Below are 57,671 nucleotides of genomic sequence, written 5' to 3'. Positions count from 1 at the left end.
TGAATTCAAGGCACAAAAACCTATAAATTATGAAATGATTCAGGTAAAGCCAAATTGGCATGATTCAAGTGAACTGATTGGCTATATAAGTCGTATTAGTGGACAACCTGTATTTATAGCTGGAGATTTTTTTAAATTTATTGTTAAAGCATGGGAACATCCCGAAGTTCCATATTTTCTGTGCCTAGATGAAATGAATTTAGCACCGGTAGAACAATATTTTGCAGAATATTTAAGTGTAATTGAAACTCGTAAAAAAAATAAAGATGGTAAAATTGTAACTGATGCACTAATCAAGCCTGAATATAAAAACGAAAGAGATGAAAATACAAAAGAACTGAAACCTGCACAATGGTATGAAAATTTAGTAGACACATTATTGGCAGGATGTTCTGATACGAATATATGGGCACTTAGAAAGCTATTCTTATCAGAAGGTATATCTATACCGCAAAATCTGATTGTAGTAGGCACTGTTAACATGGATGAAACAACATTCTCATTCTCACGCAAAGTGTTGGACAGAGCCATGACAATAGAAATGAACGAAGTGGATTTATATTCTGGATTAACTGAACGACACGAACAAATAGGTAAATTAGGGGAAAAAGAACTTATTGGTACCGCAGTTGAAGGAGTTGATGTATATGAAGGTTATAAAGATGTGTGTGATAAAGCATTGACATATTTACAAGCTGTCAATAATGCTCTTGACACGTCTTTTAAAATTGCCTACAGAACAAGAAATGATTTCTTATTGTATGTGGTAAATAATTTACCTTACAACAAGGACGAACAAGGAAACGATTTGTCAGAAGATTTTGTCATAGCGAGAGCATTGGACGAGATAACAAGTATGAAAATACTCTCACGTATTGAAGGTGATGAAACAAAGGTTACAAACACTTTCTTAGATAACCTTAAGACAACAATTGAAGAAGGACTGAAGAGTATATACGAAGACTTCAAAACAGAAGACTCTGTATCTTTGTTGAAATTGAAAGAAATGAAAAAAAAATTAGTTTCAGGCTATACAAGTTTTTGGAGTTAAAATGGACCTTCTCACTATACGACATAAAGACTTCACACTGTACATTGAATGTGCCAAATTTGATGAAACGTGGGATAAAGCCAAGAATAATCTTGGCGAAGATGCCCTCGTGTCTACTTATTCATGGTCAGATGGCGTAGAGTCGGTTGTTATACACAACGATTCAGACGAAATAACAACTATAAATAAAGAAGAACAAGCCCAAGCTATATTCTTTGACAACACTGACTATCCAATATGGGTAGAATTTAATGATTATGTTAATAATGCACAATGGGGTTCTGACCTGCAAAGCGACAATGAGAAGTTTTCTTTCCGCAGACATACATTAGCCGGCTACATCAACTATGGCAACGATATTGGACGCAGCGAAATAAAGTTTATATATAAAGTCGGAAAAGAAACTTGCAAGTTCTGTTTCTCATTTGAAGTTTTAAGCAGTAAACTCGATTACCACAAGCATTGGAAAGCCATAATTGAAGATATTGAACGTGAATATCACATGCTTTCGATAGACTATCTGCGAAGAACATTTCACGGATTCACCCCTGATAAGAATCAGGATACACCTGAACTTATCTGGTGGAGCATATTTTCAGGCGAACAACAGAAATTTATCAAGGCTTGCAAGAACATCATTGAACGGCCACGACACAGGCTTCATGGGCATAAGTCGTATATGAGAGCCGATAAGCTGAAACACATTCCTGCATATATCGAAAATGAACTGGCTGAACATAAACAAGAATATGCACACCTGTATTGCGTTGAAGAACAAATACAGACAAACGACACGCAAGAAAACAGATTCTTGAAATTTGCCCTGACACAGATTGCAAGTAAATATGAAGCTTTAAAAAGACAGATTGAATGTCTGAAAGGTGCATCTGATACTATGAAACATGAAATGGAAAATGTATCAGCTACGCTAAAGCGTTTACAGAACAATCCGTTTTTCAGAACAATAGGCAGTTTCAAAGGGTTAAATCAGGAAAGCCTGGTTCTGCAACGAGCTACCGGCTATAGTCAGGTTTACCGCACATGGAATCTTTTACGCCGTGCGTATTCGCTAAACGATGGCATATATAAACTTCAGACTAAGGACATTGCAACTCTGTATGAGATATGGTGCTTCATTGAAGTAAGCCATATCGTGAAAGAACAGCTGCATCTGAACGACGATGATGTGGAGCAAAAAAACAGAATGGAGATGAATGGCCTGTTTACATGGGAATTAGGCAAAGGAGAACATTCACGCATTTTGTTTAAAAAAGACAACGTAGAATTAGCCGAATTGGTTTATAATCCGAAAAACACGGAAAACGAAAACAACGCAACAGGAATAAAAGAACTTGTTGTAAAGACTGTTCCGCAAAAGCCGGATATTATTTTAAGACTGACAAAAAATGACATCGAGGAGAATATGAAAATGACATATCTCTTTGATGCAAAATATCGTATAGGAGGTAAAGACAGAAACGGTGTGGATGTACCGCCTGATGATGCTATTAACCAAATGCACCGTTACAGAGATGCTATTTATTATAAAGACTATTCGGATGATGCCCTTAAATCAGCTGATGTTCTTAAAAAAGAAGTCATTGGCGGATATATCCTATTCCCGGGCGACGGTAAACATGACAATATAAAGGATGCAACATTCTATAAGAGCATAGATGCCGTGAATATCGGTGCGTTCCCTTTGCGTCCTAAAGACGAACAAAACAGGCAACTGTTGGAAGAGTTTATAAAGAACTTAATTGAGACAAAATCACAGAAAATAATAGAAAATGTGATACCCCAGAAAGGTACGTTCGTGGATGTTGGAAACAGAGTGCTTATTGGCTTTGTTAAACCTAACAACCGCCAAGACTATTATCAAAACTTCATTGACGGAAAAGCAGACCTATACTACACAGGCCGCCAATTCCCAACGACGATAGCACTTGACGATTTACACTATTTCATTCCATATTTTAAAGGAAAAGGCATACGTGACCTATACGAAATAACCGGAATAAGGACTATCACAGCCAAAGAAGCGAAACAATCAGACGATGAGTCAGACAAAGACGATATACGCTTAGCGTTTAAATTACGCTTTATCAGAAAGCTCTTTGACGACTATAAAATGATAGATACAAGCAAGATGATAAAATATACTTTCATCGACACCACGTTTGATGGAATTGAGACGGTATAATATTGAGATTGCAGAAAATCTCCCAAATATTCACTACCTTTGTATGCCAAAGACAATATTTGCGGAAAGATGTATAGCGTTCACGACACGTTTTTTGACGAGGTAAGGCATGAGGGATATGAAACCGTGATGCCATGCGATGAGGTTGCGGTGTTCAGCACTAAGGCCGGCATGGGCACGGAATATAAGGTTGCGCCCATGCTCAGCGACTCGTTCAGCATAATGCTGGTGAAGAGCGGAACGGTGAAGCTCTCGGTAAACTACAGCACGGAGACACTAAAAAAGAACTCTATGGCTTTTCTGACGCCAAACATGGTGGTGTCGCTGAGCGATGCCGACGACGACTTCATGATGGAAGGCGTGAGCTTTATGCCGGCATACTTTGACGACCTGTCGGCCTATGCGCCCGTGTATAACCAGATGATTTCGTTTGCCAACGAGAACGCGCTGCCGATAAGGAGTCTGAGCGAAAGCGAAATGGAATGTATGCAGACGATGCTAGGGCTTTATTCTGACATCAACACGGAGCAGTTGCACTACAACGGCCTGATGCTGCATCTGTCTAACCTGCTGCTGTTGCGCTTTGCCGAGATACTGAGGGCGGGATGCGCTGCAGATCCATCGAAGGTGCCGCACACCGTGGAGATTTACCGCGAGTTCAGAAAACTGCTAATCGGCAATTACCTTAAAGAGCACTACATATTGTTTTATTCGTCGCAGCTTAACGTGTCGTCAACCTACCTGTCACGCATAGTGCGCAAGGTGTCGGGACGATCGGTTAACGAGCACATAGCGCACATGCTGACAACCGAAGCGCGACGGCTGCTCGACTGCACCGACCTGCCCGTGAAACAGATAGCCTACAGACTGGGCTTCGCCGACCAGGCCTCGTTCGGCAAATTCTTCAGAAAACAGTTCGGCGTCTCGCCTACGGAATATAGAGGAGGCGCAGAACGTAAGTAAAAGTAATCAAGGAGTTATGGAGTAAAGAAGTTAAGGAGTTAAAGGAGTTAAGGAGTTAAGACAATAGCCAACGTAGTGCGTGTTTAAGTGAAGAATGAAGAGTGAAAAATCCAAATGCCTTGTAGCTTCTTCTCACACGCACTACGTTGGCTAATGTACCGGCGGATCTGCGCTCCGCCGGAATTAAATATAAGGATCTGTGATCCGATTACTTCATATTTTGTATTATTATGTAGTCTTATGCTAGCTTGGCATACACGTTTTTCACTTTTAATTTTTCATTTATATTTGCGCTTTTGCGCCTGCTATTCACTTAAACAAGCGGTACTTTAAGCGGATCAGAGATCCTTATATTTAATTCCAGCGGAGCGCAGATCCGCCGGCACATTAGTTTTGTTGATTATTGTCGCAAGCACTACGTTAGCATTTGGATTTTTCACTCTTCACTCTTCGTTCTTCACTTAAATATGCTCCTAGCCAACTTGTTGGCGATAACTCCTTTAACTCCAAATAACAATATACCCAACAAGACAATTGCAAAAATAATTAACAAATAACAGAATTATTAAGACATTATCATTAACATGGCATTGGGGCTTATGGTAAGAGAAATAACGCAGAAAGAACATGAAAAATGGACAAAATGAGGCTATTTGTTTCGTATATGACAAATTTAGGGCGGATATAGAATAGTCTTAATCAAAGTTAAATCCGTAATTTTGCACACCAAAAAAGCGACATAAAGTATGAGATTACGGAGATTAGCCGTGTTGTTATTATTTGCCGGCAACAGTGTTATGGCGTGCCTGGTGTCCGCTCAGAAACAGTTGAGGATGACAATTGACGAATTGTTTAGAAGAGTGGAACAATCGAATGTAGAAGTTAAAGCGGCACAAAAGGATGTGAACATTTCCAGACAACTAGAAAAGAACGCAAGGGCAAAGCGACTGCCCGACATCGGTCTGGAAGCAGGAGTAAACTATCTGGGGGATGCAACAATTCTGGAGCGTGACTTTTCGAACCCTACACGTTCGGCAATGCCCCATCTGGGCAACTTGCTTTCTCTTTCGCTCTATCAGCCTCTCTACTCCGGAGGTGAGATAACGGCAGGAATACAGAAGACGAGATATCAGACACAGATGGCATCTACCGACCTGAAGATTGTTACGGATAACATTAAAATGGAGGTGCTCGACTGCTATCTCAGTCTTCTGAAAAACCGCAACCTGCTGAGTGTGTACGACGAGAACATCAAGCTGACAAAACAACTGATTGAGGAGATGAAGGTGCGCTCTGAACAGGGGCTGGCACTGGCAAACGACGTTACGCGCTACGAACTGACCCTGTCGAACCTTACTTACGACAGAAGCACCGTGGCCAACGCCGTGGAGCATCTTAACTACAGTCTGCTGGTGTATCTCGGACTTGACGAAGGCACGATGATAGAGCCATGGCTCGGCACGGACGAGATGAATCTGCCCGACCTTGGAGCAAGCCACTGGAGACAGGAGGCCGAGATGTCGCCCAAGCTGAAACGGCTCGACCTGGCCTACTCGCAGGCAAAGACCGAAGAGAAGATTGTGCGCAGCCGCATGATGCCCATGATAGGACTGACGGCTGGCAACAGTCTCGAAGGGCCGATAACCAACTGCGCTCCCGTGAAGAACAACAACATTAACACATGGTGGGTGGGCGTGAAGCTGTCGATGAACCTGTCGGCCTTCTATAAAGACAACACCTCACTCAACGCCGCAAGGATGCAGACGGCAAAGCTGGTGGACAACCGCCAGGCTGAAAAGGAAACGATAGACCGAAAGGTGGACCAGATGTACAAATACTACACCGAGGCATGCCGTCAGGTGGAGACGCAGAAAAAGAACGTAGAACTGGCCAACGAGAACTACAGGATTGTGGAGCAGCGCTATTCGGCCGACCTGTCGCTGCTGACAGACATGCTCGACGCATCGACGTCAAAGCTCGACGCCGAGGTAAGACTGGTTAACGCACGCGTGAATGTGGTGTACTATTATTATCAACTAAAATATATTTCAGGAAACTTTTAAACATGAACCGCAAGACAAGACGAATGATCCAGAACATCGTGGTTCTGGCTGTGCTGGCAATAGGTATATGGTGGATATGTGTACAGTTTATAAAATTCAACGTTTCAACTTTCACTGACAATGCTCAGGTGCGCCGACACATCGTGCCGGTGAACGCACGCGTGCAGGGCTACATCAAGAAGGTGTGCGTTGAGGAATATTCCTTCGTGCATAAAGGCGACACGCTGGTGATACTCGAAGACAGAGAATACAGGCTGAAGCTGGCTGAGGCCGAAGCCGAACTGCAGAACGCCGTGTCGGGCAAGACGGTGATGAGCTCGGCGATAAGCACCACGGAAAGCAACATAGGCGTGAACGAGGCGTCGATACTGGGCACAAAGGCCGAACTGGAAAACGCCGAACGCGACCTGCAACGCTACTCGGTGCTGCTGAAAAACAAGGCCGTTACGCAGAAACAGTATGACGACGTGAAGACAAGATATGAAAGCACAAAGGCCGAATATGACATGCTGTGCAGGCAGAAACGCTCAACGTCGCTGACCAAGAACGAACAGACAAAGAAGCTGGGACAGCAGGACGCAAGCATAAAACTGGCCAAGGCGCGCAAGGACTATGCCGCACTGGACGTGTCGTACACCGTGATAACCGCACCTGCAGACGGATACACATCGAAGATAACGCTGCAGGAGGGACAGCTCGTGCAGCCCGGACAGACGCTGATGTCGGTGGTTGACGAAAACGATGTGTGGGTTGTGGCCAACTATAAGGAGACACAGACGGCAAAGATGAAGCCAGGCGACCGCGTGAGGATAACCGTAGACGCCATACCGGGCATTGAATATGTGGGCGTGATAGAGGCCATGTCGAACGCCACGGGGGCACAATACTCCATAGTGCCACAGGACAACGCCACAGGCAACTTTGTGAAGGTGGAACAGAGGCTGCCGGTGAAGATACGCTTCACGAAGGAGAACAGCAAAGAGAACATAAGGCGGCTGCGTGCCGGCCTGAACGTTGAATGTGAAATGATCGACTGATAATGGCCAAGCTATATCATACGACAAACACCGTGATACGCACGCGGCAGCTCCTGATGTATAAAGACTGGGTGCCGCCACGGCTGCGCTTCTGGCTGTATATGGCGTTCGGCTTCCTGTATCAGTATGTGGGAAGCATCAACACGTCATACTCAAACCAGATTGTAAGCGAGATAGCACTGCTCAACGAGGACATACAGATGGCAGGCTACTGCACCCTGGGCGGCATAACGGTGTGCTTCCCGGTGATGTACAGGCTGAAATTCTATATGTACACGCGGCAGCTGTTTTTCGTTTCTGCCATCGGAATAATAATATGCAACGCCTTTACCATGTCGGTAACCGAGCCGTGGATGATATGGGGACTGGCCTTCATTGCGGGCTTCTGCAAGATGCTGGGCATGTTTGGCTGCACGAGCGTGTTCCGTCTATGCGTAACGCCGTCGCGCAACTATGCCGTGTTCTTCCCTGTTGTCTACATCATGGTGTGCGGCGGAACATATCTTTCAGGCTTAACGACGGCGTATCTTACATACTACGGCAACTGGAGACTGATGAACCTGTTTGTCATAGCGCTGATGATGATTCATTGCGGCATAGTATATTTCATGATGAAACCCGACCATCGTCCGGGTCCGTTTCTGTCGCTGAAGGGTGTCGACTTCATAGGCCTTTTCCTCTGGAGCGCGTTCCTGATATCAGGCATGTGGCTGTTCACCTATGGCGAGCATTACGACTGGTGGATGAGCAGCACTATATGGCAGGCCACGGGCATAACGCTGGCGTTTTTTGCCGCAGCACTGTGCCGGTCGAAGTTTCACGAGAAGCCGTATCTGCCGCTGTCTATATTCAAGTTCAGGTCAGTGCAGCATCTCATGCTGCTTCTGCTCGGCGTTGGCATTCTTCAGGCTGCGCCCAAGCTGTTGCAGTCGATATATCTGTCATCTGTGCTGAAATACGACTCGCTCAACACGATATCGCTCAACTGGCCCATACTCTACGGCGTGGTGGTAGGCTCGCTGCTGGCCTTTGCCACATTCGTAAAGTGGCACTGGGGATTCAAGAAATACTTTATTGTGGCGCTTATGCTGCTCACCTTTTACGAAGTGTCGATGTATTTTCTCATCGACGGCGACACCAACAGAGAGGCTTTCTTCATCCCGCTGTTTGCCTTTGGCGTGTCTGAGGTGATGATAGGCTCGGCGTCTAACGTATATCTGTCGCAGTCGCTCCCCTTCTCTCACTTTTTCTTCGGGCTCAACTCCATAGGCTATATACGCTGTGGCATAGGAACGGCCTTAGGTTCGGCCACGGTGCAGCGCCTATACAACTGGTCGATATCAAAGAACAGCCTTAACGCGGCCGACAACATGGACGGAACGGTGATGCCGTTCGACCTGCCGTCGTGGAGCGACACGATGGCTGTGATATCCAAGCAGGCCGTGATGATATCCATAAAAGAGTGCTACGGCTACATGACGGCCATAGGCATACTGATGATGATGCTCATCATTATTCACCACTACCGCCTGCCCGTAATCCGCCTGCTGCCCAGAATGGCAGCCATACGCCAATGGATGAACACCGAGAAGACCAACGACCCGAAGGGCTCCGTTATTCCGAACAAAGCGGAAGAGGACGACAAGGATGAAGAAGATGACGCTGACTGTCTGGAAGATAAAAAAGAAAAGGAGAAATGACGGAAGACAGACACCCCGAAAAACTTCACCTTTCGCCAGCTCCTCGGAATGAAGAGCAAATAGAAGGCTAAAACACTAAGACGGCATAAAAGTTGTAAAATTTTGAACAGTTAAGTATGTTTTATATATATTACTGTTCAAAATTTTACAACTTTTCTTTTTCTCACCTTTACATAAGCCTCAGGCACCAACCTCACATATAACATGGTTTGCTTGCATTTCTCGCGTTTTATCCGTAAATTTGTACGTAAATATAAAAACTCGATGATATGAAAGAAATAAGATGTCCTAAATGTCAGAGCGTGTTTCAGGTAGACGAGGCCGACTATGCTTCTATCGTCAGTCAGGTTAAGAACGCCGAGTTTAACGACGAACTCAACCGCAGACTTGAAGAGGTGAGGAAACAATATGCGGCAGAACTGAAGGCCGACGTGATGAAGTCGGAACAGACGTTCGGACAGCAGCTGTCGGCAAAGGACCTTGAAATAGGAGAAAAGAATACTGAGATAGAACGGCTGAAGGCTCAGATAGACAGCATGGCGCAGGCGAAGGCGCTTGAACTGGCTGAAGAGATGAGCAAGAAAGACCAGGAAATATCGGAACTGAAAGCTAAGATTGAGAGCACAGCACAGGCTAAGGCTCTCGAACTGGCCGGGGAGATGAACAAAAAGGACCAGGAGATATCCGAGCTGAAGGCTAAGATTGAGAGCACGGCACAGGCCAAGGCACTCGAACTGGCCGGAGAGATGAACAAGAAAGACCAGGAGATATCTGAGCTGAAGGCAAAGATTGAGAGCACGGCACAGGCCAAGGCACTCGAACTGGCCGGAGAAATGAACAAAAAGAATCAGGAGATATCCGAACTGAAGGCTAAGATTGAGAGCATGGTGCAGACTAATGCGCTCGAGCTGGCCGGTGAGTTGGCAAAGAAGGACAAGGAGATTTCGGAACTGAAATCCACCATTTCGCAGAGTAAGGATGCCTGTCAGATAGCCGTGCTTGAGGAACAACGCAAGGCGCAGGACGCTCTGAAGGAGAAAGAAAACAAGATTGTTGAGCTTACGGGCATGGTGAACCAGCAGAAGAATGAGGCCGCATTGCGTGAGAACAGCATAAAGGAAACTTACGAGATACAGCTGAAAAAGAAGCAGGAAGAGGTTGACTACTATAAAGACCTGAAGACAAGGATGTCGACAAAGATGGTCGGCGAGACGCTCGAAATACACTGCAGCACGGAGTTCAACCGCATGCGCCCGCTATTCCCCAACGCCTACTTTGAGAAAGACAACGACGCATCGGGCGGCAGCAAGGGCGACTTCATCTTCCGCGACTATGAAGACGGCTTTGAATATATCTCCATTATGTTCGAGATGAAGAACGAAATGGATCAGACTGCGACGAAGCACAAGAACGAGGACTTCCTGAAGAAACTCGACGACGACCGCAAAGCAAAGAAATGCGAATTTGCCGTACTTGTGTCGCTGCTCGAACCTGAAAGTGAGCTTTACAACACGGGCATCGTTGACATGTCGCACCGCTATCCGAAGATGTACGTCATCCGTCCGCAGTTCTTCCTCCCGCTGATAACGCTACTTGTGCAGACGTCAAAGAAGAGCATAGAGTATCAGCGCCAGCTTGCTATTGCGCGCAGCCAGTCGGTAGACGTAACCAACTTTGAGAGCCGCCTCAACGACTTCAAGGAGAAGTTTGCCAACAACTACCGCCTTGCGAGCGAGAAGTTCAAGACAGCAATCGACGAGATAGACAAGTCGATAACTCACCTGCAAAAGATAAAAGAGGCCCTCGTAGGCTCCGAGCGCAACCTCCGCCTTGCCAACGACAAGGCAGACAGCCTGACAATAAAGAAACTTACATACAACAACCCGACTATGAAAGAGAAATTTAAGGAAGCACGGGCTGTTGAGGAGGATGAGGACGAATAATACTCCTGAGTGACACACGTCAGGCAAAAAAACAATAAGCCCCGAAACATCATTGTCACGACTTTTTATGTGCTCAAATAATGATGTTTCGGGGCTTATTATTATATCTAATACAGCCACCTAAAAAGCAGTTTAATATAAAAATATCCACACTATTTATTTCAGCAAATTTACAAAATCCAATGCGTCATCAGGCAAACTATAAGTCAACTTACAATTGTCTCTTAACTCCATAAGCAGACGTCCCTGAAGATTTGGACCGACATATTTGTCATCAACCAATTTTACGCCCCAAGTATCTGCATACTTTTTACGGAACGTTGTCTGATCCTCAACTATATATCTGTTGCCGGTATCTTTAAGTTTTTCCCTGAAATCTGCATTTTGATCATACTTACATTGAAGACAGAACTTTATTGCGTCAACAATCATCTGTCCCCAATCGCTGCGCCTGTAAGTTCTCTCCCATTTCTTTGCTTTCATCTTCGGATTGCCGGCACCATATATATCTAACAAAACATCCTTATCCTTAAACTTCATCATCTGGAAGAGCTGCTCAGCAGACTTAAACTCAACACCGTTAACTACTATTGGAGTCCGTCCGAAGTTACTTAATATGCCCCACACTTCTTTAACTTTATGTATGGTTACACATTGCTCTTTCGGATAATCTTTGATAGAATAATACTGTGGATAGTATTTTTCTATGAATGGCGCTATGCTATAAAAACTCATATCTGCTATACTTCGTTTTTAATTGAAAAACCGGGACGACAGAGTCTTGTATAAGATGTTTACTTGCATCCAGACAAACCCGGTCAATCCTTATTATCTCTATTTTGTTGACATTAAAAATCGCACGATTTGTACCAAGAGAAGGATTTCGCCACGAATATGGCCACACAATACAGTCGACACCGATTTTGTTATCCAAAAACTCGGCAGCGGCTTTCTCTCCGATAAAGTCATCATTCCCAGTAAGTGTGTTTGCCAGATATTTACGGAATAATTTCCCGTCAGCCTTAACCTTATCAGGAATTTTCTCACCAAGCACATTTTCTGTACGCATAACAATCTTAGCATTAACAGGCTGCTTAAACATTATGTAATTATCATCCGTCAATGAAGGCACTGCCACGGTATAGACAAAGTTTTCACCTTCTGACTGTGCTTTTTGACCTGAATAATGGGCAGCAGAACTATATTTTGAAGTGACATACACACCATAACCGAACTTAATCTTTCCGCTTCCCTCCAAGACATGCTTCAAGTCAAACTCAGTAAAATAGTTATGTGAGCCATGATACATAATATCTGTGTTTTGCATATTATTTTTTCCAGCCAATTTCAATTCATAAATATTAATTAGAAGCAAATATATAAATTTTTCAGACAATATAAAAACAGTCTATCTGAATGTTGGATATTTTAAATCCCAGAACTTTCATATGTTGTCCTCATGACGCACCACAATACGCCATGAGGAAACAAGCAACAACAATAATAACCGGCAGAAGCAACATATAAATAAAGAACAAAAAACATTGTTGCTTACCAACCGGTTATGACACGAAGCAAAAAGCTAAAATCCTATTCTTACCTTATTTGATTTTCCTATAACCTCGTTTTTACAATATTCCTCAATCTTAGCAAGATTGACATTATCTTCGCCATACAGGATTGAATCGACTACAGCTTTACGCGCCACATTTTCGATCTGACCTCCAGAGAACTGATACTTACCTGCAAGAAACGCAGCAGAACTGTCATCAATAGTTGTCATTATAGTCTGCCATAATTTCTTTCTGGCCTTTTCTGTTGGCTTTGTAAACTCTATTTTATACAAGAAACGTCGTTCAAAAGCCTTGTCGAAATTTTTAACAAGGTTAGTAGTAGCAATGAGTATGCCGTCGAAATTCTCCATTTCCTGAAGTATGATGTTCTGAATAGAATTTTCCATTTTGTCAACAGAGTTTTTTGCATTGTCAATTCGAGAACTGATAATGGCATCTGCTTCGTTGAAAAGCAAAATCGGAATACGCTCAGAACGTTTGCACATCTCTTTGTAATTGTCAAAAACAGCCTTTATGTTTTTTTCACTTTGCCCAACCCACATAGAACGCATCCGTGAGATATTAATCTGCATAATCTCTCTCCCGGTACATCTGGCTATCTGCTTAACGGCTTCAGTCTTTCCGGTTCCCGGCGCACCATAGAAAAGTATAGAAAATCCTCTGCTCATATTCTTCTCCTCAAGCCTTTGGCGAACAGTATTCAGATTCTTATCACTAAGCAGTCCGCACAGTCTGTCATATTGCTCAGAGACGGTATTATCGAATATCATCTGCTTTTCATTAATCGCGTCAGGCTTCAATATGTCCGTATGTTCGTCATTCACCTCGTCATAACATGCAATCTTTACGTTGTCAAGAAGAATTTTACGTGCCTTGTCGGTAAGCATGAACGTTCCGCGGTCTTTAAAGCCATTGCTCATTGAAAAATCTATCAGTCCAAGCTTCATCAGTTCATGACTTCCATTCTGCAATGCCCTTAACTGACGGGCGCGTACAGACTCCTCGTCAAACAAATAAATAAAATTATCCAGCGCAACATTTTTTATGTTGCTGTTCATAAGACATCTTCCCATCTGTGACAACAAGAGGACAGATTCATCCTCCAAGATTAGCTTACGGAGACCATCGACAAAACATATTTCTTTATTTTCATCATACAACTCGTTTATTTCAACAACAAGTTCTTCCGTGTCAATTTCTTCCATCTTGCGTAAACTGAGCAAATTATATACAAACGAAAACAGTTCATACAAATCAGAAGCCTTACGCGGTTTACATACATACGGCTCATTTGCCACCAAAGCGTCCATCACGCCGTCGTTTATCTTATAACCGTCAAACGGGCCATGTGCGCCGGATTTACGCAAGATACGTTTTTTCTCCAGTTCGTCAATCTCCTTCTGATAGCACAATATCTTCAGATTTTTACATTTAAGTTCACTTGCGATATCGGCAAGAGTTATGCACGGATCATTGCTGAAGTTAATATAAAGAGCCATTAGCACAGTCTGCATACTGTTTAGTTTCTGACGTTCGGCAACATATTGAATATACCTTTGTGCTCTCTTTATTGACGCCGCACTTAACGACTCACCTGCAACAATCTCCAATATTCTTTCAAGACAATTCATCATTGTCATATCTTTCTTTGGTATCGGCTTCAAGCGGGTTGACTTACCCTTGCTCTTTGATGCTAATTCGGTTTCTGAATTGTATGTATGTCTCATTTTCTCAATATTTTTCGTTTGTAAATAGTACCTGTATGTTTTTGCTGAAGAAGACACGAGAACATATCTTGACGAGAAAAGATATGTAGATATAACGCCTTCGCACCAATGTATGCGAAAACGTTATATCTTAATTTAATCTTTATACGGGATCACTCTGAACACCGAGCAATAAGTGTTCGCTGTCTTCTGCGTCATCGTAGACATTACCTTCCGTGTCTATATAGAATGTCTTTCCGTCACGGATAAATTTAATCGGCTCATCTATGTCGTCATGCTTTATGTCATCATATTCAAGACTTACATATACATCATTCTCAAAGGCATAAAGTCCTTTCTTATCATCTTTTCTAAACACAGCAAACTGATCTTCAAGTATCTGAATGTCATCATGCTCAACAGGGGCCACAATCCGTCCGTCGGAATTTATCAAGCCCCAATAGTCGTCAGCCATTACAATAAAGCAGCCATAATATATCAACGGCGCAATCTCATGATACTCGCATGGAGCAAGCATTTCTCCGGAGCCGTCAGATTTTACCATTCCGAAGTTGCCATGATTAATAACAATATAAGGCATATTTTTCACGAAATAGCAATATGTGAATGCTATTTTGTCAAACTTAGCCGGAACAAGAATTTCTCCCAATACATTTTTTACTCCTGCCTTACCATCCTCATAGAAGATAACATCTGACCAGTCGAAACCGTTTTTGTATTTTTCTGCTTCAGCCAGTGCTTCGTCTCTCAATTTCTCGTCTGTCAGTTTATCAGCCTTAGCCAGCATGTTGTTATACACGCTCAGAATCTCCGATGTCGCTTTAATATTTTTCATAACTTTTCGTTTTTATAGTTAATAATAATTTATAATCAATTTGTTTATTCTTTGTGTATGCCATTCTGTCATAACCTGATGATTACAACGTCATGCTTTCCGTTTTGAGAATAGTCTGGAAAAGAAAGATTCTTTCTGAATCATTTCCATGTTTGAGGTATCAGTATACTTATCTATATTCAGTCCATAAACAACATTCATGTATTTTGCAATAGTCCTGAATTCCTTACCATGACTCCACGTCGGGTTTACATTATTATAGTATAAGAAATAATGTATCATCTCGTGGGTCATTAGCGTCCGTAGTTGAGCATCTGTATATTTATACCTGTCGCTTATCATGATACAGGCAGATAGAATTACGTCATTATAATAGTCACATGTAAAAGAACCTACAGGATCTTTCTTATGCATAAAATCCAGCTGAGGACACGGCAAAGTTCCACCGAAGAATCTGAAATTACATTCATCATACATGTCATACAGGTCAGGCAATGTCAGCACCTTTGCTGTTGCAGCCTTTGTCTTTGTAGTTTTTTGTCTATGTTTCATTGGCAATGCTTTTTAAGTTAAACATATTTATGTCAAAATAGGGGTGTTTCAAGTTTCAGTTTTTATTGTCGGATCTTTGTTGGCACCATTTTCATCACCAGCAAAAAGTAAGCCAATAGTTTCTCATACTTGATTTTTGTGCTACCACAGACAACGTCCCTTAGAAATTATCTGCTTTTTCATTCTTTAATGCATATCCTGAGGTCCAAATGTCATCTGGTTTCCTATAGCATCCTATCGAAACATTTTCTCGTTTATTTTGTAAATATTGTTCCGACATATCTTGTTCGTTTTGTTTTCATATTGCAAATTATACGGCAGTTATTTTTACTATCCAAAATAGGCTTAATAAATTTAACAACATTTTAAGATTTCTCAGCCAAATTAAAATATGTTTACCATTTTCCAACTTATTATATGGAATATCTGTCCCATATCATTTTTCTCGTTTTTCATGCAAATGTGGTGTACTAAATAAGTTGTCAATCTTCTCCAATAAAAGTATGTCCAGTACACTGCTATTGACTAAAATTAGTGGCCCGGTAACGAATAAAAAACGGGCCACTTTCGGTTAAAAAGTGGCCCACTTACGATGCGTAAACGATAGGTTAATGATTTAAAACCTAAACACTATCATTTGCTTACACATTTGCTTGCAAAAAACATTTTTCCTGCTTATCTTTTAACCATAAGCGCATGTTTTCCTTTCAATTTTCAGCATTTAAAATCTTATATGCTAAAAACGGTGCAGACATTATACGCCTAAAGCAGCAAAACAGACATATAACATTTTACATTTTTATTAAAGCTACGACAATCAACCTTCCCTACCCTCTCTGTTTCTGTTTGAACAACTGAAGAGGTTTGCCGTAGTTGAGCATGCGCCAAATCCACTCTAAGGGGCCGAAAAGACAGTAATGGAGCCACAGACGGCTTAGCAACATCTGAAGGACAAACACGCCGAGGGCTATAATCTCTGTAAGCGAAAGGCCTACACCGGCACCAAGGCCGAAGCCTATGCCGTAGAAAAGGAACATGCCTGCTATAGACTGACAGATGTAATTGGTCAAAGCCATGCGGCCGGGAGCAGCAAGGGCGCGCCATACCGCCGAACGGCTGCTGCGAAGATAATGCAGGCAGAGGGACGACATATAGGCGAAGCCGAGCGGATAGACGCTGACGGCGTAAAGCAATGAGTGGGCAGCGTTGCCAAAAGGATGACCGCCAACGGCGCTCCATGCATAGACAACAGACAAAGGAATACCGACACTGAAGCCAATAACCGACACGCGGCGCAGCAAGTGCCTGTGGGCAGAAAGGTCGGCGTATATCTTCTGACGCCCGATGTAATAGCCTATCAGAAACAGGCCAAGGACCTTAAAGTAGCGGTTGCCGTCGACAAACTCCTGCACTCTCACCAACGCTCCCTGAATAAGAAACTGGAACACCTGAGCATAACTGTCAGCATCGCGCAGCCAATAGCCGAAGTTTTCTTCTGTTATGCCGTACTTGCGGCAGTAATGCCATTGAGCCTCAACGGCAGGAGCCGAGAGACTTATGCCGGAAATCTGTGTCAGTGTGTCGACAGCCACGGGCAGCAAAAAGAAGAAGGCTGCCCACGAAAGCATCTTCCGGTTGCTCACGTTTCTGAACAACGGCAGCACCATTCCCATAAGGGCATAAAGCATTAGTATGTCGCCGCTCCAGATGAACATAAGATGCAGGAATCCTATAGCAAGCAACACGGCCATGCGTCTGTAGAACAGTCTGAAAGCTCCGTTGCCTTTCTGTTCGGCATGACTTATTATTATCGAGAAGCCCATGCCGAAGAGCAGCGAGAACAGGGTGTAAAACTTACCGTCGATGAACACATACTGCAAGAATCGCACTATCCTATCTACACCGGCTGAAGGCATTGACGCGGCAACGTCGGCCGGCTGAAACGTATAGAGCGAAAACTCGGGATAGTTGGCAAGGCAGATGCCAAGCAAGGCGAAGCCTCTAAGTGCGTCGAGAATGACATAGCGTTCCGACGGCTTTACTGGGGAATAGTTGGTTTTGGACATGGATATATTTTTTAGGAGTTAAGGAGTTATGAAGTTAAGGAGAAGTTCCTTGAGCATAGCGAAAAAAGACGTATGCCTTGAGGGGTATTGTCATTTGGAGTTAAAGTAGTTAAAGGAGTTATCGCCAACAAGTTGGCTAGGAGTTAGAGCCATATGCTTTGTGAATCCTTATCCAAAGATAGACACAAGACATTTGGATTTTTCACTCTTCACTTTCGTAAGGCGCGGTTTAATTTTTACTTTTTACTTTTTAATTACGCATCGCGCTCCCCGTCTGCTCTTCACATTCACAAGGCAAATCATAATTAGCTAACGCTGAACTTTGTTTCTCCATTCTCAACTCTCCATTCTCAATTATCAATTTACTTTCTGTTCACCATCTTCACGCTTATCAGTATCACGGCAAGACCGGCGAGCTGTATCAGCGTTACGTCCTCATGACCAAGGCCGGCACCGATGACTACAGCAACAACGGGATTGACGTAAGCATGAGTGGCAACTTCGGTGGCAGGACGCACACGAAGCAGCCAGATGTATGCCGTGTATGCCATCATTGAACCGAATACTATAAGATATGCCAACGAAAGCCATGAAACGGCTGATACTGCGGAGAGCTGCAAACTGCTGAAATCGCCCGACAATCCTGCGCACAAGGCAAACACGACGCCCGCACCAAGCATCTGCCAAGCCGACGACGACAGTCCGCCGTCATCATTGTCGCGGATGTGATATTTTGAATACAGCGTACCGCATGCCCACGATATGCATCCGCCTATAAGCAGAAGCACACCATACTCATAATGACTGCCGCCGGGACGCTGCATGTTGAGCTGTTCGAGATAGAGCATGGCCACACCAAGAAAGCCAAGCACGATGCCTGCCACGGTGGAGACACTTCTGAAATTGCGACGCCACTGCGGAACATCGAGCAGCATTATCCACAAAGCCGTAGACGAAGCCATTATTGCGACAAGACTGCTGCTGACATAGCGCTGGGCAAACATGATGACGCCCTGATCGACAAACAAAAGAATGATGCCGCACACGGCCGACTTAAAGATAAGTCCACGACGCAACAGCCGCTCGCCACGCAACCGGCATACAGCAAGCAAGGCCAGACCAGCCACGGCGAAGCGCACCGTGCCGAGCACGAAGGGCGGAAAGTCGTGAAGACAAACCCCGATGAAATAATATGTGGAGCCCCATACAACGTATATGAGGAAATAAGCTGCAGCTACCGCAAGGCGGCCGGGTGGCTGTGGCATAGGCAGTTTGTTTGGTAAATAGTAATAATTGTCAGACCGAAAGCAGCGCGCCAGCCCTTTGGCTGGCACGTTGCCCTATATACGTCAGCACCATAAGCAATGATATCAGCCTCTGGTCTTTATCTCGCAGTTGGCTGGTGCCTTGATGTTCTCGTCGATAGTTACCGAACCTATTGAGTCGGCCACAATAATGCCCGATGTCGGATTCTTGATGTTGGTGATGGCTCCGCGGATGTCGGCGTTGAGCGTTGAATACTCGAAGGCCCTGTCGCACTCACTGTCGAACGTGCAGTTTTCCAACACCAGGTCGTGAGCATAGCACAGCGGCTGCTCGCCTGAGATATGGCAGTTTACAAGACGCAGGTTGCGCGAGTGCCATCCAAGATACTCGCCGTTAAGCTCTGAGTCGTAGATAGTAACGTTCTCCACCTCCCAGAAGGCATCCTTCGTGGTTATCTTGGCGTTGTGTATCTCTACGTTCTTTACATACTGGAACACGTATTTGCTGTCGCTCTCAAAGCCGTCTATACGTATGTCGTTGCTGAACATGAAAGGATAAGTGCCGCCGTGCAGCTTCAGGTTCTTCACGTTGATGCGGTTGCAGCGCCAGAATATCTCGTCGGCGTCGTTTATCTCAACGTTCTCGATGTCGATGTCGTTCATCTCGCGGAACATCTTAGGCGCGTCTATCACGGTGTTCTTCATCGTCAGATGGTCTGAATACCACAATGCAGAACGTCCGCCTACGGCAAAATAGCAGTTGTCTATCGTGAATCCGTGGACATGCCAGAACGGATAGTTACCTTCAAAGCGGCAGTTGGTGGCCACAATGTTGCTGCATTCCTTTATGGCCGACTCGCCTTCGCGTATGGTTACGTTGTTGATGTGCAGGTCGTGCGACGCGAACAACGGGCGTTCGCCGCCAAATTCGGTGTTCTCAATCAGTTTCATAATATGTAATCTTTTATAATTTATTTTTTCGTTGTCAGTAGAGCTGCGGAGCATTTCTTGCGCATCCGCCTTTAACAGACTATCGTCAGCAACGATATTTCTGTTGTTTTTTCTTTTGCAAAAATACGTATAATCAGATAAAAAAGCTGTATCTAATTTACTGATTAGATGAAACAATTCACAGAAAATATGATTTGCTCAAATTAATTAACCGCCAATATAGGACTTTTCGGCACAAAATGATGACACAGAAACATTGGGCGGAGCTACCTGATTACCCCGAAACAACAGTTTATACTTACACCTGAAAGCAGCAGAATAAAACAAAAAAGGTTGGCATCAACGGCAAAACGGCCTAAAGGACCAATGGTTTTCAGCGCAAATCTGACTCTTCAATACATCTAACCACCGCAAGATCAGCCTCTGCCCAGTCGACTGAGCGCAGCTCTTTAGCGCCGAGCCACACATAGTCTACATGCTCCGAGAGAACGAACCCGTCTGACAGCGGCTCGCAGAGATATGCGTTGAGCGTTATCGAAAAGTCGGGATAATCATGACGGGCAGCCACAAGCAGGCAGCCTACAGATATGTCATAATCAAGTTCCTCGGCAAGTTCGCGTCTCAAAGCCTCCTGAGGCGTTTCGCCGGGCTCAATCTTTCCGCCCGGGAACTCGTATTTGTAGCTTGTATAACTGTATTTTGTGCGGCCCTTTTTCACGCAGAAATATTTTCCGTCCTTGCGTATTACAGCTGCCACCACATTATAATGTTTAGCGTTCATATTCAGCCTTTCTCCTTTTCTTGTTTCTTATATACTGCCGCAAACGGTCATTCGCCCTGCCCTTCTGCCGCTTTGCGTCTCTTTGCCAGTTCGGCCTGCATCTTCTCGTTGAAACGCTTTGTTATGGGATAAAACACGACCGACGCCAAAGCTATGCCGAACACCACTGCCGGCACTATGCTCGACACGAGGCGTATACCCTCAACAGCCCCGCTGCTCTGCATGGCTGTGCCGCCCGACACGTATCCGAATGCCGACAGCAGTATGCCAGACAAGGCTCCGCCGAAGCCGAGCCCCATCTTCAGTGCAAACATTATGCCCGAGAAGCAGAAGCCTGTTGCGCGCCGGCGGTTGAGATATTCCATATAGTCGGCCACATCTGCCACCATTGCCCACATAAGAGGTATCGTCGGGGCATAGGCCAAACTCTTCAATACGCACAGCAGATATACAAGCACAACATCGTCGGGCGAAGGCAGATAGAACAGAGCCTGAAACAATACGGTGAGCGACAGGCACACTATATATACGGTCTTCTTGCCCAACTTGCCGGCAAGCCATCCCGAAAGGAACACCACGCCTACAAACTGCATTATGGCGTTGAGTATGTTAAACAGCGAGAAGCCTGCCGAATAAGCCTCACGCTCGGTGCCGGCAAGTCCGAAGTTATGCAAAAACTCATAAAGCGAGCGCTGGTCGAGATAGCTTTGGAAATAGAAGTTCATCGACGAGCCGAACATCGCCAGTGAGGTATATACGGCAAGACACAGCACAAACATTACGCGCCACGACACGTTGCCGAAGGTTTCCTTTACGTCTTCCTTAACGCTTGCCTTCTGTTGCGGCGGCTGGGCTATGCGCTCTCTGGTGGTGAAAAATGTTATGAGCAGACAGATAAAGGCGATGAAGGCAAACAGCAGAATGGTGCGGCTCCATCCACGACTCGCATCCGACCCGCCAAGGCGGTCAATCAGCGGCAGCGTAAAGCCCTGCACGGCAAACTGGGCTATGGTGCTTGCCACAAACCTCACCGTGTTGATGCTTGTGCGCTCCTTTATGTTGGCCGTCATCACTCCGCCGAGCGAGGCGTAAGGCGTGTTGTTGAACGAATACATCATCAGCAGAAGCACATACGACACGGCGGCATAAACGGCCAGCAGCGTCTTGTCCTGTATGTCGGGCCTGTGGAAGGCAAGGATGTAGAACAGGCAGAACGGCAGGGCCGATGCCAGTATCCACGGACGATATTTGCCCCAACGCGTGCTGGTGCGGTCGGTAAGTATGCCCACTATCGGGTCGGCAAATGCACTCACCATAGGCGCCACAAGCAGCACCGAGCCAGCAATGGCTCCGTTGAGTCCGAACACGTCGGTGTAGAACTTCAGCTGATATATCATTATCATCTGAAACACCAGATTGGCAGCCAGGTCGCCCAATGAATAGCCTACCTTCTCGCCGAAAGAAATCTTACCGTTATATGAATTATCTGCTGACATTGTTCTTATCTAGCTTTTCGTTTACATGGCGTATACCTCTGCCAGGCTCACGCCCATTGCTCCGGCTCATAACCATGAGGCCTGCACACCGCCCCTCTCAGGGGCATGTTCTTTGCAGGAACAAAAGTAATAAAAATTCCTGACAGGAATAACAAAACAGCGAAATAATACAATAAATTATATTACCGTCAGCAATTCAAATTCCGTCCGTATATCTTTATCCTCTTCATTCGTCCATTTTCAGTGCCATGTTCAATATTCTGTCGTAGCCATTCATATAGTCTGTGGCATAAACGGGAATTGTGATGTCGGGCTTAATGCCTCTTGCGTGATGCTGTTCCCCGTCCATGCAGCGCATTAGCATCCCTGTCATTGAGAAAGGAAACAGGGGATATCAAATAGCCAAACAGAAATATAATGTTTCTGCCAAAAACTTTTTATTAAATTCTTCTGAATCTATTAATTAAGGCAACCAATATCAGCAGACAGAATATGGCGATAATGATGAATCTGGTCTGATTCATTATGTCGGCATAGAAACTGCTGCCGGGGCTTATATAATCTATGACGCATGATGCAGAATTGTTTACCAGGTGCATGCCGAAGCACACCATTACGTTGCGAGTTTTATAATAAACCCAGCCTAAAAGTATTCCGCTTATGAACGTGCCGATAATCAGGCTCGGATAGAAATGCAGTATTGCGAACATAAAGGCGGAAATCAGAATACCTATCCACGGATTTGTCTTCCATTGGAGCAGTTTTTCCTCTATACCTCCGCGAAACACTATCTCTTCTGCCAGCGGAGCCAGTATGCTGATGCCTATTATACTTGCAAAAGAGAGCTGTCCGTCTGCTGCAACGGCTTCGCTATAGTCGTTAAGGTTTAGGGCCGAGACAAAAAGGTTGAGCGGCAATATTGAGACCAACATCATCAGCATTGCCATCAGATAGACTGATGCCGGAGAGTTATCTGAGCCATGCTGACCGAAAGACGGCAGCTTCACATATTTTCTCTTTATAAAGAGGGCGGCGATAAACAGATTGCTCAGAATCAGCGTGGCGCTGTCCATACTGCCCAACTGCATGACATCCTCTATCGGCATGTTGTTGTTGAGTACGTAATTCTCAAAAATCCAGCCGGCTACATAAACAATGGCCGGTACAAGTATCAATACGCCAAGAATGTATAACGCGTAATATGTTATGGCGACAAATGGTTTTGGCATTGTTTCCATCATAATTTATAAGTTTTTATAAGTTCTCCATATTTTATTTAAGGCATCGGCCTGATTCTGTTACGATTGTTGCCAGCCGACATCATATCTGCAAATATATAAAATTATTCGTATTGCCGCCCGTTAATCTGAAAAAATATATAGGCCATGGGGAAAACAATGTCTTTTCCGACAGCAGATTAATTCTTATTTCTTTGCGTTTATCTTCTTATTTCATAATTTATATGTATCTTTGCCGCCGGATATGACAAAACGCTCACGAACGCTGACAAGAGCATGCGCTGCCATGCTGCTTACCGTGTTTATGGCTTATTATGCCATAATCTCGGTGTATGCCCACGTGCATGTGGTCAACGGCGTGATGGTGGTTCACTCACATCCCTTTAAAGACAAGCACAGCCACCCTACGGGGCAGACACTCGTGCTACATCACCTCACACATTTTAATTCGCTCGAAGCCGGACCTGCCGCCGGGATTGAGGCGCCCGACGTGAAGCTTATTCACACAAGCTACAGCGAATATGCAGTGGCACACGCCACGCCCGACTACAATTCGGGCATATATCTGCGCGCGCCTCCCGTTTCTTCATTTTCATAAATCATTTTATCCCGAAATCGGCCGTTGGCATTAGGTTGGATTTTTGTTTTGCATTGGGCTGACTGACGTATGACTTTTTGCCGGCATGGTGAACTATGCCTGCGAAAAAGCAGACGGCATGACGGCAACAAGAAAGCGAAAATACGGCCGGTAAGGTTATATCCTATGGCATTAATAACCTCCAAACGGCCCGATGACCGATCAGGGTTTATCTCAACATTATTATTTATGCTGTGACAACGCAGCCATGCTGTGACGTCATAGCCGGATATTACGTATTTTTCAAGAAATAAATGAAGAAACAAATACTATTATTTCTGGCGGGGCTGCTGTGCCCGCTGGCAGGGATGGCCCATCCCGTTGAACCAAGTACGGTGAAAGAGGGCAACATCATAACAGGACACGTCATTGAGAAAGGAACTGAAGAAAACCTGGCCTACGCCACGGTGCTTATTGTGGAGAACGGCATGGGCACAGTTACGGGCGACGACGGCCACTTCCGTTTGAAGGACGTGCCGGCAGGCAAATACACGCTGAAAGTGCAGCTCATGGGCTATGCCTCGCAGACCAAGACCGTTGTGGTGAGCAACGAATATACCGTTGACCTACACTTCGTGATGGAGAAAGAGGACATCATGATGGACGAGGTGGTGGTGTCGGCCAACAGGAACGAGACCAACCGCAAGGCAGCCCCCGTGGTGGTTAACGTGATGAACAGCAAGCTGTTTGAGACGGTCAACTCTACCGACCTTGCCAAATCGCTCAGCTACCAGTCGGGACTGCGCGTGGAGAACAACTGCCAGAACTGCGGCTTTCCGCAGGTAAGGATCAACGGTCTTGAGGGTCCTTACTCGCAGCTGCTCATCAACAGCCGCCCCGTGATGAGTGCGCTGTCGGGCGTGTATGGTCTCGAACAGATACCCGTCAGCATGATCGAGCGCGTAGAGGTGGTGCGCGGCGGAGGCTCGGCGCTGTTTGGCGCCAACGCCGTGGGCGGCACCATCAACATAATAACCAAGGACCCTATAAACAACTCGTTCCAGGTAAACTCTACGATGTCGAACCTCGGCGGCAAGACATGGGAGCAGTATTTCGGCGCCAACGCCTCGCTCGTGTCGAAGGACCGCACCTACGGCGTGGCATTCTATCAGGCTTACAGAAACCGCAACCCTTATGATGCCGACGGCGACGGCTTCTCCGAGCTGGGCAAGCTCAACATGAACACCTTCGGACTGAGGGGATATTACCGCCCCACGCAATTCAGCCGCCTCAGCGTTGAATACCACACGACAAACGAATTCCGCCGCGGAGGCAACAAGTTTGACCTGCAGCCGCACGAAACCGACATAACCGAGCAGACACGCCACGTGATAAACAGCGGCGGACTGACCTACGACATATTCATGAACGAATACAAGCACAAGCTGTCCGTGTACGGCTCGGTGCAGCATACCGACCGCAACAGCTACTATGGCGCGGGCATGGACGCCAACGCATACGGCACCACTGACGACCTTACGGCAGTGGGCGGAGCCATGTACTCGGGCAACTTCGACCGCCTGCTGTTTTCGCCTGCCACGCTGACGGGAGGCTTTGAATATCAGTTTAACGGACTTCACGACGTGATGACTGGCTACGGCCGCGACCTGAAACAGTATGTGAGGATTGCCGGGGCGTACCTGCAGAACGAATGGAAGATGAGATACCTGACGCTGCTTGCCGGATTCAGGCTCGACAAGCACAACCTCGTGGACAACGTGATATTCAGTCCGCGCGTCAACCTGCTGTGGAAACCCACTGACAGGCTGCAGGGCCGACTGACATGGTCTACCGGATTCAGGGCGCCGCAGGCTTACGACGAAGACCTGCACGTGGCTGCCGTGGGCGGCGAGGCGATGATGATAAAACTGGCAGACGGACTGAAGCCCGAACGCTCAAACAGCTTCAGCGGCTCGGTCGACTGGGCTTTCAATCTGGGACACTTCAGCTCTAACCTGCTCATAGAGGGTTTCTACACCATGCTCAACGACGTGTTCTATCTCGAAGAGACAGGATTCGACGAGACCACGGGCACCAAGATACAGGAGCGCCGCAACGGCCACGGGGCACGTGTGTACGGAGCCAACATCGACTATAAGATAGCTCACGGCAAGGAGGCGCAGCTGCAGCTGGGCTTCACCGTGCAGCAAAGCCGCTACACCGAGGCGCTGGCATGGAGCAGCGACCCCGACGTGGCTCCCACAAAACGCATGACGCGCACGCCCGACTGCTACGGTTACTTCACCTTCACGTCGGCTCCGCTCAAGAACTTCGATTTCTCCGTCTCCGGGGTCTACACGGGCAGCATGCTCGTGCCCCACTTCGCGGGATACATAGAGAAAGACAGAATGGAGAAGACGCCCGACTTCATGGACCTGAACCTGAAGCTCAACTACACCTTCGTGCTGAACGACCATCTGAAACTGCAGTTCAACGGCGGCGTGAACAACATATTCAACGCCTTTCAGAAGGACCTTGACAAGGGTGCCGACCGCGACTCGAAATATTTCTATGGCCCCACTCAGCCGCGCACGCTATTCATAGGCGTCAAGATATTCAACTGACACTAACGGCCACAATTATCGGCCGCAACCATGCCCTGCCCCGCTACACACTACATCTGCCGCAACAGCCATGCGGCAATGGTGCATGTGCAGCGGGGCATTTCGTCTGCACAAGCCAGACTGGTGACAACGAAACGGAGCAGAAACGCCAGCTCCACAAAAGAAAAGTCTTTACATTTTTCATGTACAGAGTTTTCTTTAAAATAGAAAACAGACTTATAACGGATGTTAAAGAAACTGCCAATCAAGCTTTCAGGATTTAACTTTGATTTACAATTAGCACTGTCTGACCCCCCAGACCAATGGTTTTAATGCCCTTAATCAGGCTTTTTAGAGACACAAGTCTATGACTTACGAGGCAAAAACCTATTGTTTTTCACCCGTAAGTGGCCGAGTTATATTTTTTAACATTCACGCTCTGACATCTCTATCGGCATAAATCACGCTATATCAACAACTTAACAAAATCATGAAATTTCAGCGTTTTTCCGTCCGAAAGCCGTGCCTGCGCTGACGGAGGCCATTCTGAGAGCGTCAAAATCAAAAAGTTTTCTGTCTGAGCTGTCATCAATACGCTGCCTGCAACTGATGCTGAATGCCAACATGCCATGGGCATGACCGCAGCCATAAGCCGGAATGACATGAGGCAGACGGAGCCGTGGGGCCGCTGCAGAACAAACAGAACCGGCACGACAGGACTGAAAAACAATAGCCACAGAATTTACGCTGCTCACCAATAATCTGACACACAGACATTTTCATCACTTAATTCTTGCACAGATGTTTTTTTGTTATTATCTTTGCAAGACAAGTTTATACGAGCTATATACGGCAGTCTGACGCCATTGGACACGGATGCCTGCATCACGGCGCCGGCTGACTATCACCTTACATTTTGTTAATCTCTAAACAACTTACAGAATCAAAAAAATTAACACCATATAAAGATGAAATCCCTGTTGCGCCTTATATTGCTGATAACGTTATTACCCGCTGTCGCCGCGGCCCAGCCCGACATGATAGTGGAGCACTACACCAAGGAGAGCGGACTGCCAAGCAACACGGTGTACTGCGCGCAGAAAGACGGCGACGGCTTTGTGTGGTTCGGCACATGGCACGGCCTGTGCTCGTTCGACGGCACTACGTTCACGCCCTTCATAACACGCACCAACCACAGATCGGACATGCCGCCGCGCAAGGTGCGCAACATCATAGGCGACAAGAACGGATATCTGTGGATACGCAACACGGACAACCATCTGTATATGTTCAACAAGTATGACGAAACCTACCACGACATATACAACGAGCTGAAAAAGCAGTCGCGCAACGTGCAGGTGATAAAGATACAGGCCATGGACAACGGCCACATAATGCTGCTGACGCGCAACAAGGACGTGTTTGAGGCATACGTCAACGAGGAGAAGAAGATTGAGGTGAGAAAGATATTCGACTCGCGGCGCCACATCGACCCTGCCACAATGAAACTGAAGACCAACATCCTGGGCGAAAACAGCCGCTATGTCTACTGGATAAGCAGAAGTCTGGTGCTCAACATCGTTACGAAGAAAAACAGCGCCCCGCTGCTGGGCAGGATAAAGGACAGAGACATAACGTGCTTCAAGAAAAAGAAGCAGTATCTGTGCATCGGAACTGCACGCGGCATCCTGTATATCATCAACACCGCCAACGGTCACACCGACCAATATGCCTTCAGGGGGATGCTGTCGGCCGTGTCGAGCATAAACATCATCGACGGCAAGGTGTACTTCACCACGAAAGACGGGCTCTACTCCTTTGCCAGAGGCTCGGCACCGAGGCTCATAACATCGCAGGCATCGGGCATCACGCAGTCGTTCACCGACAAATATAACAAGCTGTGGCTGTGCTCCGGCAGGGGCCTGCTTATATGCCACGACCCCAAGACAGCCACGTCGCAGACGTTCACCATGCCCACAGACAGCCTGTTTGCCGAAATGAAGTTCAGAGACACAGGCGCCAACGGCCTGTTCATACTGATGCGCAACGGCGAGGTGTGGCGCTACAACCATCAGACAAGGATGGTGCAGAACATCAACCGGCAGAAAGACTTCAGCAACTACACGTCGGAGCCTCACTTCTTTGACATAGACATCGATGCAAACGGCATCCTGTGGCTGTCGTCCACCAACAGCGGTGTCTACAAGGTGTGCTTCCCGCGATACAACTTCAGGTTTATGTTCCCGCAGATGCTCATAACCGACAACGACAGCGACAACAACGGCATACGTGCCGTATATCAGGCACGCAACGGCGACCTCTGGATAGGCACGCGCAAGGGCGAGCTGTTCTGCATGGACCTGAAGACCAGGAACATAAAGCGAAAGTTCGGCAGCAACGAGATAGGCCCAGTCTACCACATAATGGAAGACAAGAAGGGCAACTACTGGTTCTCTACCAAGGGCGCCGGACTGATAAAGGCCACGCCCGACGCCATGGCGCCGCAGGGACTGCGCATAACACGGTATACCAACAAGCGGGGCGACCGCAACTCGCTGAGCAGCAACCGCGTGTATTACACCTATCAGGACAGCCGCGGGCGCATATGGGTGTGCACCTTCTACGGCGGACTGAACCTCATAGAGGAACGCGGCGGCAGAATAATATTCAGAAACAAGCGCAACGGGTTCAGGCAGTATCCGCGCTACGAGCTATACACAGACGTGCGCTCCATAACCGAAGACCGCAACGGACGCATGTGGGTGGGCACAACGGACGGACTGATGTCGTTCGACGGAAAGTTCAGCAAGCCGTCTGACATAAAGTTTGAGACCTACCGCGAAAGCCACAAGTCGGGAATAACCGACAACGACATCTTCACGATGTATAAAGACCACAAGGGATATATCTGGATGGGCATATTCGGCAGCGGCCTCAACAAGATAGAATATTACGACGAGAAGAACCGCCAGCCCGTGCTGAAGACATACATGATAAACGAGAAGCAGGGCGGCGACGTCATATCGTCTATCGTCGAAGACAAGAGCCACTGCCTGTGGATATGCACCGAGAACGGACTGGCAAGCATGAAGCAGGGCTCGTCTTACCTGAAGAGCTACGACAGGTTTGCGGGCTTCCCCGAGGTGAACATCGAGGACAACACATCGATATGCCTGCACAACGGCACCATACTGATAGGCAGCCGCCAGGGCCTGCTGTCGTTCGACCCTGAGGCAGTAAGAAACGACAACGACGCCCGATACCCCACCTTCATAACCAACTTCAAGGTGGTCAACCGCGAGCTGTGGGACTTCAACCCGCCGATATTCGAAGGCTCGCTGAAGTATGCCGACAAGATTGTGCTCGACCACGACCAGTCGACATTCACCATTGAGTTCTCAGCCCCCTACTACGCCGACAACAGCCTTATACCCTACACCTACATACTCGACGGATACGAAGACGAATGGCACAACAGCGGCACCAACCGCATAGCCTCGTATGCCAACGTGCCGCCGGGCCACTATAAGTTCAGGGTTAAGGTCAACGACAACAACTCGCCCGAACGCGTCATCGAGATAATCATCAGTCCGCCGTGGTGGGCCACATGGTGGGCTTACACCATATACACCCTGCTGGCGCTGTTGGCTCTCTACGGTGCGCTGCGCCTCGTGATGTACATGATAAAGATGCGCAACGAGGTGTATATCAATGACCGCCTGGCCGAACTGAAGATACGCTTCTTCACCAACGTCAGCCATGAACTGCGCACGCCGCTGTCGCTCATAAAGGGCCCGATAGAGGAACTGAAGAACACCGAGAAGCTGAGCCCTACGGGCAAGGAGTATATTAGCCTCATCGACCGCAACGCGCGCAAGATGCTGCAGCTGGTAAACCAGATACTCGACTTCCGCAAGATTCAGAACGGCAAGATGAAGATGCACGTGTCGTATGTCGACCTCAACAGCATGATAGAGCAGCTCATGCAGGAGTTCAGGATGCATGCCGAAGAGCGCGACATAGCCTTCGTGTTCGACAAGGCTGAAGAACACGTTACGGCATGGTGCGATGCCGAAAAGATAGCCATAGTGCTCAACAACCTGCTGAGCAACGCCTTCAAGTACACCGGCGAGGGAGGCAAGATATGCATAGCGCTCGAACACGACTACGACAGGCACATGTGCACGATAAGGGTTGAAGACGACGGAGTGGGCATACCAAAGTCGCAGCTTGAGGTGATATTCGAGCGCTTCTCGCAGGCAAGCAACAAGACGTCTGACGACAACGCCTACGCCGGCACGGGCATCGGCCTTTCGCTGTCGAGAGAGTATGTCAATATGCACCACGGACGCATATGGGCCGAAAACATCGACGGCGGCAAGGGTGTGGTGTTCTCTGTTGAACTGCCTACTGGCCGCGAACACTTCGACGAGAAGGACATCGAGGTCTACTTCGACGACAATACGGCTGGCAGCAAGACAGCTGACGAGGCCGAAGCAGAACAGGACACGCAGGAGCAGAAAGCGGAAGAGCCGCAGGACGACCTGCCTACGATAATGCTCATAGAGGACAACATCGACATGTGCCGCATGCTGCAGCTGCAGCTGCGAAGCAACAAATACAACGTGTTTACGGCGCACGACGGCGAGGAAGGACTTAAGAAGATTTATCAGCACCACCCCGACATAATAATAACCGACCTCATGATGCCTGGCATGGACGGCATGGAGCTGCTGCGCAACGTAAGACAAGACTTCAACATCAGCCACATACCCGTCATCGTGCTCACGGCAAAGAACACCGAGGAAGACAAGCTGACATCCATAAAGAGCGGAGCCAACGCCTTTATAACAAAGCCCTTCAGCAGCAGTCACCTCATGGCCAGAATAAACCAGCTGCTCGAGGAGCAGCGCATCTTCCAGCGCAAGATGGTGGTGCAGACCACCGTGGAGAGCACGGCCGAGGCAGCCAACGACTCTTACGAACAGCACCTCGTGAAGAAGGACATCGAGTTTGTACACAAGATTCATGAGATTATTGAGGAGAACCTCAACTCTAACGACTTCAACATCGACACCATAGCCGGCACGATAGGTCTTAGCCGCTCTGCCTTCTTCAAGAAACTGAAGAGCCTGACGGGCTTTGCCCCGGTAGACCTCGCAAAGGAGATAAGGCTGACCAAGGCTGCACGCCTCATAGAGACTACCGACGACAGCATAACAGAGATAGCCTACTCTGTGGGCTTCCGCGACGCAGGCTACTTCGGCAAGTGCTTCCGCAAGAAATATGACATGACGCCAAAGGAATACAGAGCCGAAAAGCGTCAGGCGCAGCAGCAATAGCACAGCCGGAACTACGGCACGAAATAAAGCTATGGCACGAAATAAGACTTAAAAACAAGCTAAGGAATTGCACTAAACAGCACTCTGCATCAGCCTGCCTTCCGTCCCATTCGTTTGTATTAACCGGAATGGACGGAAGGCACGTTGATTATATATAAACAGACAGCACGACAAAACTAGCTTTCTTTCCAATATTGCAATAACATCGCTACGACAGCAAATCCTCTATGATAAAAGTACATTTTTTGCTTTAAAAGAATAAAATTACAGTTTTTTTTCATATATTTGGAGTGCCGTACAACAGAACGGACAACGATGACGATGTGGACGGCGAAGTGTTCATTGAAGAGCGGAATAACATCTGGAATACGCCTTACCTCTTCAACGCAAAGGAATTCGACGAGGAGACGGGACTGTATTACTATGGTGCAAGATACTATGATTCTAGGTTGAGCTTGTGGATGTCAACAGATCCATTGGAAGAAAAATATCCAAATATCAGTAGCTATTGTTATTCAAATAACAATCCTATAAAATATATCGACCCTGATGGAAATGATTGGTTTGTCAATGACCAAAACTTTTATGTTTGGTCTATGGCTAATTATGTGCCTGGATTTGATTATGCTGGTAATTTAATACCATCAGGTGTATCTCGATATCAAATCTTAGAAGAAATTAGAGGAAAATATTATCATAAGTATACAAGTAATATTTTTTCTTCTATTGGAAATTTTATTTTTGGGAAAAATAGTTTCATAGAAAAAAAAGCCTATAGCCATGCAGAAGAATCATTCAATAATGAGCTGATTTATCAAGGGGCAACAATTATCCCTTTGTCTATAGTAGGAAGAATGGGAAAGACTATTCTTGCTGCTTTTAAAGCAAGCAGTAAAAGTGTCTGGTCTTTACCGTGGCTTGAACGTGGTTTAATAATTGAGGAACAATTAGGAAAAAACTTGAAAGGAAATTTCCCGGTAATAGATAAATTCCTGAATGGTGTTGCAACGAGCATAAAAAGTATAGACCTTAATGCAAAGAGTTATCAAAATGGAAAAGTTTTATTTTCTACCTTAAAAAGGTATATCGATAAAGTAGCAAAATTCAAAGGACAACGTTGGAATGGGGTTGTCATCTCAGAAGAAGATATAACAAAAAGAACTTTGGACATAGCTATTCCAAGGGGTGCTTCTCCATCACAAGTAAAAGTTTTACAAGAAGCTACTAAATATGGAAAATCTAACGGAGTAGAAGTAAATATACAAGTTATTAAGTAAATATCAAAGAATTGTTATTTGCCATTGAGTATAAACTTATGGCAAATAACAATTTAATCAATTATAAAATTATATATGGCTATAAATAAACAAATAACAATATGTAAATCGGCAACAGAGTTTATTGTTTATCCAGAATCGAAAAATGAAATAGGATTATGGGTTGCGCATACACCTTGCTTTATTACATCGAATTGTGAAATTCATAATATTGAGAATATAATTAATGAAGCTTTACAATATAGTAATTCAGGGATACAAATTACAAATGGGATACAAAAAAATGTCCTAAAAGAATTGCACATTAAAAGTTGGAAGACATTGTATAAAATGTATAAAACAATCAGTTTATCCTTAACTGAAAATAAAATAATTATTACACCATATGTGTATACACAAAAAGGCGTATTTCCAGATACTGAAATAAAAACTTATTTCGATATTTGGGATTATAACAGTGCAATTATACAACTTCTTAAATTGTGATTCTCTATTATTCAAGTATGACGTTATGGAACGTGTTACCAGTATCACCCATGAATATATATACGCGAGTTCTGGATAAAACTCATACGAGCGGCAGCGGAAAGACGCTGAAGAGCATACAGGAAAGCGGTCCGGACGGAGCCATAACCACGACGTTCGAATACGACGGCATACAGCGGCTTGTACGCGTAACCGATGCTGACGGCAACGTGACCACCTCTACATATGATTATGGCAACCGCCGCACGGAAGTGAACCACCCGGCCAGCGGCAAGACCACATTCACATACGACGGACTGGGCAACGTGACAAGTAAGCAGACAGCCAACCTCGCAGGCGAAGGAAAATCAATTACCTATGACTATGACTACAACCGACTGACGGGTATCAACTATCCCGACCATCCGGAGAACAACGTGAAGTACTACTACGGCGGACGCAACGCCTCTCAGAACCGCATCGGCAGGCTGATGCTGCGCGAGGACGGAACAGGCGCCATAGAATACTTCTACGGCAAGATGGGCGAAGTGACCAAGACGCGATGTACGCTGATCGTGCCTAACCAGGCCATCGCCACCTACGTGACCCAGTGGACCTACGACAGCCACAACCGACTGCTGGAGATGATCTACCCGGACGAAGAGAAAGTGACCTACACGTATGACCTGGGCGGACAGCTTACAAACGTACACGGAGAAAAATCGTACGGATATGACTATGTGAACCGCATAGGATATGACAAATTCGGCCAGCGAACGTACATGAAGTACTGCAACGGAGCGGAGACATTCTACACCTACGACCCGCAGCGGCGCAGGCTGCAGAACCTGAAAGTGAATGCCGGAGGCAATACCATCATGGACAACGCCTACACGTATGACGCAGTGAGCAACGTGCTGAGCGTGGCAAACGGAGCTGCCCTGCCACAGAGCGGCAAGGCCGGCGGACAGATGAGCCACAGCTACACCTACGACGCACTATATCGTCTGACAAGCGCAACCGGAACCTACACGGGGGCAGACAGCAAGACGGCAAGCTACACACTGGCAATGGGCTACGACAACATGCACCGCATCACCTCGAAGAGCCAGCACCTGACGCAGGGCAACCTGCAGTTTGACGGCACACTAAACGTGGGTTATGACCTGACGTACACCTACGGACAGGAAGATGGAAAGAAATTCCAGCTTGACAACGTCAGTGACGTGAACTACCGCACGGAAGCCACTCCGGACGAGAGCCGGAAGACACGCAACAGCCACGCCTACGAGTATGACGCGAACGGAAACCTCGTGTACGTCAACACGGGACGCACGAAGAAAGATGGAACAACAGACGAGAAAGCCCATGAGCGCAAACTGAAATGGGACGAGGAGAACCGTCTGCTGGCCTCTGACGACGACGGATTCGTGACCAACTACTGGTATGACGCTGACGGCGAGCGCACGGTGAAGACCAGCGGCGAGAACGAGCAGGTGTATGTAAACTCAGAGTTTGCCGGCGGACGTACCAACACGGCCAAGTTCTCACTCTACGTAAGCCCTTATCTCGTGGCAAACCAAGGCGGACGCTACACCAAGCACATCTATATTGGCTCACAGCGCATTGTATCCAAGATAGGTGACTTCGCATCCTACGGCGCAGATCCGAGGCGCATAGCGTATGCCGGCAAAGAGGCTGACGCGGTAAATGTGGACTATGATGTTAAATATAGTCGACAACTGCAGGCAATCAAAGAAAATTATGCTACATTTGGGGTGCCGTACAACGGAACGGACAACGACGACTATGTGGACGGCGAGGGATTCTGCTGTGACGACGGCACAATGGAAGCTGCCATGGCTCAGGCCAACGCACCGGAGGACAACTTCCAGGAAGGCGACGCCTACGAGAACCTGCAGTTCTACTACCATGCAGACCATCTGGGCAGCAGCTACATCACCAATCTGGACGGAGAGGTGGTACAGCACATAGAGTACGTGCCGTTCGGCGAAGTGTTCATTGAAGAGCGGAACAATATCTGGAATACGCCTTATCTCTTCAATGCGAAGGAATTCGATGAGGAGACGGGATTGTATTACTATGGTGCGAGGTACTATGACCCAAGACTAAGTTTGTGGATGAGTGTAGACAGATTTGCGGAATCATATCCTAGTATTAGTAGTTATAGTTTTTCTGCAAACAATCCTATAAATGTTTTAGACATAAATGGAGATAGTATAATAGTTAGAGAATTCAATAATGAGAAAAAAATGTGGAATTATTTTAATTATAATATATCTAAAGGACAGTTTGAAGATCTTCAAGGTAACGCTTATACTGGTACAAATAGAGATATTCAAAACATTGTGAGGGGCTTGAATAAACTTTCATCTAAATCCCATGGGAGAAAATTGATTTCAGGTCTAGCTGAACATAATGAAAAAATTATAATAATGATTAATTCTAATAGGAACTTTGAACAAGAAGGTTCCGAAGGTTTTTCAAGCATTGTGTCTTGGAGTCCTTCATCACGTGCTGCATTTGGTGGTGATAGTTTTATATCATTAGGTCATGAATTGGCTCATTCATCAGATAGATTAAATGGAACATTGGATATGACTACATGGTATACAGTACCAATAAATGATGAAGATTACAAAGATATTCCAAATGCTGAAAAATACTCAACCCATATAGAAAATTTAATACGAGCAGAACATAATATTCCTTTAAGAAGCCATTATTCTATAGATACTGAGGGGAACCCTAATGGTGGTAAAATCCTTAAAAAAGGAAATCAAAGTATATATTTTGACCAGAAAGGGAATCATGCTCCAAAGTATAAAAAAATAAAAGAAAATAATTATATATATGGAAAATAAATTTGTGAAAATAATCCTTGCTGTAACATTATGTGTGATATTTTTTTCTTGTAATACCACCAGTAAAATAAGCAAGAATCATATTAATAATCTATATGATTTGATTTATTATGCACAAAAGAAATGCAAAAATGCAACTTATTATGCATTTGATGCAGAAACTTTGAACCATATCAGAAGGCAAATAGTTCCAGATTCAATTGCAAATGCAATATATGCGTCCAATACGATTTATGTATTAAGCAATTATGATTTAGGTGATGTCTTATATTCAGAATTGCTTATTGGGGATTCTGCTTCGATTGGATTTGGTTACCAGAATTTTAATTATATATTTCAAATACCTGTGAGTAAACAAGAAGCACAAGTATATATTAGCTTGTCTGATACCACGAAAATTAGAGAAAAAGGAGAGATAAGTCCTTATTCTTATATAGATATGATACGTTTAAAAATCAATTTAGTTCAAAATGATTATGAATGTGAAGTTAAAAAGTTTAGTTATGATCCCATAATCTGGTTTTATATGACTCCTGATATTCGATAAATATTTATGGATATGAGGCTGCATCAAAATAGAATTGAAAAAATATAAATCTTATAGATTGAATCTTAAAAATAAAAAATCTCCTGCTTTAGCCTTAAGTAGGAGATTTTTATGTTCTCACTTATAGATTATAAGTAGACTTATCTCTGTTTTTCATTTTGAGTTTTTTATCATACGGGAAAGCCTATGAGGGCAAGCTGAAATGAGACGAAGAGAACCATCTGTTGACCTCTGACGACACATATTTGTAACCTATCACTGTGTCAAACGCATCTACATAGCCAGAGCATCGTTTCCAAGATCGGTAAATTTGACCCTCCGTCCCAACCTTGAGACATATACAAAATATGTAGTAGTTCCTTGATTTATTCTTATGACAATTAGAGAATAGTAAAACTAACAGTGTCATCATTTATATCAACAAATTGGAATCTTAAAGCTTTCAAGATGATTTGTTTCAGATAAAGAAACCAATATGAAGATAAGGGAGTAAAAAAACACATTCATTCGCCAAAACAGAAATTATACATTAGTTTGCAGCCATAATCTAAACAGCGGGTCTGTAATGGTATATATACCTCCCCGCTGGGTTTTGGATGTCTTATCTATAATCTTCCGGTCAGCCATTAGCTTGAGGTATGGGGATATCTTCCCGTTGTCCTGACCTGTCATCTGACGGATCTCCTGCAGACTGACTCCATCTTCAGCCCTTGCTATAGCCGATAAAATACTTTAGACCTATACAACGGACATAGTTAGAAAGAGCCCATGAACGCAAACAGAAATGGGACGAGGAGAACCGTCTGCTAGCCTCTGACGACGACGGATTCGTGACCAACTACAGGTATGACGCTGACGACGAGCGCGCGGTGAAGGCAAATACAGAACATTTTACCGAATCTTAAACGGAGAATCAGAATATAACGGTAAGACATAAAGAAACGTTTTGTTAAAAAAAAGCAAGTAACAAGACGATTGACAATGAAAACGTTGCGTTTCAAATAAATTATGACTATCTTTAGGCGGGAAAAAGGAAATCGATACGATACAACACTTTATTGCAAGCCGACAATCAACTTTAATCAGGTTTTTATTAATAATGCAAAACAATTTCTCAGAATAATAAAGAGTCAGATGTTGAAATGAAACTGCAAAGAAAACACTTTCAAGAAGTGCTTCTGATAGATTTAAATAACAAAATAAATCACGACATCTTTATTGGATGTCGTGATTTACTCAAAAAATAAGGAAATGAAAAGTGTTACAAATAAGGAACTTATAAGTGTCATATTGATAAATATCGGCGCATTAGCATTTGCTATCTATATTTGGCTCATATACGACCATAGACAAACGATAATCAATAGTGAGGAACCAATACAAAATTATTCGGTACTGGAAGTTAATTGCTATCGTAAAAGTGGATCAAACATACTCATAGAGTTCAAAGGAAAGCAATATTATGTAGAAGTTGTCAGAGATAAATGCATACAGTTTGATCCACAAAAAATACAATTCTTTTATGACAAAGAAAGAGATGAAGTTTATGAAGAAAGTGGGCTAGCGGTAAGACAGGTAGTAGCTTGTTTCATTCTATATTTATGCTCGTGTATATGGTTGTTTACAGTAATAAGAAAAAGACTTAGTAGTAGTTGATTACATATTAGACATTAACGGCTTCAGCTGTAAAACCTGTATAGGTATGATTCAGACGCTACACCAAGCACATCTATATAGGCTCACAGCGCATCGTATCAAAGATAAGTGACTTCGCATCCTACGGCGCATATCCGAGGCGCATAGAGTATGCGGGCAATACATACACCTTATATTATATTGCCACAGTTCGTCGTCAGGCAAATAGATTTTAATTAAACAAGGTGATTTATGCTCTCAGCCATCCTTGCAGGTCTTTTCGTACGTTTTTTCTTGACACAGCCCATTATGCCAGCGAAAAAGCGAACGGAAAGACTATTAAGATAAGGCAAAAGCACAGGATGACCAATAACATAAAGCATTAACATTGCTGAATATTAATTACTGGTTGGGACATAAAAGACGGCAAACGGCATTGGAAAAGGTATGCTTTTAGATGATGAAACGTGGTGTTTTACGATGTAAAAGGACAGCTTTTACAAGCTGCATGGCCATGTTACGACGCAAGAAGGAACAGAGATATGAAAAAGATTTTAAGAAAAACTCATCACTCATCACAAAGCTGCATAAGGGCCTTGCAGTCAAGGCTTTAGAGTGTGACGAGTTGCATTTCCAACTCATCACATCCGAGGTGAACGGTCTGTTGCGTGATGAGTACGCAAAGCAACTCATCACAACTTAACAATCTGTAAATCAGCATATTAAAAGCTATTGTGACGAGTGATGAGTTTATTAAGATAAGTTTTTTGTATCAGAATTTTGCCGAATCACAATGGCCGCCAGTTTAGCGCTAATAAAAAAACGACGAAATGAATTGGGGTAATGATTTGCGAGATTCGGATAGTCACTACGTTATTTGAGCTGCGCTTATTGACATTTAAGCACAATTGGCCATTAGACCGCACATTGTTTTATCTGTTTTGTGTCTTCATGCTTTCAGCCCGTCTTTTAGTTTCTGAACGCTGATGGCCGATTAGGATTAAAGCGCCTATGCCCATTTTCGCAAAAGGCGTTTCGCATAATCGGGACGCACGAAAGTTAAATTCAGTTAATAGCATTTTCGCTTTTGATTACAAAGCAAATCAGTAATCGTTTAAAGAGAAAAACATCAGAAAATCTATTAACTTAATAAAATTAGCTTATGAAAAAAATTTTTACTTTAGTAGCAGTTGCACTTGCAGCAATGAGCGCAAACGCTCAGGATTATTATGCTGCCGCAACTTATGATGCCGACAAGAACGTAGTAATGGCTGAAGAATTCCAGAATGCTGTTATCGACACTCAGAACGGCAAATCTGTTGTTACCGTAGATCTTACAAATGTAACAATGACAGCAGTAGGCGGCACTACTCCTAAAGAAATAGACAAAGACGCAAACGTATCAGAATGGAATGCCATAGAATGGAAGACCGGCAACCAGGGCGACATCGAGTTTCCTTACGTACAGGGAACAGGTAACCCCTACGTTAAGCTTCTGGCAGAAGAAGTGATTACAGACGGCCAGCCTACAGGCACATACCGTCCTGCATACGAATACTACGAGCCGGACGGAAGCAAGGGTCTGCCCGTGTCAGGACTCTACTATGAGTTCAAGGCTAAGGCTGAAGGAACTCTCGTACTCGGTGTATGGATCAACAAAGGTAACCGCAAGCTCTTCGTTGTAGACAAGGAGACACAGAAGGCTCTGACACCTAACGTAGACTATACTCTGGACGGATATGAGAACGGCGTGACAAACGAAGACGGCACAAAGGCTTACAACATGAACCTCCCTACAAAGGGAACAGAAGGTGACGACCTGTACATCTGGGGTGCAAAAGGCGGCAGCCAGGCTATCTGGGGATGGCTGAACATACCTATGAAGGCTGACCAGACCTACATGGTGTTCCTGCACAGCGCACAGATCGGTGTAAGCGATGTTGAATTTGAAGCCGGCACAAGCGGCATCAACGACATAACAAACAACACATTTGACGCAGATGCTCCTGTATACAACCTTGCCGGACAGCGCGTAAGCAAGGATGCAAAGGGCATACTGATTCAGAACGGAAAGAAGTTCATCAGAAAATAAGCCTGATGACGATTGTGTACGAATCGTACGTAAACCAATAAACATCTTTTATACATAACGCACAAATAATCTTCCTAAAGACAGCACGCCTGTCATTAGGAGGATTATTTGCTTTTGGGGGATATGATTAATCCTGACTCTGCTAATCACAGTTTTTCTTAATGACTTGCCACTCCGGCAGCTGCACCATACCGTTGTTCTTTTTGACGAGATGCCCGCAGACACACCAAACGGGCGCAAACGGACAAACAGAAGCATGCCATATCTAATGCGGACATCAAAACGCAACCGGCAAAACTCATACATGAAGGATAAAAAAAACATATATTTTCCATGTCTGCCATGCGACAAATATGCACCATCCGAGACGTATCATGTTATAAATCAGCAGTTTACACCGGAGACAAAAGCGACAAATAGTTTAATGCAACCTTTTGTTTTTATTTTTTATTATATTTTGGTTACATTTTTCTATTATATCCGTCAAAGAATTGTAAAGGAGAAAATATGCCCTGATGCCATGGGCAAGACATACTTGAAAAAACAAATTTAATTATATTGTATAACATTAATAAAAACATTCTTATGAAGAAAAATCATTTTTCACTACGAAGAAAGGCATACGCCCTGATGTCGCTTGCGGCAGGCGTGCTGCTCTTTGCTTCATGTGCGCAGGATGGTTTCGACGAAGAAAGCTTCGACAGCGGTGTATACAACACACAGCTTGAGGCTCCTTCAACAGACGACATCCAAATCACGGCAAGCGCAGATGGAACACAACAGACCATCAGCTGGCCGGTAGTCTATGGTGCAGGCGGCTATCATGCCATCCTGACTAACACTACTGCAGGAGAAGTATTGATAGACTCTGTCTACGACGGCACTTCATTCGCCGTGGCACGTGTTGAGGACAACAACTACGAACTGTCTCTGGAAGTTCTCGGCAACGAGGAAAGAAACAACACAGGCTGCGACCCTGTAATCAAGACTTTCAACACCTTTGCCGTTGCATTTGCAACAATTCCTTCAGGAAGCGACCTCTGCGAATACTTCCAGAACAACCCTATACCTGAAGGCAACGAAGAGGAACTCGTATACGACCTTGAGGAAGGCGGACAGTATACAGTTTCTAATATTCTTGACTTTGGCGGAAACAAGATACAGCTGCGCTGTACAAACGACCAGAAGAGACCTACAATCACTTATGGTGAACAAGGAACAATACGCACATCAGCTCCTCTGAAACTGAAGAGCCTCAACTTTAACTGCAGCGCATCTGCAAACGAGGCAATAGGACTGAGCGAGACACCTGACGAGAGCATAAAAGGCGCAACAGGCAGCGGCGACTACTACAACATAATGGGTACGCTGCATATCACAAGCTGTAACTTTGAAGGAGTGAACGCCCAGTTTATACACGACAACAACGTGAAATATTGTATTGAGACATGTGTCATTGACAACACTGTGGTGAAACTGACATCTACAGCATCAAGCGGCGTAAACAGCAATGCCATAATCTACTTCAAGTCAGGATTCATCAACAATCTGACCGTACAGAATTCTACATTCTGGAACGCCGGCGACTCTGATGCAAAATACTTCATACAATACAACAACTCAGGACGCTGCGACCGTGCCGGATACACATCTAACAGCGTAAACATCAAGAACAGCACATTCTACAACATCGCAAAATCAGGACAGTGGGCTAACTACAGCGGATTCAGCGGCAAGGCAACATCAGTATTCGTACTGACAAACACAATATTCGTTGACTGTGCCAAGGAAATAGCACGCCGCTTCATCGGCGGTAACTTCAGCACAAGCCCGTCATACACATTCCTTAACAACACTTATCTGCAGGATGCTGCCACAGACACTTATGACAATGAAGAGAACTACGACAAGAGCGGCACTGCAATAAAGAGCAACCCGCAGTTTGCAGACCCGACAAACGGCGACTTCACTGTCAACGGAGGCGAACAGCTGTCTAAGAGAACCGGCGACCCACGCTGGCTTCCGGCTGCAGAATAATAATCGATAACAAAAGAAAAACATAAGATATGAAAAGAAAATTCATAAAAGCTCTATGCTTCGGCCTCATGGTTTGTGCTGCCACACCGGCACTGGCACAAAGCCAGACGGTGAAAGGTACAGTCGTTGACGAAAACGGCGACCCTATCATTGGCGCATCTGTCCGCATAAGCGGCAAGGAGGGCACCGGTGTGATAACCGACATAAATGGTAACTACACCATCTCTGCACCCAAGGGCAGCAAGGTGACAATATCCTACATCGGATATCTTACACAGACCGTTGCTCCCGGCGGAAGAACACAAATGCAGGAAGACTCACAGAATCTTGAAGAAGTTGTCGTAGTAGGTTACGGTGTGCAGAAGAAGGCTCACCTGACCGGTTCTGTTGCAACTGTTCCGATGGACGAGATTCAGGACATGACCTCAGGCGGTCTGGCAAGCAGTCTGTCAGGACTTGTCAACGGTCTGAGCGTAAGCGGCGGCGACACCCGCCCGGGCGAAAACGCAACAATGTATATACGTGACACCAACTCGCTCGGCGACGTAGGTAGCGTGGCACAGCAGCCTCTGTTCGTCATCGACGGATACATCTATCCCAACGACGTAAAGGTGGGCAACTCAACACAGAACCTCGGTGCAGAGGCATTCAACAACCTCGACCCGGCAGAAGTGGAGAGCATCTCTGTGCTGAAGGACGCTTCAGCAGCCGTCTACGGTGCACGTGCGGCCAACGGTGTTATCCTCGTTACCACAAAGAAGGGTAAGCTCGGCGCACCGCGCATCTCTTACAGCGGTACATTCGGTTTCACAGACGCCGTATCACATCCCAAGATGCTGAGCGCATACGAGTATGGCCGTCTCTACAACGCTGTTGCAGCAGCCGACCCGAAGAACACATCGCTCAACCATCTTACAGACCTCTATCAGGCAGACGAGCTCAACGCCATGAAGGGCCTCAACTACGACCTGCTGGACAAATACTGGGAGACTGGCGTTACGATGAAGCATAACGTAAACCTCAGCGGAGCAACTGACCGTGCAAGCTATTTTGCAAGTCTTTCTTACTTCGACCAGGACGGTAACCTCGGCAACCTTGACTACAACCGCTGGAACTACCGTGCAGGAGTAGACGTTAAGGTAAGCCAGTGGCTGGGTGCAAACCTCAGTGTATCAGGCGACTACGGAAAGAAGAACACACCTTACATCAAGGTTGGCGGTACTTCTAACGAAAAAGACTACAACATCCTGCTCACACGTCCGCGCTATATTCCGGAGTATGTCAACGGCCTGCCAATCGCAGCATACGGAATAAGCAACACTCAGGTGGACGATGACCAGAACTACTCATTCTCTGAGCTGAGAAACAACGGCGACTACAGCCGCACGATGAACTCTAACATCAACATTCAGGGAAGCATCAACTACGACTTCGGATGGAGCAAGATACTGAAGGGACTGAAGCTGAGATTCTCTTACTCAAAGAGCATCAACACAGACAAGACCAACCAGTATGGCTCTGAATACAAAGTGTACACAATGCAGACACGCCCCGGAAGCGGAAGCCACCTGTATACTCCGGTAGAAGGTCAGGACTACAGCCAGTTTATCACAGAGGCGAACCTGCTGCCCCATACAATAGCCAACGGTGACCCGTCACAGCTGAACCGCTCTATGACACGTACAGACAACTACCAGATGAACTTTACGGCGTCATATAACAGAGACTTCGGCGAGCACAGCATCGGAGCATTATTCTCAATAGAGAAATCAGAAGCAGAGAGCGAATATCTCTATGCCATGGTTTCAGACCCCTACCCCTTCACAACAGGACAGTCAAACTCAGCTGAGGGCGAGACAAAGGTTATAACCTTCACCCGCAGCGAGTCAGGAACTCTCTCTTACATCGGACGTATCAACTATGCATACGCCAACAAGTATCTGGCAGAATTCCTTATCCGTTCTGACGCTTCAACGAAATTCGCCCCGGTAAACTATTGGGGAGTATTCCCGTCATTCAGCGCAGGTTGGGTAATGTCTGAAGAAAAATGGTTCAAGGAGGCTCTTCCATGGGTAGACTTCCTGAAAGTTCGCGGATCATTCGGTATGACAGGACGTGACAACACAGCCGCATGGCAGTGGATGCAGGTTTACGCCCAGGACGCCAACCGCGGTCCGGTGTTCGGTACAGGCATCTCTAACGAAAGCGAGAACCGTATAACCATCAACAAGAACAACTCTGCCGTAAACAAGGATGTTCACTGGGATAAGGTTTACAAAGCCAACTTCGGTCTCGACTTCACCGTACTTGACAACCGTCTGAGCGTTACTTACGATATGTACCGCGAGTGGAACCGCGACATGCTGATGAACATCAGCCAGGCTATCGAGGGAACAATCGGTACACAGTCGGCAGCAGTAAACCTTGGCGAGATGGACAGCTGGGGCTACGAGTTGAGCGCAACATGGCGTGACAAGATCGGCAAGGACTTCAAATACCGTATCGGCCTCAACACAGGCTACAGCGACAACAAGGTGCTGAACATGGACTTCGCCACAGACTATATCTATCGTCAGATACAGCGCGGCGGACGTACAGACATCGGTCTGTGGGGTATGCAGTGCATCGGCATGTTCCGTTCATTCCAGGATATTGAGGAGTATTTCGACAAATACAACATCACATCTTACCTCGGAATGAGCAAAGACGAGGTTCGCCCGGGTATGCTTATATATAAGGATGTACGCGGACCGCAGCAGGAAGACGGAACATACGCAGGACCTGACGGCGTGGTAGACAAGGACAACGACCAGGTATGTCTGTCTAACCGCAACAATCCTTACAGCGTTACAATGAACCTCGGCGCCGACTACAAGGGATTCTCTCTCACAGCCCAGCTGAGCGCTTCATGGGGTGGATACAGCTTCGTTGACGCTTCTGCACTGAAGTCAGGCTCAGGCGTAGACGACCTCGAGTTCACCAACATGCCTTCATTCTGGAATGTTGACAACATGTACTCATATCAGGACATATACGATGCAGCCGGCAACCTCGTAGTAGCTGCCAACCGCAACGGAAGCCTGCCTAACCTCGCTTACCAGAGCGTAAACGCAATAACATCATCGTTCTGGAGAATAAGCGGAACACGAGTAAAACTGAGCCGTCTGACACTGGCCTACACTATTCCGTCAAGCCTCGTGAAGAAAATCGGTATACAGTCAGCCCGCGTAAACGTTACAGGCCAGAACCTGCTGAGCTTCTATAATCCTTATCCAGACAACTTCATGGATCCGATGTGCAGCTACGGTTCTTATCCTACACTGCGTCAGTTTACAGTTGGAGTAAATCTTACATTCTAAGAAAATATAACCGTTTAATAGAATTTTATCAATGAAAACAAATATAATAAAAGTGTTCGGACTTGGCCTCATCGCAAGCATGACCATCACATCATGTAGTGATGACTTCCTTGAGGAAAAGAAGAACTACGATAACGTAAATACAGGTATTTACGACACAGAAGAGGGATGCCTGCGCCGTGTATACGACGTTTACAGCTGGTGTCTGCCTACGGTGAACAGCGACCCCACATGGCAATATCCTTCTACAGGAAGCAACGACACTCAGGCACAGTCGACTGAGGAGTACAGCGGCTTCGGAGCATTCGTTGACCCGCAGAACCCGCTGTCTGTAATGAGCGGAACATCTGTTCCTGACTATTTCTTCGGTACTCCTAACAACATTCAGAACAACGCATGGGGACGTATCCGCAACATCAACGACGCCATTGAAGGCATCTCAGGCGGCGCCCTCTCACAGGAGAAGAAGGACGAATATCTCGGACAGCTCTACTTCTTCCGTGCATGGTGCTACTATAACCTCGTGAAATACTACGGAGGTGTGCCTATCGTAACTGAGGTTCAGGACCCTGTTGAAGGTGTGGTTAACCCTCGCCGTTCAGCAAAGGCTTGTATCGACTTCATCCTCAGCGACCTTGACCAATCAGCCAAAATGCTTGCTGACAAGACTATGAACGGCGGCTGGTCGAGCGACGAATGGGGTATGGTAACAACAGGAACAGCCCTCGCGCTGAAAGGCCGTGTGCTGCTGCTGTGGGCTAGCCCGCTGTTCAACCGTGCCAACGACGAGACACGCTGGAAGAACGCATACACACAGATGAAGGCCGAGCTCGACTCTATCAACTCTTGCGGCTATGGTCTGTTCACATCTACAAACAACGTAAACGGTTCAGACTTCGCACTGCAGTTCAACCAGAGCGACAAGAACCCTGAAGCTGTGTTCGTAACTCTCTACAACACTGTACAGGCCGGCGACGGTCAGAAGAACAGCAACTGGGAGCGCTACATCCGTCCGAAGAACACAACAGGTTCTGGCAAGAACGCTTCTGCAATGCTGATAGACATGTTCCCGATGGCTGACGGTAAGCGCCCGGCTTCTGCCGACACTTACACAAAGCTCGAGGTTTCGTCTATGACATACGACCGCGAACATCCGTTCATGAACCGCGACCCGCGCTTCTACCGCACATTCGCATTCCCCGGCTTCCGCTGGGCTTACAACGGCAACAGCAGTGTTCAGGAGGCTGATCCTAACAACCCGCTGTATGACGACGGAAAGAACTATGAACTCTGGAACTATGTATGGTATACAGACCTCGACGACCAGGGCGACCCTGAGAGCGGAAACGACTATGGTGCAGACAACCTGCTGACAAACTGCTCTGGCGTTTACGTGCGCAAGCGTTCTGACGACTACGATGTAAATACAAACTCTATGTACACCTTCACCGGTACAGCAAGCAACGGCGGATTTGCTTATTCAGCTCAGCCTTACATCGAGCTCCGCTACGCAGAGGTGCTGCTCAACCTTGCTGAGGTTGCATGCGGTGCTGGCGAGCTGACAGACGCCGTAAGCTATCTGAAGCAGGTTCGTGCCCGCGCAGGCTACACCGGCGAGAACAACTACGGACTGCAGAGCAACCTTGAGTCAGACCAGGCTGCATGTATGTCGGCCATTCTCTATGAGCGCCAGATAGAGTTTGCATACGAAGGCAAGCGTTTCGACGACCTTCGCCGCTGGATGCTCTACGACGGTGGTGCAACAAAGGTTGAGGGTGCGCCTTCAACATGGACACTGACAGGATGGGGCGGCAACACATGTACATGGCTCGGCTTCAAGCAGCTCAACGGACAGCGCCGTGAGAACATGGAATTCCGCGTAGCCGACAAGTATGGTGTCGGCGGAACAACAGCCGACAGCGACCCGCTGCTGAAGAACGGCGGAACACGCTGTGCAGCAGTAGACCTCCGCAAGGAGCTCAACCCGCAGTTGGAAACTCTGAAGACATGGTACAGCGACAACCTCGTTCGCAAGGACAAGAAGGGCGACTCTTACGACCAGAACAAGGTTAAGCTCTACATGAACTTCCTGCCCCGCTACTACTTCCTCGGACTGACACAGGGAGCACAGAACAACAACAAGGCTCTGGAGCAGACCATCGGTTGGGAAGACAGTCAGCACGGAGGTTCAGCCGGAACATTCGACCCGCTGGCAGACGAATAAACATCGCTAATCTATATAAAAAGAGGCATGCCGCAAATGGCATGCCTCTTTTTTATATCCCATACACAAGGCTGACGGTGAAACATCAGACACGAGCCGCAGACACGCCGACTACCACCGTAAGCCAGCACCACTCCCCGCCCTACCGACACATTCATGCATTCTGCATGGAATTTACTTTATACCATGTGAAAGACAACAGCCCTTGACCGTAATTTCTGCCCTTGCAGACAACCTAAGCGGCACCAATCAGCACATAGCAAAACCATGATGCGGCAAAATCAGAATGGCATACTTGTAACAAAAGTCAAAAAACACCAACTAACAAAACAAAATGTATATTATGAAAAGACTATTTTGCCTTAATTACATAGATATTTTGTAATTTTGCACCCTGAAAATGAGCATAGGTATGACTATTCGTCAAATTTCATTAAAATAAAGGCAAAAAGATTATGGAAGAAACTCAGCAGTCTGACTCCCTGGAGGTGTTACGCCGTAAACTCGACCTGCTGCTGCGCACCGGTCAGTTATTGATGGAAAGTTCGGCAGACACCAGCCGCATAATACGCAACATGGACCGCACGGCGGCATATCTGGGCCTGCCGGAAAAGAAGCTGCACATTCACATCACCTACAACATGCTGATGGTAAACCTCAGCGACAAGACCCATTCTTTCTCTAAATTTCAGCGCTGCGACAGGCACGGCATCAACATGGACGCCATATCTGCCATAAGCAAACTGTCGTGGAGGGCTATCAAAGAGGACTATACCCTCGACCAATACGAGAAGGAGCTGGAAAGAATAAAGAACAAGAAGCGCAACTACAGCCCGTGGCTCACAGCCATAGGAGCCGGTCTGGCCTGCGGCGGCTTCTGCGTTCAGTTCGGCTGCGACTGGCCTGCGTTTATCTATTCTTCGATAGCAGCCATAGCAGGCTTCCGCCTTAGAGCATGGCTCAACTCGACAGGCTCCAACGAATACGTCAACATTGCCTTTGCAGCATTTTTCTCCACACTGCTGGCATGCCTGTCAGCATACATCTCGCTGCCGGTGATTGAGTCGCACATACCGTCGGCACTGATACCCTTCACACACAGCGACACACCTTGGCATCCGCTCATGGCCTGTGCCCTGTTCATCGTTCCGGGCGTACCGCTGATCAACTTTGTGAGCGACATGCTCGACAGCCACATCAGCATAGGCATAACGCGGGCCGTCAACACGCTCATGATAGTGGCGGCCATGTCGTTCGGCATAGTAATAGCCATCAAGGTGTGCGGCATAGACAACTTTGTGAAAGACCTCAGCATGACGCCACACAACAGTTATCTGGCCTATGCCGTGGCGGCAGCCATATCGGCCATGGGCTTCTCTATGATATTCAACATACCGCGGCGTCTGCTCTGGGTGGTGGCCACAGGAGGCATAATAGCCGTATGCACGCGTAACTTCGTGAACCTCGGACCGAGCAACGGCAACGTGGGACTCGACTGGGGCCTCATCCTTGGCTCGCTCATAGGCTCGTCGCTCATAAGTATCATCTGCATAAAAGCCGTTCACATATTCCACACGCCTCACCACTGCCTGTCTATCCCAAGCGTCATCCCGATGGTGCCGGGCGTGCTCATGTACAGGGCTCTCTTTGCACTGATAGAAATGCACGGAGTGGTCGGCGAGCTTACCATCGCCATACATAACGGCATAAGGGCGTCGCTGATTATTCTCGGCATAGCCATCGGCGTGGCCATTCCTAACATATTTGCACGCAAATGGATTGCACCTGAACGCCATAAGAAACTGATAAAGATGATAGCCGAGCGCAAAGTGAGAGGCAAGTTTGTCGACCTTGAACACATGAAATAACCTCTGACTCAGCGGCCACAGCGACTGCACGGAAGGTATGAAAGACGGACCGGCATGACAGTTTCTGCAACATATAAAGAAAGGCCGGGGCTGATGAAAATATAAAAGGTGTCCTTTTGCACTGCGAAAGGGCACCTTTTGCATTGTAAAAGGGCATCTTTTAAGAGCCAAAAGACGGCATTTTGTAACGCATTGAATATCAACATGTTATCACACAGAAACAATCAACCTCAGCCATACCCCACTGATAGGGCCCAACAATGGCAGCCGCGGCTGGATAATGAGGCCTGCTGCAAGCCCAAACGCGAATATCCCGGCAGACCGAATACTGTCTGATTTTATAAGCAGACGGATGCTTTCTGCCGGGTATGTTACTTTTTCTGCCGGATTGCCGTATGTCTGTTCTTGACGTAAGCAGCCATACCTGCGAAAAATCCGTCGGCCATCCACATCATATTAAACGAAAAAATCCTGCCTAATCTCTATGACAGATTTGGGTTAAAAGAAAAAAATTGGCGCAGAATAATAAGTACAATAAAAAAACATACGCGTCGTTTTGTAAGTATAGGTAATTACTGAAACAAACAATTTGTCAATCTGATATGAAAAAAAATCTAACAAGCCGCTGCCTTGCCATTCTGCTGATAGCCGGATTGTGCACAGTTAATGCCATGGCAGGCAAGGCAAAAAAAGAGGTTTACATTCCGATGGACTATTCGGCATGCGGATATCATGCGTCTGAAATAGCCATTCCGGATGTACGAAACGCTGTCTTCGTGGGCAGCAACGGGGCCGACTGCTACGAGAAACTGCAGCGCGCCATCAACTACGTGTCGGCACTGAAACCCGACAAGAACGGCCACCGCGGAGCCGTACTGCTGGGCGAAGGCACTTTCAGAATAAGCAAACCGCTGCGCATAAGCACATCGGGAGTGGTGATAAGAGGTGCCGGACGCGGCAAGACCACCATAATAAAGCAGGGCTATGACAGAGGTGCACTGCTCTATATCGAGGGCGGAATGAAGATGACTAGAGGCGACACCATTGCCGTTGCAGGCGAAAAGACAATGGCCGGAGCCACTACGCTGACGCTGGCATCTGCCGCCAAGATACAGAAAGGCAGCCGTATAAGAATTGTAAGGCCGTCGACAAAGGAATGGATAGCGTCGCTATGCTGCAACGACTTCGGCGGAGGACTCGACTACACCGGATGGAAACCCACAGATATAGACATAACATGGGACAGAACCGTCAGCGCCGTAAACGGCAACAGCATAACGCTCGACGCGCCAATAACCACCACGCTCGACAAGAAATACGGCGGGGGCTTCGTTGTTACGGGATATAACAGCGCAGAGATAAGCGAATGTGGCGTTGAGAACCTTACTCTCATGTCGGAACACAACTCATGGAACCCTAAGGACGAAGACCACTGCTGGGACGCGATTTGGGCTGACAATGCGCGCGACTGCTGGGTAAGACGTGTAGAATTCAGGCACTTCGCAGGCAGCGCTGTAAATTTGCAGAAGCAGACAAGCCGCATAACAGTTGAAGACTGCATTGCAGGCGAGCCTGTGTCTGAAACAGGAGGATGGCGCAGATGCGTGTTCATAACACGCGGACAGCAGACCCTGATACAGCGCTGCGTGTCGCGCCAGGGCATACACGACTTTGCGGCAGGCTTCTGTGCGGCAGGTCCCAACGCCTTTGTACAATGTGAGGGCGAAAACTCTTTGGGCTTCAGCGGAAGCATTGGCTCATGGGCAGCCGGACTGCTGTTTGACATTGTGAACATCGACGGCAACGACATAAGCTTCAAGAATCTTGAGCAGTTCCAGTTTGGAACGGGCTGGAACACGGCCAACAGCATGATGTGGCAGTGTACAGGCTCAACTCTCTACTGCTATTCGCCCGACAGCGACAACCGCAACAGCGCACACGGATGCTGGGGCACGCTGACAGGCAACGCCGAATGGACAAGCAGCAACGACCACGTGCAGCCGCGCAGCCTCTTCTACGCACAGCTCGAGAAGCGCATGGGCAAAGAAGCCATAAACGGATACATACTGCCCAGAAACACCAACGCATCGAGCAGTCCTGAGATTGCACAGGCGCAGATCATGGCACAGGTGTCGCTGACACAGCCAAGACTGACTATGGAGATGTGGATAGACTCTGTGCCCTACACAGCAAATACATCGGCCAAAGGCGTGAAAGACATTGAGAGCGTAAAAGGAAGCAAGTATAACGTGGCTGAAAATGGCGGCAAAGCCATGAAATTTGCAATAGAGAACGGCCACATCACTGCCGACGGCAAGCTGATAACGGGCAACAACTACCAGATACCATGGTGGGCCGGACGCGTGAAGGACAACTTCGTGAAGAAAGGCGCACGCCCTGCCATAACACGCTTCGTGCCGGGACGCGAGGGCACCGGCTGGACTGACCGCATAGACTCTGTGGTGACATATCTCGACAAAAACAACTTCTGCATCTTAGACCACCACTACGGACTGTGGTATGACCTGCGCCGCACTGACCATGAGCGCGTGCGCCGTGCCGACGGCGACGTTTGGGCTCCGTTCTACGAGCAGGCTTTCAGCCGTACAGGTCAAGGCACCGCATGGGACGGCCTGAGCTGCTACGACCTTACAAAGCCTAACCAATGGTACTGGATGCGACTCAACGAGTTTGCAGAAAAAGGTGCAGAGAAAGGCATACTGCTGTTCAACCAGAACTATTTTCAGCACAACATACTCGAGGCAGGAGCCCACTGGGTAGACTGTCCGTGGCGTCCGGTGAACAATGTCAACGGCACCGACTTTCCCGAACCTGTGCCTTTCACAGGCGACAAGCGCATATTCATGGCCGAGCAGTTCTACGACATCAACAACCCCATACTGCGACCGCTGCACAAGCAGTACATCCGCCAGTGTCTCGACAACCTCAAGGACAAGGGCAACGTGGTGCAGCTGCTGAGCGAGGAATATACAGGTCCGCTGCACTTCACACGCTTCTGGCTCGAGACAATAGCCGAATGGGAAAAAGAGACAGGCCTGCATCCTATGGTGGCGCTGAGCTGCACAAAGGACGCCCAGGACGCCATACTTGCCGATCCGGAGCTGTCGAAGGTGGTAGACATCATCGACATAAGATACTGGCACTACAACACCAAGGGACTTTGGGCGCCAGAGGCAGGCAAGAACCTTGCTCCGCGACAGTTCATGCGCAAGATGAAGGTAGGCAAGACTGGATTTGCCGAGGCATATAATGCCGTGAAGGAATACCGCACAAAGTATCCCGAAAAGGCCGTAACATTCTTCTCGCAGCAATATCCGCAGTATGGCTGGGCCATCCTCATGGCCGGAGGCTCTTGTCCAAACGTGGCCATAGGCAGCGACAAACTGCTGACCGACCTGACAAAGATGAGCTACATCAGCGGCGAAGGCAACTCAGCCACTCAGGTGATAGGCAACCCTGCCGTTGGATATGTGATATATGCCCATGCCGAAGGCGACATTACGCTCAACGTTGAGAACGGAAAATACACACTGCATGCCGTCGACACGAAAAGCGGACTGGTAAAAACTGTGAAGAAGAGCGAAAAAATTTCAGGCACATACACAATAAGCGGTAAAGCCAAAGACACAGCCTACTGGCTGGAAAGATTATAAGAAATCATAGAATTTACTGATAACAGGTGTTGATTTTACACGTCAATACCTGTTTTTCGTATTTATAAATCAATTTTTCCCATTCTTTTAAGCCGTTCATCACTAATTTTGCAGCAAAAGAACGAGAAAACCTATGATTAACTTTACCGAACTTTACGACAAAACAATTGATAACCTTTTCGCATTCGGAACCAAATTCACCTCCGACCGCGAAATGATTAAAGACTGCATACAGGACGTCTTTGTCAAGTTGTACACCAAACGCGGTGAACTTGAATCAGTGATCAACATTGAGTCGTATCTGTATGTATCATTAAGGAACAGAATCAACGACGAGTTCAGACACAACACTCATGTCTGCGACAACGAGATTAACGATAACAACGTAAAGCCGCTCTTCGACAGCGAGACGTACGACATGGAGCGCATAGAAGAAGAGCAGAAAAAGAACAGCACCCTTACAGAATATGTTAAATGCCTGTCGCCCAGGCAGCAGCAGATAATAAAGCTCTACTATATTGAGCAGCGCAAATATGACGATATCTGCCAGATTATGGGCATAAACTATCAGTCGGTGCGTAACCTCATGCACAGAAGTCTGCTAAGATTGCGTTTTTTAGCAGCAAGAAATGAGGCTGTATAAAGAGTACAAAACAAACTGCTTGCCGTCATATTATAAAATAATATAAGATGGCAAAAAAACAGAACATTAAAACAATGGCTGACAGGATTCTGTCAGGCAACAGATTTAACATTCCCCCTCTTACAGAGATGGAGAAAAAAGAACTCAAAGAGAGAACTCTATTGACTATTTTACAGCTGAAAGAGCTTTAACGCATAATACACTTTTTTATAATAGCAAACGAGAACGGCCGCAAATCTTATGATTTATGCGGCCGTTCGTTATCAAAAAGACTTATTTTTACCATTATTTATTACAACGCATTTTTAGCACGCCTATCTATTTTCGCATACATCAACCGCAGCATATCCTGTATGTAAAAGCCAAAAAGAAGGCATTGCAGCATAACCGGCACTGCAAACGAAACGTACCTAAGGCAAAACCGTACATATATAAAAACAGGACCGCAACACTGCGGCCCTGCCAGAATAATTGATATAATCTAATACAAATCAGGCTTAGTCAGACACCTGATTATTCGCTTTTTGCTGTCTTTATTTCGCCTTCTTCGTTGACATCAAGCTCAAGCACCTTCAGACTTCTTAGCCATGTAACGTCGTTAGAGGGCACACAGTCGTGATGGAACAGATACCATTTGCCTTTATATTCAACAATAGAATGGTGAGTTGTCCAGCCTACCACCGGCTCAAGAACCACCCCCTTGTATGTAAACGGACCATAAGGGTTATCGCCAACGGCATAACACAGCAGGTGGCTGTCGCCGGTTGAATAAGAGAAATAATACTTACCATTGAACTTGTGCATCCATGAAGCCTCAAAGAAGCGGTGAGGATCAGAGGCAGCAAGCGGCTTGCCGTTTTCGTCAACCACAAGCACGGGCTTCGGCTCTTCGGCAAACTGCAGCACGTCATCGGTCATCTTAACCACTCTTGACGGCAATGCAGGCTCATCTCCTTCGGGCAGATACTCCTTGCCCATGGCCTTGTTGTCCTTATAGCGCTGAAGCTGTCCGCCCCAAAGTCCGCCGAAATATACATAAATAGAGCCGTCATCATCCTTGAAGACACAAGGGTCTATCGAGTAAGATCCGCGAATATGGTCGGCCTGCGGCTTAAACGGACCTTCCGGTCTGTCTGCAACAGCCACTCCAAGGTGGAACACATCGTTCTTGTCCTTTGCGCTGAAGATAAGATAATACTTACCGTCTTTCTCAACGACATCATTGTCCCACAGCTGTCTGCCTGCCCATGGAATATCCTGCAGGTCGAGAATCTTGCCACAGTCGGTAGCCTCTTCGTTCTCTATATCAGTGAGCGTGAGCGCATGATAGTCTTTCATTTCGAAATGACCGCCGTCGTCATCAAACGCAGCACCTGAATCCCAGTCGTGAGACGGATAAATATACAGTTTGTCGTTAAACACATGTACAGACGGGTCTGCCATATAATCAGACGGGAAAAGATATCTTGCTTTTTTCATGATTATTAATTTTAAAAGTTGTTTCTATTTAATTTATTGAACTTATTTCTCAAAGATCTTTATAATCTTGTCGACCACCGGCTTAGGCTTATTGCTGCGGTCGAAGAGGAGCGGATAGTTTACACGTCCGGGAACGGGGAAATCGTTAAGCCACGAACGTGTGTCTGTAACACCCCACAGAGTTACGCGCGAAATCTGTCCGCGATGGCGATAGTAGATATTGAAAATGTCGAGATAACGCTTTTCAAACTCTTTTACAACATCCTCGGGAAGTCCGTTCTTATACGGATTCAGTGCATCAGCATACTTGAAGTTCTGGCTTATCTCTGCTCCGCCAAACTTTTCAGGATTTGGCAGGACATTTACATCAAGCTCAGTAATCATCACCTTAACGCCACAGGCAGCAAAGGCGTCTATCGACTTCTCGTATTCATCAAGGTCGGGATATTCGAGTCCGTTGTGCGACTGCATTCCGATACCGTCAACGCGGTAGCCTTTCGACTTCAACTCTCTGACAATACGGCAAACTGCGTCGCGCTTTGCTGGCTTTGCCAACGAATAGTCGTTGATATAAAGTTCCGCATTAGGATCGGCCTCGTGGGCAAACTTAAATGCAAGTTCAACAAATTCAGGACCTATTATGCGATAATATGGAGAATTACGGAAGGTGCCGTCATCGTTAAATATCTCATTTACAACATCCCATCCCAAGATACGTCCCTTGTAACGGCCTACAACTGCTGAAATATGACCGTGCATACGGTCGATGAGTACATCGCGTGAAACGGTGTCGCCACGCTCGTCGGTAAACATCCATACAGGAGGCTGAGAATGCCATACAAGGCAATGACCGATAATGGCGAGACCATTGTCCTGACCGAATTTTACAAAACGGTCGGCATCGTCCCAGAAGAAACGGTTTTCTTCAGGATGAATCTCCTCCCCTTTCATACAGTTTTCTGCCACAATAGAGTTAAAGTTATTCTTAACGACGTTTGTTTCATCCGGCGTCCTGTTCCATATCTGGTCAACATTCATGGCCGCTCCGACTAGGAAGTAACGTCCCAATACATCTTTAAGAGTCTTGGTGCTTCCGGCAGAAGCGGGCAATGCACTTGCCATAGCGAACATACATGCCAGCAAAAATACTACATTTCGTTTCATTTTTATATTAAGCTTTTTCAGTTGAACGTTTTTCTATTTCCATGTTTATCTTGTCAATAACCTCGTCTGTAAGCTCATATTTTGAAATTATGAACATTGAAAGGCCTAACAGCAAGGCCGGAATGACAGCTACAAGCCAAAGAATACCCTGCTCTGCAAAAGCAGTCTGCGAAACAGAATTGTTCTTGTCGAAACCGACAAAAGCCAGAATAAGGCCGGGAACAACGCCTCCGAGAGCCATACCGGCTTTATAGAATATACCGGTAAGGGCGTTTACGATGCCTGAAATACGCTTGCCATGAGTGTATTCGCCATAAGAAATAACCTCAGGAACGAGCGCCCACATATATCCCGT

37 protein-coding genes and 2 pseudogenes (2 of these 39 running past the window's edge) are annotated in these 57,671 nt (G+C 46.4%); 24 read left to right on the top strand and 15 right to left on the bottom strand.

Annotation, left to right across the window (positions count from 1 at the left end):
* The 7 genes from ACZMIG_RS05950 to ACZMIG_RS05920 all read left to right on the top strand — a co-directional run.
* A protein-coding gene (locus tag ACZMIG_RS05950; RefSeq protein WP_487889248.1) for an McrB family protein crosses the window boundary here: on the top strand, positions 1-1,051 show its 3' portion. The gene continues 554 nt to the left of window position 1, outside the view; 1,051 of the gene's 1,605 nt are visible here — the last part of the coding sequence; its start codon lies beyond the left edge, outside the window; it ends in the stop codon at positions 1,049-1,051.
* Between the two features lies 1 nt (position 1,052).
* Positions 1,053-3,254, top strand: a complete 2,202-nt coding sequence (locus ACZMIG_RS05945) for a DUF2357 domain-containing protein (protein WP_487889247.1) — start codon at positions 1,053-1,055, stop codon at positions 3,252-3,254.
* A 69-nt stretch (positions 3,255-3,323) separates the two neighbouring features.
* Entirely contained in the window at positions 3,324-4,217 is an 894-nt protein-coding gene (locus tag ACZMIG_RS05940) for a helix-turn-helix domain-containing protein (RefSeq protein ID WP_487889246.1), read from the top strand.
* Between the two features lie 746 nt (positions 4,218-4,963).
* Positions 4,964-6,280, top strand: coding sequence for a TolC family protein (locus tag ACZMIG_RS05935; RefSeq protein ID WP_487889245.1), 1,317 nt, complete (start codon positions 4,964-4,966; stop codon positions 6,278-6,280).
* 2 nt (positions 6,281-6,282) lie between these two features.
* Entirely contained in the window at positions 6,283-7,317 is a 1,035-nt protein-coding gene (locus tag ACZMIG_RS05930; protein ID WP_021853812.1) for an HlyD family secretion protein, read from the top strand.
* A 2-nt stretch (positions 7,318-7,319) separates the two neighbouring features.
* Complete coding sequence (locus ACZMIG_RS05925; protein WP_487889244.1) at positions 7,320-9,017, top strand: hypothetical protein; 1,698 nt, start codon at positions 7,320-7,322, stop codon at positions 9,015-9,017.
* A 269-nt stretch (positions 9,018-9,286) separates the two neighbouring features.
* Positions 9,287-10,960 (top strand): DUF2130 domain-containing protein, encoded by a 1,674-nt coding sequence (locus tag ACZMIG_RS05920; RefSeq protein WP_418874573.1) that lies wholly within the window; start codon positions 9,287-9,289, stop codon positions 10,958-10,960.
* Positions 10,961-11,116: 156 nt separating this feature from the next.
* Here ACZMIG_RS05920 and ACZMIG_RS05915 read toward each other — a convergent pair whose 3' ends face one another.
* From ACZMIG_RS05915 to ACZMIG_RS05860, 12 genes are all read right to left on the bottom strand, one after another.
* A complete protein-coding gene (locus ACZMIG_RS05915; protein ID WP_487889243.1) occupies positions 11,117-11,695 on the bottom strand; it encodes an NADAR family protein in 579 nt (192 codons plus the stop codon).
* Positions 11,682-12,287: a hypothetical protein gene (locus ACZMIG_RS05910; protein WP_487889242.1), complete on the bottom strand. Its 606-nt coding sequence runs from the start codon at positions 12,285-12,287 to the stop codon at positions 11,682-11,684. The genes ACZMIG_RS05915 and ACZMIG_RS05910 overlap by 14 nt, the downstream gene beginning before the upstream one ends.
* Positions 12,288-12,542: 255 nt before the next feature.
* Positions 12,543-14,261, bottom strand: coding sequence for an ATP-binding protein (locus ACZMIG_RS05905; protein WP_053397867.1), 1,719 nt, complete (start codon positions 14,259-14,261; stop codon positions 12,543-12,545).
* Positions 14,262-14,403: 142 nt separating this feature from the next.
* Complete coding sequence (locus tag ACZMIG_RS05900; protein ID WP_487889241.1) at positions 14,404-15,096, bottom strand: WG repeat-containing protein; 693 nt, start codon at positions 15,094-15,096, stop codon at positions 14,404-14,406.
* A gap of 90 nt (positions 15,097-15,186) precedes the next feature.
* Complete coding sequence (locus ACZMIG_RS05895; RefSeq protein ID WP_021853801.1) at positions 15,187-15,648, bottom strand: SprT-like domain-containing protein; 462 nt, start codon at positions 15,646-15,648, stop codon at positions 15,187-15,189.
* A gap of 827 nt (positions 15,649-16,475) precedes the next feature.
* Positions 16,476-17,714 carry a DUF418 domain-containing protein gene (locus ACZMIG_RS05890; RefSeq protein ID WP_487889240.1) on the bottom strand — a complete coding sequence of 413 codons (1,239 nt, stop codon included), beginning with the start codon at positions 17,712-17,714 and terminating at the stop codon, positions 16,476-16,478.
* Positions 17,715-18,076: 362 nt separating this feature from the next.
* On the bottom strand, positions 18,077-18,979 hold the full coding sequence (locus ACZMIG_RS05885; RefSeq protein WP_487889239.1) for an EamA family transporter: 903 nt from the start codon (positions 18,977-18,979) through the stop codon (positions 18,077-18,079).
* A gap of 105 nt (positions 18,980-19,084) precedes the next feature.
* Positions 19,085-19,930 carry a DUF3737 family protein gene (locus ACZMIG_RS05880; RefSeq protein ID WP_302697973.1) on the bottom strand — a complete coding sequence of 282 codons (846 nt, stop codon included), beginning with the start codon at positions 19,928-19,930 and terminating at the stop codon, positions 19,085-19,087.
* 373 nt (positions 19,931-20,303) lie between these two features.
* Positions 20,304-20,711, bottom strand: coding sequence for a (deoxy)nucleoside triphosphate pyrophosphohydrolase (locus ACZMIG_RS05875; protein ID WP_487889238.1), 408 nt, complete (start codon positions 20,709-20,711; stop codon positions 20,304-20,306).
* A 47-nt stretch (positions 20,712-20,758) separates the two neighbouring features.
* Positions 20,759-22,207: an MFS transporter gene (locus ACZMIG_RS05870; protein WP_302434161.1), complete on the bottom strand. Its 1,449-nt coding sequence runs from the start codon at positions 22,205-22,207 to the stop codon at positions 20,759-20,761.
* 226 nt (positions 22,208-22,433) lie between these two features.
* Complete coding sequence (locus ACZMIG_RS05865; RefSeq protein WP_487889237.1) at positions 22,434-22,580, bottom strand: hypothetical protein; 147 nt, start codon at positions 22,578-22,580, stop codon at positions 22,434-22,436.
* A 67-nt stretch (positions 22,581-22,647) separates the two neighbouring features.
* On the bottom strand, positions 22,648-23,448 hold the full coding sequence (locus tag ACZMIG_RS05860) for a CPBP family intramembrane glutamic endopeptidase (RefSeq protein ID WP_487889236.1): 801 nt from the start codon (positions 23,446-23,448) through the stop codon (positions 22,648-22,650).
* Between the two features lie 241 nt (positions 23,449-23,689).
* Here ACZMIG_RS05860 and ACZMIG_RS05855 point away from each other — a divergent pair, with 241 nt between their 5' ends.
* The 17 genes and pseudogenes from ACZMIG_RS05855 to ACZMIG_RS05775 all read left to right on the top strand — a co-directional run bounded on the left by ACZMIG_RS05855 (position 23,690) and on the right by ACZMIG_RS05775 (position 54,864).
* Positions 23,690-24,043, top strand: coding sequence for a DUF8478 family putative metalloprotein (locus tag ACZMIG_RS05855; RefSeq protein ID WP_487889235.1), 354 nt, complete (start codon positions 23,690-23,692; stop codon positions 24,041-24,043).
* 347 nt (positions 24,044-24,390) lie between these two features.
* The gene (locus tag ACZMIG_RS05850; RefSeq protein WP_487889273.1) at positions 24,391-26,646 is read left to right on the top strand and encodes a TonB-dependent receptor; all 2,256 of its coding nucleotides are present in this window, start codon (positions 24,391-24,393) and stop codon (positions 26,644-26,646) included.
* Between the two features lie 947 nt (positions 26,647-27,593).
* The gene (locus ACZMIG_RS05845; RefSeq protein ID WP_487889234.1) at positions 27,594-31,967 is read left to right on the top strand and encodes a two-component regulator propeller domain-containing protein; all 4,374 of its coding nucleotides are present in this window, start codon (positions 27,594-27,596) and stop codon (positions 31,965-31,967) included.
* A gap of 329 nt (positions 31,968-32,296) precedes the next feature.
* Positions 32,297-32,527, top strand: a pseudogene (locus ACZMIG_RS05840) (RHS repeat-associated core domain-containing protein); the annotation flags it as partial.
* 36 nt (positions 32,528-32,563) lie between these two features.
* Positions 32,564-33,244, top strand: coding sequence for an endonuclease toxin domain-containing protein (locus ACZMIG_RS05835; RefSeq protein ID WP_367891087.1), 681 nt, complete (start codon positions 32,564-32,566; stop codon positions 33,242-33,244).
* Positions 33,245-33,319: 75 nt separating this feature from the next.
* Positions 33,320-33,730, top strand: a complete 411-nt coding sequence (locus ACZMIG_RS05830; RefSeq protein ID WP_021853773.1) for a hypothetical protein — start codon at positions 33,320-33,322, stop codon at positions 33,728-33,730.
* Positions 33,731-33,810: 80 nt separating this feature from the next.
* Positions 33,811-36,594: pseudogene (locus ACZMIG_RS05825) on the top strand (RHS repeat-associated core domain-containing protein); the annotation flags it as partial.
* Positions 36,584-37,141, top strand: coding sequence for a hypothetical protein (locus ACZMIG_RS05820; protein ID WP_302024087.1), 558 nt, complete (start codon positions 36,584-36,586; stop codon positions 37,139-37,141). The pseudogene ACZMIG_RS05825 and the gene ACZMIG_RS05820, both read left to right, overlap by 11 nt.
* A 2,149-nt stretch (positions 37,142-39,290) precedes the next feature.
* Positions 39,291-39,479, top strand: coding sequence for a hypothetical protein (locus ACZMIG_RS05815; protein ID WP_125104623.1), 189 nt, complete (start codon positions 39,291-39,293; stop codon positions 39,477-39,479).
* 459 nt (positions 39,480-39,938) lie between these two features.
* Positions 39,939-40,868, top strand: a complete 930-nt coding sequence (locus ACZMIG_RS05810; RefSeq protein WP_287603510.1) for a hypothetical protein — start codon at positions 39,939-39,941, stop codon at positions 40,866-40,868.
* A gap of 585 nt (positions 40,869-41,453) precedes the next feature.
* The gene (locus tag ACZMIG_RS05805; protein ID WP_487889233.1) at positions 41,454-42,905 is read left to right on the top strand and encodes a DUF4992 family lipoprotein; all 1,452 of its coding nucleotides are present in this window, start codon (positions 41,454-41,456) and stop codon (positions 42,903-42,905) included.
* Positions 42,906-42,934: 29 nt separating this feature from the next.
* Positions 42,935-46,264, top strand: coding sequence for a SusC/RagA family TonB-linked outer membrane protein (locus tag ACZMIG_RS05800; RefSeq protein WP_053397916.1), 3,330 nt, complete (start codon positions 42,935-42,937; stop codon positions 46,262-46,264).
* A gap of 31 nt (positions 46,265-46,295) precedes the next feature.
* Positions 46,296-48,488, top strand: coding sequence for a RagB/SusD family nutrient uptake outer membrane protein (locus tag ACZMIG_RS05795; protein WP_487889232.1), 2,193 nt, complete (start codon positions 46,296-46,298; stop codon positions 48,486-48,488).
* A gap of 455 nt (positions 48,489-48,943) precedes the next feature.
* The gene (locus ACZMIG_RS05790) at positions 48,944-50,356 is read left to right on the top strand and encodes a threonine/serine exporter family protein (RefSeq protein WP_487889231.1); all 1,413 of its coding nucleotides are present in this window, start codon (positions 48,944-48,946) and stop codon (positions 50,354-50,356) included.
* A gap of 602 nt (positions 50,357-50,958) precedes the next feature.
* The gene (locus ACZMIG_RS05785; RefSeq protein ID WP_487889230.1) at positions 50,959-54,030 is read left to right on the top strand and encodes a DUF6298 domain-containing protein; all 3,072 of its coding nucleotides are present in this window, start codon (positions 50,959-50,961) and stop codon (positions 54,028-54,030) included.
* Positions 54,031-54,163: 133 nt separating this feature from the next.
* The gene (locus tag ACZMIG_RS05780) at positions 54,164-54,673 is read left to right on the top strand and encodes an RNA polymerase sigma factor (RefSeq protein ID WP_053397919.1); all 510 of its coding nucleotides are present in this window, start codon (positions 54,164-54,166) and stop codon (positions 54,671-54,673) included.
* Between the two features lie 47 nt (positions 54,674-54,720).
* Positions 54,721-54,864, top strand: a complete 144-nt coding sequence (locus tag ACZMIG_RS05775; RefSeq protein ID WP_021853758.1) for a hypothetical protein — start codon at positions 54,721-54,723, stop codon at positions 54,862-54,864.
* 322 nt (positions 54,865-55,186) lie between these two features.
* Here the strand turns inward: ACZMIG_RS05775 and ACZMIG_RS05770 are convergent, their stop codons facing one another.
* The 3 genes in view from ACZMIG_RS05770 to ACZMIG_RS05760 are tightly spaced (at most 42 nt apart) and all read right to left on the bottom strand, a layout consistent with a single transcriptional unit that may run on beyond the window.
* Positions 55,187-56,152, bottom strand: coding sequence for a glycoside hydrolase family 43 protein (locus tag ACZMIG_RS05770; protein ID WP_053397920.1), 966 nt, complete (start codon positions 56,150-56,152; stop codon positions 55,187-55,189).
* 42 nt (positions 56,153-56,194) lie between these two features.
* Positions 56,195-57,316, bottom strand: coding sequence for an endo-1,4-beta-xylanase (locus ACZMIG_RS05765; protein ID WP_487889229.1), 1,122 nt, complete (start codon positions 57,314-57,316; stop codon positions 56,195-56,197).
* Positions 57,317-57,323: 7 nt separating this feature from the next.
* A protein-coding gene (locus ACZMIG_RS05760) for an MFS transporter (protein WP_021853755.1) crosses the window boundary here: on the bottom strand, positions 57,324-57,671 show its 3' portion. Its footprint extends 1,074 nt past the window's final position; only the last 348 of its 1,422 coding nucleotides appear in the window; its start codon lies off the right edge, out of view; its stop codon occupies positions 57,324-57,326.

This window comes from Xylanibacter sp., from assembly GCF_057607445.1.
The sequence above is the reverse complement of the archived record's forward strand: the minus strand, read 5'-3'. Positions and strand labels throughout refer to the sequence as shown.

Excerpts from the sequence above, each read along its gene's own strand:
- ACZMIG_RS05940 (WP_487889246.1), top strand. The coding sequence starts at position 3,324 with ATGTATAGCGTTCACGACACGTTTTTTGACGAGGTAAGGCATGAGGGA.
- ACZMIG_RS05785 (WP_487889230.1), top strand. The coding sequence starts at position 50,959 with ATGAAAAAAAATCTAACAAGCCGCTGCCTTGCCATTCTGCTGATAGCC.
- ACZMIG_RS05915 (WP_487889243.1), bottom strand. The coding sequence starts at position 11,695 with ATGAGTTTTTATAGCATAGCGCCATTCATAGAAAAATACTATCCACAG.
- ACZMIG_RS05920 (WP_418874573.1), top strand. The coding sequence starts at position 9,287 with ATGAAAGAAATAAGATGTCCTAAATGTCAGAGCGTGTTTCAGGTAGAC.
- ACZMIG_RS05780 (WP_053397919.1), top strand. The coding sequence starts at position 54,164 with ATGATTAACTTTACCGAACTTTACGACAAAACAATTGATAACCTTTTC.
- ACZMIG_RS05765 (WP_487889229.1), bottom strand. The coding sequence starts at position 57,316 with ATGAAACGAAATGTAGTATTTTTGCTGGCATGTATGTTCGCTATGGCA.
- ACZMIG_RS05810 (WP_287603510.1), top strand. The coding sequence starts at position 39,939 with ATGAAAAAAATTTTTACTTTAGTAGCAGTTGCACTTGCAGCAATGAGC.
- ACZMIG_RS05905 (WP_053397867.1), bottom strand. The coding sequence starts at position 14,261 with ATGAGACATACATACAATTCAGAAACCGAATTAGCATCAAAGAGCAAG.
- ACZMIG_RS05945 (WP_487889247.1), top strand. The coding sequence starts at position 1,053 with ATGGACCTTCTCACTATACGACATAAAGACTTCACACTGTACATTGAA.
- ACZMIG_RS05870 (WP_302434161.1), bottom strand. The coding sequence starts at position 22,207 with ATGTCAGCAGATAATTCATATAACGGTAAGATTTCTTTCGGCGAGAAG.
- ACZMIG_RS05830 (WP_021853773.1), top strand. The coding sequence starts at position 33,320 with ATGGCTATAAATAAACAAATAACAATATGTAAATCGGCAACAGAGTTT.
- ACZMIG_RS05775 (WP_021853758.1), top strand. The coding sequence starts at position 54,721 with ATGGCAAAAAAACAGAACATTAAAACAATGGCTGACAGGATTCTGTCA.
- ACZMIG_RS05900 (WP_487889241.1), bottom strand. The coding sequence starts at position 15,096 with ATGAAAAATATTAAAGCGACATCGGAGATTCTGAGCGTGTATAACAAC.
- ACZMIG_RS05875 (WP_487889238.1), bottom strand. The coding sequence starts at position 20,711 with ATGAACGCTAAACATTATAATGTGGTGGCAGCTGTAATACGCAAGGAC.
- ACZMIG_RS05850 (WP_487889273.1), top strand. The coding sequence starts at position 24,391 with ATGGCCCATCCCGTTGAACCAAGTACGGTGAAAGAGGGCAACATCATA.
- ACZMIG_RS05855 (WP_487889235.1), top strand. The coding sequence starts at position 23,690 with ATGACAAAACGCTCACGAACGCTGACAAGAGCATGCGCTGCCATGCTG.
- ACZMIG_RS05790 (WP_487889231.1), top strand. The coding sequence starts at position 48,944 with ATGGAAGAAACTCAGCAGTCTGACTCCCTGGAGGTGTTACGCCGTAAA.
- ACZMIG_RS05885 (WP_487889239.1), bottom strand. The coding sequence starts at position 18,979 with ATGCCACAGCCACCCGGCCGCCTTGCGGTAGCTGCAGCTTATTTCCTC.
- ACZMIG_RS05835 (WP_367891087.1), top strand. The coding sequence starts at position 32,564 with ATGGCTAATTATGTGCCTGGATTTGATTATGCTGGTAATTTAATACCA.
- ACZMIG_RS05845 (WP_487889234.1), top strand. The coding sequence starts at position 27,594 with ATGAAATCCCTGTTGCGCCTTATATTGCTGATAACGTTATTACCCGCT.
- ACZMIG_RS05815 (WP_125104623.1), top strand. The coding sequence starts at position 39,291 with ATGTTACGACGCAAGAAGGAACAGAGATATGAAAAAGATTTTAAGAAA.
- ACZMIG_RS05800 (WP_053397916.1), top strand. The coding sequence starts at position 42,935 with ATGAAAAGAAAATTCATAAAAGCTCTATGCTTCGGCCTCATGGTTTGT.
- ACZMIG_RS05820 (WP_302024087.1), top strand. The coding sequence starts at position 36,584 with ATGGAAAATAAATTTGTGAAAATAATCCTTGCTGTAACATTATGTGTG.
- ACZMIG_RS05865 (WP_487889237.1), bottom strand. The coding sequence starts at position 22,580 with ATGACAGGGATGCTAATGCGCTGCATGGACGGGGAACAGCATCACGCA.
- ACZMIG_RS05895 (WP_021853801.1), bottom strand. The coding sequence starts at position 15,648 with ATGAAACATAGACAAAAAACTACAAAGACAAAGGCTGCAACAGCAAAG.
- ACZMIG_RS05770 (WP_053397920.1), bottom strand. The coding sequence starts at position 56,152 with ATGAAAAAAGCAAGATATCTTTTCCCGTCTGATTATATGGCAGACCCG.
- ACZMIG_RS05805 (WP_487889233.1), top strand. The coding sequence starts at position 41,454 with ATGAAGAAAAATCATTTTTCACTACGAAGAAAGGCATACGCCCTGATG.
- ACZMIG_RS05935 (WP_487889245.1), top strand. The coding sequence starts at position 4,964 with ATGAGATTACGGAGATTAGCCGTGTTGTTATTATTTGCCGGCAACAGT.
- ACZMIG_RS05910 (WP_487889242.1), bottom strand. The coding sequence starts at position 12,287 with ATGCAAAACACAGATATTATGTATCATGGCTCACATAACTATTTTACT.
- ACZMIG_RS05860 (WP_487889236.1), bottom strand. The coding sequence starts at position 23,448 with ATGATGGAAACAATGCCAAAACCATTTGTCGCCATAACATATTACGCG.
- ACZMIG_RS05880 (WP_302697973.1), bottom strand. The coding sequence starts at position 19,930 with ATGAAACTGATTGAGAACACCGAATTTGGCGGCGAACGCCCGTTGTTC.
- ACZMIG_RS05795 (WP_487889232.1), top strand. The coding sequence starts at position 46,296 with ATGAAAACAAATATAATAAAAGTGTTCGGACTTGGCCTCATCGCAAGC.
- ACZMIG_RS05930 (WP_021853812.1), top strand. The coding sequence starts at position 6,283 with ATGAACCGCAAGACAAGACGAATGATCCAGAACATCGTGGTTCTGGCT.
- ACZMIG_RS05925 (WP_487889244.1), top strand. The coding sequence starts at position 7,320 with ATGGCCAAGCTATATCATACGACAAACACCGTGATACGCACGCGGCAG.
- ACZMIG_RS05890 (WP_487889240.1), bottom strand. The coding sequence starts at position 17,714 with ATGTCCAAAACCAACTATTCCCCAGTAAAGCCGTCGGAACGCTATGTC.